This window comes from Pedococcus bigeumensis, from assembly GCF_039531795.1.
Classification (GTDB): domain Bacteria; phylum Actinomycetota; class Actinomycetes; order Actinomycetales; family Dermatophilaceae; genus Pedococcus; species Pedococcus bigeumensis.
This window is the reverse complement of record NZ_BAAAQS010000002.1, coordinates 169,944-227,614: the sequence shown is the minus strand read 5'-3', so window position 1 is coordinate 227,614 and position 57,671 is coordinate 169,944. Positions and strand designations below refer to the sequence as shown.

The 57,671-nt window shown below is 71.0% G+C and carries 51 protein-coding genes and 1 tRNA gene (2 of these 52 cut by a window edge); 39 read left to right on the top strand and 13 right to left on the bottom strand.

The window, feature by feature from the left end:
* The 9 genes from ABD262_RS10370 to ABD262_RS10330 all read left to right on the top strand — a co-directional run.
* Positions 1-1,135, top strand: the 3' end of a protein-coding gene (locus ABD262_RS10370; protein ID WP_344135216.1) for an ATP-binding protein. The gene continues 2,024 nt to the left of window position 1, outside the view; the window shows 1,135 of its 3,159 coding nt (coding positions 2,025-3,159); its start codon lies beyond the left edge, outside the window; it ends in the stop codon at positions 1,133-1,135.
* A gap of 285 nt (positions 1,136-1,420) precedes the next feature.
* Positions 1,421-2,110, top strand: coding sequence for a collagen-like domain-containing protein (locus ABD262_RS10365; protein ID WP_344135213.1), 690 nt, complete (start codon positions 1,421-1,423; stop codon positions 2,108-2,110).
* A gap of 286 nt (positions 2,111-2,396) precedes the next feature.
* The gene (locus ABD262_RS10360; protein ID WP_344135210.1) at positions 2,397-3,155 is read left to right on the top strand and encodes a matrixin family metalloprotease; all 759 of its coding nucleotides are present in this window, start codon (positions 2,397-2,399) and stop codon (positions 3,153-3,155) included.
* Between the two features lie 355 nt (positions 3,156-3,510).
* Positions 3,511-3,966: a hypothetical protein gene (locus ABD262_RS10355; RefSeq protein ID WP_344135207.1), complete on the top strand. Its 456-nt coding sequence runs from the start codon at positions 3,511-3,513 to the stop codon at positions 3,964-3,966.
* Positions 3,967-4,211: 245 nt separating this feature from the next.
* Positions 4,212-4,748 carry a hypothetical protein gene (locus tag ABD262_RS10350; RefSeq protein WP_344135204.1) on the top strand — a complete coding sequence of 179 codons (537 nt, stop codon included), beginning with the start codon at positions 4,212-4,214 and terminating at the stop codon, positions 4,746-4,748.
* On the top strand, positions 4,745-5,209 hold the full coding sequence (locus tag ABD262_RS10345) for a hypothetical protein (RefSeq protein WP_344135201.1): 465 nt from the start codon (positions 4,745-4,747) through the stop codon (positions 5,207-5,209). The genes ABD262_RS10350 and ABD262_RS10345 overlap by 4 nt, the downstream gene beginning before the upstream one ends.
* Positions 5,206-6,342, top strand: coding sequence for a hypothetical protein (locus ABD262_RS10340; protein ID WP_344135198.1), 1,137 nt, complete (start codon positions 5,206-5,208; stop codon positions 6,340-6,342). The genes ABD262_RS10345 and ABD262_RS10340 overlap by 4 nt, the downstream gene beginning before the upstream one ends.
* 109 nt (positions 6,343-6,451) lie before the next feature.
* Positions 6,452-7,846, top strand: a complete 1,395-nt coding sequence (locus ABD262_RS10335) for an MFS transporter (protein ID WP_344135195.1) — start codon at positions 6,452-6,454, stop codon at positions 7,844-7,846.
* A gap of 9 nt (positions 7,847-7,855) precedes the next feature.
* Positions 7,856-12,211, top strand: a complete 4,356-nt coding sequence (locus ABD262_RS10330; RefSeq protein WP_344135192.1) for an AAA domain-containing protein — start codon at positions 7,856-7,858, stop codon at positions 12,209-12,211.
* Positions 12,212-12,299: 88 nt separating this feature from the next.
* On the opposite strand, the gene mscL is transcribed toward ABD262_RS10330, so the two are convergent.
* The 5 genes from mscL to ABD262_RS10305 form a co-directional block, all read right to left on the bottom strand.
* Positions 12,300-12,659, bottom strand: a complete 360-nt coding sequence (mscL, locus tag ABD262_RS10325) for a large conductance mechanosensitive channel protein MscL (protein WP_344135189.1) — start codon at positions 12,657-12,659, stop codon at positions 12,300-12,302.
* An 89-nt stretch (positions 12,660-12,748) separates the two neighbouring features.
* Positions 12,749-13,495 (bottom strand): SAF domain-containing protein, encoded by a 747-nt coding sequence (locus ABD262_RS10320; RefSeq protein WP_344135186.1) that lies wholly within the window; start codon positions 13,493-13,495, stop codon positions 12,749-12,751.
* Positions 13,496-13,504: 9 nt separating this feature from the next.
* Positions 13,505-14,338 (bottom strand): S-methyl-5'-thioadenosine phosphorylase, encoded by an 834-nt coding sequence (locus tag ABD262_RS10315; protein WP_344135183.1) that lies wholly within the window; start codon positions 14,336-14,338, stop codon positions 13,505-13,507.
* A gap of 134 nt (positions 14,339-14,472) precedes the next feature.
* Positions 14,473-14,793, bottom strand: coding sequence for an FmdB family zinc ribbon protein (locus tag ABD262_RS10310; protein ID WP_344135180.1), 321 nt, complete (start codon positions 14,791-14,793; stop codon positions 14,473-14,475).
* Between the two features lie 92 nt (positions 14,794-14,885).
* Positions 14,886-16,559 (bottom strand): potassium/proton antiporter, encoded by a 1,674-nt coding sequence (locus ABD262_RS10305; RefSeq protein ID WP_344135177.1) that lies wholly within the window; start codon positions 16,557-16,559, stop codon positions 14,886-14,888.
* A 47-nt stretch (positions 16,560-16,606) separates the two neighbouring features.
* Here ABD262_RS10305 and ABD262_RS10300 point away from each other — a divergent pair, with 47 nt between their 5' ends.
* Positions 16,607-19,282 carry a penicillin acylase family protein gene (locus tag ABD262_RS10300; RefSeq protein ID WP_344135174.1) on the top strand — a complete coding sequence of 892 codons (2,676 nt, stop codon included), beginning with the start codon at positions 16,607-16,609 and terminating at the stop codon, positions 19,280-19,282.
* Positions 19,283-19,388: 106 nt separating this feature from the next.
* On the opposite strand, the gene ABD262_RS10295 is transcribed toward ABD262_RS10300, so the two are convergent.
* Positions 19,389-19,997, bottom strand: a complete 609-nt coding sequence (locus tag ABD262_RS10295) for a 5-formyltetrahydrofolate cyclo-ligase (protein ID WP_344135171.1) — start codon at positions 19,995-19,997, stop codon at positions 19,389-19,391.
* Between the two features lie 29 nt (positions 19,998-20,026).
* Between ABD262_RS10295 and ABD262_RS10290 the strand changes: the two genes are divergently transcribed.
* The 7 genes from ABD262_RS10290 (at position 20,027) to map (ending at position 26,135) form a co-directional block, all read left to right on the top strand.
* Positions 20,027-21,424, top strand: coding sequence for a UTP--glucose-1-phosphate uridylyltransferase (locus ABD262_RS10290; protein ID WP_344135168.1), 1,398 nt, complete (start codon positions 20,027-20,029; stop codon positions 21,422-21,424).
* Positions 21,421-22,641 carry a molybdotransferase-like divisome protein Glp gene (gene glp / locus ABD262_RS10285; protein ID WP_344135165.1) on the top strand — a complete coding sequence of 407 codons (1,221 nt, stop codon included), beginning with the start codon at positions 21,421-21,423 and terminating at the stop codon, positions 22,639-22,641. Before ABD262_RS10290 ends, glp begins: the two co-directional genes overlap by 4 nt.
* Before the next feature lie 149 nt (positions 22,642-22,790).
* A complete protein-coding gene (gene moaC, locus ABD262_RS10280; protein ID WP_425564845.1) occupies positions 22,791-23,222 on the top strand; it encodes a cyclic pyranopterin monophosphate synthase MoaC in 432 nt (143 codons plus the stop codon).
* A complete protein-coding gene (locus tag ABD262_RS10275; RefSeq protein WP_344135160.1) occupies positions 23,219-23,692 on the top strand; it encodes a MogA/MoaB family molybdenum cofactor biosynthesis protein in 474 nt (157 codons plus the stop codon). Before moaC ends, ABD262_RS10275 begins: the two co-directional genes overlap by 4 nt.
* Positions 23,692-24,354 carry a GNAT family N-acetyltransferase gene (locus ABD262_RS10270; RefSeq protein WP_344135156.1) on the top strand — a complete coding sequence of 221 codons (663 nt, stop codon included), beginning with the start codon at positions 23,692-23,694 and terminating at the stop codon, positions 24,352-24,354. The genes ABD262_RS10275 and ABD262_RS10270 overlap by 1 nt, the downstream gene beginning before the upstream one ends.
* 10 nt (positions 24,355-24,364) lie before the next feature.
* The gene (locus tag ABD262_RS10265) at positions 24,365-25,354 is read left to right on the top strand and encodes a hypothetical protein (protein ID WP_344135153.1); all 990 of its coding nucleotides are present in this window, start codon (positions 24,365-24,367) and stop codon (positions 25,352-25,354) included.
* Between the two features lie 4 nt (positions 25,355-25,358).
* Positions 25,359-26,135, top strand: a complete 777-nt coding sequence (gene map / locus ABD262_RS10260; protein WP_344135151.1) for a type I methionyl aminopeptidase — start codon at positions 25,359-25,361, stop codon at positions 26,133-26,135.
* On the opposite strand, the gene ABD262_RS10255 is transcribed toward map, so the two are convergent.
* Positions 26,132-26,572: a DUF2231 domain-containing protein gene (locus tag ABD262_RS10255; RefSeq protein WP_344135148.1), complete on the bottom strand. Its 441-nt coding sequence runs from the start codon at positions 26,570-26,572 to the stop codon at positions 26,132-26,134. The two genes, map and ABD262_RS10255, sit on opposite strands and share 4 nt — an antisense overlap.
* 116 nt (positions 26,573-26,688) lie before the next feature.
* Between ABD262_RS10255 and ABD262_RS10250 the strand changes: the two genes are divergently transcribed.
* From ABD262_RS10250 to ABD262_RS10240, 3 genes are all read left to right on the top strand, one after another.
* Positions 26,689-27,276, top strand: a complete 588-nt coding sequence (locus tag ABD262_RS10250; protein ID WP_425564841.1) for a sigma-70 family RNA polymerase sigma factor — start codon at positions 26,689-26,691, stop codon at positions 27,274-27,276.
* Positions 27,273-28,130: an anti-sigma factor family protein gene (locus ABD262_RS10245; protein WP_344135145.1), complete on the top strand. Its 858-nt coding sequence runs from the start codon at positions 27,273-27,275 to the stop codon at positions 28,128-28,130. The genes ABD262_RS10250 and ABD262_RS10245 overlap by 4 nt, the downstream gene beginning before the upstream one ends.
* Positions 28,131-28,201: 71 nt before the next feature.
* Positions 28,202-28,274, top strand: a tRNA-Ala gene (locus ABD262_RS10240).
* A 239-nt stretch (positions 28,275-28,513) separates the two neighbouring features.
* Here ABD262_RS10240 and ABD262_RS10235 read toward each other — a convergent pair.
* Both ABD262_RS10235 and ABD262_RS10230 read right to left on the bottom strand, forming a co-directional pair.
* On the bottom strand, positions 28,514-29,506 hold the full coding sequence (locus ABD262_RS10235) for an acetylxylan esterase (protein ID WP_344135143.1): 993 nt from the start codon (positions 29,504-29,506) through the stop codon (positions 28,514-28,516).
* Positions 29,507-29,564: 58 nt separating this feature from the next.
* Positions 29,565-30,305 (bottom strand): FadR/GntR family transcriptional regulator, encoded by a 741-nt coding sequence (locus ABD262_RS10230; RefSeq protein WP_344135140.1) that lies wholly within the window; start codon positions 30,303-30,305, stop codon positions 29,565-29,567.
* Between the two features lie 151 nt (positions 30,306-30,456).
* On the opposite strand from ABD262_RS10230, the gene ABD262_RS10225 reads away from it, so the two are divergent.
* From ABD262_RS10225 to ABD262_RS10175, 11 genes are all read left to right on the top strand, one after another.
* On the top strand, positions 30,457-32,088 hold the full coding sequence (locus ABD262_RS10225; RefSeq protein ID WP_344135137.1) for an ABC transporter substrate-binding protein: 1,632 nt from the start codon (positions 30,457-30,459) through the stop codon (positions 32,086-32,088).
* A 176-nt stretch (positions 32,089-32,264) separates the two neighbouring features.
* Positions 32,265-33,203, top strand: a complete 939-nt coding sequence (locus ABD262_RS10220) for an ABC transporter permease (RefSeq protein WP_344135134.1) — start codon at positions 32,265-32,267, stop codon at positions 33,201-33,203.
* Entirely contained in the window at positions 33,203-35,224 is a 2,022-nt protein-coding gene (locus ABD262_RS10215; protein ID WP_344135132.1) for a dipeptide/oligopeptide/nickel ABC transporter permease/ATP-binding protein, read from the top strand. The genes ABD262_RS10220 and ABD262_RS10215 overlap by 1 nt, the downstream gene beginning before the upstream one ends.
* Positions 35,221-36,348, top strand: coding sequence for an oligopeptide/dipeptide ABC transporter ATP-binding protein (locus ABD262_RS10210; protein WP_344135129.1), 1,128 nt, complete (start codon positions 35,221-35,223; stop codon positions 36,346-36,348). Before ABD262_RS10215 ends, ABD262_RS10210 begins: the two co-directional genes overlap by 4 nt.
* The gene (locus ABD262_RS10205) at positions 36,345-37,283 is read left to right on the top strand and encodes a dihydrodipicolinate synthase family protein (protein ID WP_344135126.1); all 939 of its coding nucleotides are present in this window, start codon (positions 36,345-36,347) and stop codon (positions 37,281-37,283) included. Before ABD262_RS10210 ends, ABD262_RS10205 begins: the two co-directional genes overlap by 4 nt.
* A gap of 2 nt (positions 37,284-37,285) precedes the next feature.
* Positions 37,286-38,212, top strand: a complete 927-nt coding sequence (locus ABD262_RS10200) for an ROK family protein (RefSeq protein ID WP_344135123.1) — start codon at positions 37,286-37,288, stop codon at positions 38,210-38,212.
* Positions 38,209-38,904, top strand: coding sequence for an N-acetylmannosamine-6-phosphate 2-epimerase (locus ABD262_RS10195; RefSeq protein ID WP_344135120.1), 696 nt, complete (start codon positions 38,209-38,211; stop codon positions 38,902-38,904). The genes ABD262_RS10200 and ABD262_RS10195 overlap by 4 nt, the downstream gene beginning before the upstream one ends.
* The gene (locus tag ABD262_RS10190) at positions 38,901-39,959 is read left to right on the top strand and encodes an SIS domain-containing protein (RefSeq protein WP_344135117.1); all 1,059 of its coding nucleotides are present in this window, start codon (positions 38,901-38,903) and stop codon (positions 39,957-39,959) included. The genes ABD262_RS10195 and ABD262_RS10190 overlap by 4 nt, the downstream gene beginning before the upstream one ends.
* Positions 39,960-39,966: 7 nt before the next feature.
* On the top strand, positions 39,967-41,289 hold the full coding sequence (locus tag ABD262_RS10185) for an N-acetylglucosamine-6-phosphate deacetylase (protein WP_344135114.1): 1,323 nt from the start codon (positions 39,967-39,969) through the stop codon (positions 41,287-41,289).
* An 881-nt stretch (positions 41,290-42,170) separates the two neighbouring features.
* On the top strand, positions 42,171-43,139 hold the full coding sequence (locus ABD262_RS10180) for a cytochrome c oxidase assembly protein (protein WP_344135111.1): 969 nt from the start codon (positions 42,171-42,173) through the stop codon (positions 43,137-43,139).
* Positions 43,140-43,685: 546 nt separating this feature from the next.
* Positions 43,686-44,291, top strand: coding sequence for an SCO family protein (locus tag ABD262_RS10175; protein ID WP_344135108.1), 606 nt, complete (start codon positions 43,686-43,688; stop codon positions 44,289-44,291).
* Positions 44,292-44,434: 143 nt separating this feature from the next.
* Here ABD262_RS10175 and ABD262_RS10170 read toward each other — a convergent pair whose 3' ends face one another.
* The 3 genes from ABD262_RS10170 to ABD262_RS10160 are packed head-to-tail and all read right to left on the bottom strand — an operon-like array spanning position 44,435 to position 47,627.
* Positions 44,435-46,018, bottom strand: a complete 1,584-nt coding sequence (locus ABD262_RS10170) for an ABC transporter permease (RefSeq protein ID WP_344135105.1) — start codon at positions 46,016-46,018, stop codon at positions 44,435-44,437.
* The gene (locus ABD262_RS10165) at positions 46,015-46,986 is read right to left on the bottom strand and encodes an ABC transporter ATP-binding protein (RefSeq protein ID WP_344135102.1); all 972 of its coding nucleotides are present in this window, start codon (positions 46,984-46,986) and stop codon (positions 46,015-46,017) included. The genes ABD262_RS10170 and ABD262_RS10165 overlap by 4 nt, the downstream gene beginning before the upstream one ends.
* Positions 46,983-47,627 (bottom strand): TetR/AcrR family transcriptional regulator, encoded by a 645-nt coding sequence (locus tag ABD262_RS10160; protein WP_344135099.1) that lies wholly within the window; start codon positions 47,625-47,627, stop codon positions 46,983-46,985. Before ABD262_RS10160 ends, ABD262_RS10165 begins: the two co-directional genes overlap by 4 nt.
* 197 nt (positions 47,628-47,824) lie before the next feature.
* On the opposite strand from ABD262_RS10160, the gene ABD262_RS10155 reads away from it, so the two are divergent.
* From ABD262_RS10155 to ABD262_RS10145, 3 genes are all read left to right on the top strand, one after another.
* Complete coding sequence (locus ABD262_RS10155; RefSeq protein WP_344135096.1) at positions 47,825-49,606, top strand: glycoside hydrolase family 15 protein; 1,782 nt, start codon at positions 47,825-47,827, stop codon at positions 49,604-49,606.
* A 57-nt stretch (positions 49,607-49,663) separates the two neighbouring features.
* Positions 49,664-50,674: an SDR family oxidoreductase gene (locus tag ABD262_RS10150; RefSeq protein WP_344135093.1), complete on the top strand. Its 1,011-nt coding sequence runs from the start codon at positions 49,664-49,666 to the stop codon at positions 50,672-50,674.
* A gap of 107 nt (positions 50,675-50,781) precedes the next feature.
* Positions 50,782-51,360 (top strand): hypothetical protein, encoded by a 579-nt coding sequence (locus ABD262_RS10145; protein ID WP_344135090.1) that lies wholly within the window; start codon positions 50,782-50,784, stop codon positions 51,358-51,360.
* A gap of 90 nt (positions 51,361-51,450) precedes the next feature.
* Here the strand turns inward: ABD262_RS10145 and ABD262_RS10140 are convergent, their stop codons facing one another.
* Complete coding sequence (locus ABD262_RS10140; RefSeq protein WP_344135088.1) at positions 51,451-51,945, bottom strand: MarR family winged helix-turn-helix transcriptional regulator; 495 nt, start codon at positions 51,943-51,945, stop codon at positions 51,451-51,453.
* Positions 51,946-52,093: 148 nt separating this feature from the next.
* Between ABD262_RS10140 and ABD262_RS10135 the strand changes: the two genes are divergently transcribed.
* The 5 genes from ABD262_RS10135 to ABD262_RS10115 form a co-directional block, all read left to right on the top strand.
* Positions 52,094-52,549, top strand: coding sequence for a hypothetical protein (locus ABD262_RS10135; RefSeq protein WP_344135086.1), 456 nt, complete (start codon positions 52,094-52,096; stop codon positions 52,547-52,549).
* Positions 52,546-53,193 (top strand): gluconate 2-dehydrogenase subunit 3 family protein, encoded by a 648-nt coding sequence (locus tag ABD262_RS10130; RefSeq protein ID WP_344135084.1) that lies wholly within the window; start codon positions 52,546-52,548, stop codon positions 53,191-53,193. Before ABD262_RS10135 ends, ABD262_RS10130 begins: the two co-directional genes overlap by 4 nt.
* Before the next feature lie 101 nt (positions 53,194-53,294).
* The gene (locus ABD262_RS10125; protein WP_344135082.1) at positions 53,295-54,926 is read left to right on the top strand and encodes a GMC family oxidoreductase; all 1,632 of its coding nucleotides are present in this window, start codon (positions 53,295-53,297) and stop codon (positions 54,924-54,926) included.
* Positions 54,927-54,973: 47 nt separating this feature from the next.
* Complete coding sequence (locus tag ABD262_RS10120; RefSeq protein WP_344135080.1) at positions 54,974-56,767, top strand: thiamine pyrophosphate-requiring protein; 1,794 nt, start codon at positions 54,974-54,976, stop codon at positions 56,765-56,767.
* A protein-coding gene (locus ABD262_RS10115) for an enolase C-terminal domain-like protein (protein WP_344135077.1) crosses the window boundary here: on the top strand, positions 56,767-57,671 show its 5' portion. 199 nt of this gene lie beyond the right edge of the window; only the first 905 of its 1,104 coding nucleotides appear in the window; its start codon is at positions 56,767-56,769; its stop codon lies beyond the right edge, outside the window. The genes ABD262_RS10120 and ABD262_RS10115 overlap by 1 nt, the downstream gene beginning before the upstream one ends.

The following is a 57,671-nucleotide window of genomic DNA, read 5'->3' as shown; positions in this document are numbered from 1 at the left end:
CGCCGCGGTGCCCCTGACGACGGGGGTGGAGCACCGGCTCGTGCGGGCCCGGCTGGCGCGCGCGGCCTGCTTCGCGAGCGACTTCGACACGGCACGCGCTGCGCTGGCCGGGCTCGAGCTGCTCGACGACGACGCAGACGGACCGATCCTGCTCGCCCGTGGCAACCTGGCCTACTTCTCCGGCGACATCGACGCCGCGTGGGACCTGGCGGTGGGTGCCCGCGAGTCGCTCCTCACGGTCAAGGACCCGTGGCGCTATGTCGACCTGATCGCGTTGCAGGGCATGATCGCCCACCAGCGTGGCGAGTGGTTCGAGCGCTTTCGCATCGAGCTCCGGCGCACGCTCTCCAACGCCGGTCTCACGACTGCGCTCTTCGACGCCCACCTGTGCGTCGCGGAGTACCTCCTCTACGGCGGCATCCCCTACGCGGAGGTCATCGAGCTGGCCAGCGGGCTGCGCCGGCGGTCGCAGGAGTTCGGCGCCCTGCGCGGAGTCGCCTTCGCCACGGCGCTGATCGGGGAAGCGGCTCTGCTGATGGGCGACCTCGAGCTCGCCGAACGCGAGCTGCGGGAGGCGGTCGACCTCCACCGCGACGCCGACGCGCCGGCCGGGGAGTCACACGCCCTCCAGCGCCTGGCCGAGGTCCACCTCGCCCAGGGCGACCGCGCCGAGGCCACCAGGCTCCTCGACCAGGCCTTGCCCCTGGCCAGGTGGTCGGTGATCGGCAGGCACCTGCTGCAACGGATCCACGGGTCGATGGTGGTCGCTGCCCCAGACCCCATCGCGGCCCGGATCGTGGTCGAGCGGGCCGAGGCCAGCATGGGGGACTCCGACTTCTGCCCCTTCTGCGCCGTGACCTTCGAGGTCCCTGCCGCCATCGCCTGCGCGGACGCCGGCGACCTCGACGCGGCCGAGCGCCACCTGGCTGCCGCCGAGCTCTCGGCCGCCAGGTGGGAGGGGACGGCGTGGCCGGCTGCGGTGCTCGAGGCGAAGGCCCACCGGGCCACCGCACTCGGCGACACCGACGGGGCCGCGAGCCTGTTCGCCGAGGCAGCGGACCTGTTCGCGAAGGCCGGCCAGGTGCTCGATGCCGCCCGGTGCGCCGCGGCGGTCCCTCGCAAGCTCCCGGCGTGACCCGCTGCCCACCGCACGCCAGCACCAGGTGACCGCCGCAGTGGCCCGATCTGGCCGACAAACCACATCATCCGCCTATCTCGGGCGCCTCAACGACCGCGAACGTCAAGAAACGACAAATGAGCCACGCAGTCGCAGGCACCGGATCATGCTGGTGACCGTCGACGGATCGGACGGGACGCCGGACCCGATCCCCTTCTGAGCGGGGCTGTTGTCGGGGGTGGATCCTCCGGGCTCCTTCTCACTCCTGCCATTCCTCATGTCATGCCACGGAGAGAGATCACCATGCGGATTTCCAAGCGCACCACCATCGTCGCTGTCGCCGCCGTCGTCGGCCTCGGAGTGTCTGGGGGCACGGCCTATGCCGCGGGCCTCATCCCGGGTGCCGACGGCACCATCCACGCCTGTTACAACACGACGAACGGCAACGTCCGGGTCGTCGCCGAGGGCACCAAGTGCCGCACCCACGAGAAGACCCTGTCCTGGAACCAGACCGGCCCCGTCGGGCCCCAGGGCCCGGCCGGACCGCAGGGTCCTGTCGGTCCCCAGGGACCACAGGGTCCGCAGGGCGCGACCGGACCGCAGGGTCCCGCAGGTCCGCAGGGGGCGACCGGCCCCGCCGGACCGACCGGTCCCCAGGGACCTGCCGGCAAGGACGCCCCGAAGACCTTCGCCGGCGAGTTCAAGGGCGACACCCTCGCGATCTGGTCGGGCACCGCGAACTTCGCCGTGACCGACACGGGCGCAGGCTCGTGGCGGATCGTCATCCCGGCCGGGACCTTCCCCACCGGGTCGGGCGTCGGCAACGGGTGCCCGATCCCGCAGGTCCAGGCCCTGGTCCCCGGCGGTGAGATGGTCATCGACCAGAACCTCTGCGGGCCCCTCACGGGCGACGGCAGTGTGGTGCTCGACGTGCACAGCGCCGACGGCAACGAGAACCGCTACGTCAGTTTCGTGGTGACCGCAGTCGGCTGAACCAGCCCCGACCGGTCGGCTCCCGGGCAGTGCGCCCGGGAGCCGATGGCCGTGCTGGGGGGTATGCCGCCGGCTCCCCTCGGCGCGTAAGGAGGATCCGAGCCGGGCCGCCCATGGTGCACAGCAGAACACGGCACAACTGGAGGCATACGGCCACAGGCCCCCTCGGGCAGGCAAGGATCACCCGAAGGGACGAGTGACGCACCAAACCCGTGACGAAGGTGACCAGACGCGGCATACCCTCCAGGTTCGAACCCCGGCCGCCCCCGAGCCAGAGGAACCCGCAATGCCCAAGCCCTTCGCCGTCGTCGGCGCCACCCTGGTGCCCGTCGCCCTGACGGTCGCCTCGATGGCCGCCGCGCCGATGGTCGCCGACGGCGCCGTTGCGACCTACAAGCTCACCTACGCCAGCCTCCCCAACGGGACCAAGCAGCTCGTGCGGTGGAACGGCTGCCAGACCGGCATCACCTACAAGGTGAACCTGGGGGCCGTGCCGAGCGCCCAGCGAGCCTCCGTGCTGGCCGACACGCAGAAGGCCCTGGTGCAGGTGCAGAACAGCACCGGCTTCCGCTTCGTCTACAAGGGCAGCACGACCGAGGTCCCCCGGGTCGGGTCGATGCCCAAGCAGACGGCCGAGCTCGTCGTGGCCTTCACGTCGCCGTCGAAGACCAACTACGCGCTGTCCGGCTCCACCCTCGGGCAAGGCGGCCTCTACTACGGCTGGGTGTCTCGCACGGTCAGCGGCAAGACCACCTACACCGTCGCCGCGCAGCGCGGGTTCGTCGTCATCGACACCCCGCAGATGCTGACCCAGCTCAAGAGCGGCACGGGCACCGGCCTGCGTCGCCAGAACCTGCTGTCCCACGAGCTCGGCCACGCCATGGGCCTGCAGCACGTGGACGACACCCATCAGCAGATGTACCCCAGCCTGCGCACCACCTCGCCGCAGTTCTTCTACTCCGGCGACCGCACCGGCCTGGTCAAGGTGGGCAAGCCCGCCGGCTGCATCAACACGGCCTACATGCCGCTGCCAGACCTCAGCTAGTCCGTCCGTCGGCCCCCACCGGGGCACCCCCGAAGCCCGTTCGCCGTCCCGGCGAGCGGGCTTCGTCGTGTCCGGAGGGAGACGACGGCCGCCCGGACAGCGGTTGGCCGACCTCGAGCGAAGATCATCCGTTATCGGCTCAAATCAGACGGAAGTCCTACACCATTCAACGTGTAGTGCGCAGGTTCTTTACCAAACCTAGAACCCATCGGGGGGTTTCTTGCCCTACTAATGACCTTCTTGGGTGACTTGACGGTTGATGTGGCGGACTCGTGACGACGGCAAGTATTTGGGCATCCCCACCAGCGGCCACGGCATCAGGCCGGCCACACAGTCACGAAAGAGGAACCCTCAGATGAAGTTCAACCGCAAGCGCGCAGCCGCCGTCGCCACGGGCGCGGCCCTCACCCTCATCGTGGGCGGCGTCGCCTTCGGCTACTGGACCACCACCGGTTCGGGTTCCGGCACGGCCGGCACGGGCAACACCAGCCCGATCACCATCAGCTCCACCGCCGTCTCCGGTCTCTACCCGGGCGCCACCCCCACCGCGATCTCGGGCACCTTCACCAACCCGAACGTCGGCCCGGTCTTCGTCCAGCAGGTCACCGTCGCGGTCGACCCGGCCTGGACCGTCGGCACCACCCTCCCGTGCACCGCCGACGACTTCACCGTCACCCAGCCGACCGCCACCGCCCGTCAGATCGTCACCGGCGACACCTGGAGCGGCGCGACCATCCAGCTCAAGAACCTGGGCACCAACCAGGACAGCTGCAAGGGCGTCACCGTTCCCCTGGTCTTCACCAGCAACTGAGTGACTGCGCCAGCCTGATCCCCGCCCGGTGGTGTCACCCTCCCCCCGACACCACCGGGCGGCAGGCAGGCAGCGAGCAGCACGGCCCAGCCGCAAGGCAAGGCAAGGCAAGGCAAGGCAAGGCAAGGCAAGGCAAGGCAAGGCAAGGCAAGGCAAGGCAAGGCAAGGCAAGGCACGACCGCACGACCCGCACGACATGCACCACCTGCCACGTACCACCGCATGACCGATCCGGGAGATGACCCATGGCCACCACACCACGCCAGCGCCGCAACCTCGCGGTCGTGATCGGCGTCGTCGTGCTGCTCGCCCTGATGGGCGGCTGTGGGGTCTGGCTGACCCGCGACGAGGCCGTCGCTCCCCAGGAGGGGGCGCTGAAGCTCGTGCAGGGCAACGGCAGCACCGTCGCCGCGAACGCCCCGGGCCACGCGCCGTTCGCCGCGGTCGGCTCGGTCGACGAGCTGCGCCCCGGTCAGATGCGGACCCTCGCGGTGAAGGTGACCAACCCCGACCAGGTGGCCTACCGGATCCTCGAGCTCACCGCGACCCCCAAGGACGCGAACCCGTTCTGCTCCGGCTCCACCAACCTCGTGGTCAGCGCCTACGAGGCGAGCAGGCCCGGCGCCGTCACCTACGTCGTGCCGCGCAACTCCTCGATCACCATCCCGCTGACGGTCATGATGCTCAACACCGCCACGTCGCAGGACGCCTGCAAGAACGTCGCCTTCCCGCTCGCCTTCGGTGGCCTCGCCACCCAGGGCCAGGGCAACGGCAGCTCGTGATCACCCAGCAGCGCTGGACGCGCCGAGTCGTCGCCGCAGGCACCGGCACCCTCGCCCTCCTCATGGCCGGCGGCATCGCGTATGCCGCGTGGTCCCAGACCGGGGCCGGCACCGGCACCGCGGCGGCCGGGTCCACCACGGCGCTCGGGGCCGTCGCCGCCGTCAGCACCACCCTCTACCCGGGGGGCACGGCCACCCTCACCGTCACGGTGAGCAACCCCAACCCGCGCCCGGTCACGGTCACCGCCATCAGCCTCACCGGCGCCGTCACGGCGAGCGCGGGCTGCACGAGCTCGGGGGTCACCGTCACCCTCCCCGCCACCGTCTCGGTGTCCGTCCCTGCCGGCGGCAGCAGCCCGGTCACGCTGACCGACGCGGTGGCCATGTCGACGTCGTCGACCTCCGACTGCCAGGGCGCCACCTTCACCATCCCGCTGCGCGCGACGGGGAAGACCGCGTGAGCCGCCTGCGCCTGTCCTCCCACGCCGCCACCTCGCGGGGAGCGCGTCGCGTCGCCCTGACCGCCGGCGCCCTCGGTCTGGTCGCTGCCCTCGGAGCCACCCCCGCCCTCGCGTTCTGGTCCACCTCGGGCAGCGCGAGCGCCGGCGCCACCGCCCGCGCGCTCGCCACCCCCGCGGCTCCGACCACGGTCGGCTCGGCCACTGCGAGCTCGCTCGTGGTGAGCGGCACGCTGCCGACCGGGGCCAGCCAGGTGCCGGGCACGACCTACACGCTCAAGCGGGACGCCACGACGCTCGGCTGCGCGCTGCCGGCCACCGGCACCTACAGCTGCACCGACACCGGCCTGACCGGTGCGACCACCTACTCCTACACGGTGGTCGCGGCGCTCGGGGCGTGGCGCGCGACCTCGACCGCCAAGACCGGCACCACGACGTGCCCGGTCACGCCTCGCTACACGGTGGCGGCCTCGACCTCGACGCCCACGGTGGGCGCGGCGTTCACCGTGACCGTCACGGCCACCAACTGCTCGGGGGCGACCGACACCACCTACAGCGGCAGCCAGGCCGTCACGTTCAGCGGGCCCGGCACCTCCACCTCGGGCAAGGCCCCGGTCTACCCCGCCACCATGACCTTCGCCAACGGCGTGGGCGTCGCCTCAGTGACGCTCTACCGTGCCGAGACCACCACGATCACCGCGACCGCGGGCGCCCTGACCGGCACCACCTCGTCGCTCACCGTGGGCGTCACCGCCGCCGCACCGTGGACGGTCCTCCTCACCAACCCGGGCAACTCCGCCGGTGCGGTCACGGTCAGCTGCAGCGACGCCGCCGACCTCAACGCAGCCACCCACAGCTGCAGCCAGACCTCCGCCGTGGACACGGGCAACAGCAGGACCTGGACTGGACGGTTCACCCTGGTGGACAAGTGGGGCAACCCGCTGGTCAACTCCGGCGTCGCCATCGCGATCGCGGTCAACGCCAGCAACGGTCAGACGAAGTCCGTGTCGATCGCCACCGGCAGCGCGACCTCCGGCACCTTCTCCATCCCGCTGGCCAACGGCAGCAGCACGATCACCCTGACCGCCACCTCCACCACCCCGGCTGTCTCCACGACGGTCACCGGGGCTGGCTGAGCCACCCGCCGGCGGGCTGGCAGGTCCCAGCCAGCGGGTCCCCCGGCCCGGTCCGCATCCTGCGGGCCGGGCCGGTTCCCCTGTCTGGGCCGCGCGGCATACTGGCCCGATGTCCGCCGACCACACCTCCGCGCCGCACCACTACCGGACGGTGCAGCGGCGGACGGTCTCGACCCTGATCGTCACCCAGGTGCTCGTCGGCGTGGGAGTCTCGGCGGGGGCCGGGGTGGGGGCGCTGCTCGCCGAGGACGTCGGTGGCTCGGCCGACCTCGCCGGGCTCGGCGGCACCTTCCAGGTGCTGGGTGGCGCACTCATCGCGATCCCGATGGCCCACGTGATGGCCGCGCGCGGCCGCCGCCAGGGCCTGCTGCTCGGCTACGCCCTCGGCATCACCGGCGCGCTGACCATGATCATCGCGGGCGCGATCCGCAACTTCCCGCTGCTGCTGGCCGGGGCCGCGCTCTTCGGCGGCTCCAACGCCGCCAACAGCCAGGCCAGGTATGCCGCGGCCGACCTCGCCGAGGAAGCGCACCGCGGGCGCGACCTCTCGACCGTGGTGTGGGCCACGACGATCGGCGCGGTCTTCGGGCCCAACCTCGCCGGACCGGGGGAGCCCGTCGCCGACTGGCTGGGCATCCCGCCGCTCACCGGCCCCTTCGTGTTCTCGCTGCTCGGGCTCGTCCTCGGAGCGGTCGTGCTGTTCCTGAGGCTGCGGCCCGACCCCCTCCTGCTCGCGCGGGCCCGCGCGGCGGCCGTCGCGACCGAGCCCCTCGAGCGCCAGCACGGGTCGGTCGTGCGCGGTTGCCGCACCCTGCTGGCGCACCCGGGGGCGCTCCTCGGCCTCGTGACGATGGCGCTGGGCCACACGGTGATGGTCAGCGTCATGGTGATGACCCCGCTGCACATGCACCACGGCGGCGCGAGCCTGAGGGTCATCGGCCTGGTCATCAGCCTCCACATCCTGGGCATGTTCGCCTTCTCGCCGCTGACCGGCCTCGCGGTCGACCGGTGGGGCGGGCGGTCCTGCGGCCTGGCCGGCGCGATGATCCTCGTGGTCGCCGGCGTGCTGGCCGCGCAGGCGCCGATCGGGTGGTCGGCGGGGCTTGCGTTGGGCCTGTTCCTGCTGGGGCTCGGCTGGTCGTTCACGCTGGTCAGCGGCTCGACGCTGGTCGTGAAGTCGGTGCCGCTGGCCGAGCGGGCCGGGGCGCAGGGCGCTGCCGACCTGGTCATGGGCCTCGCGGCCGGAGGTGGGGGAGCGCTCGCAGGCGTCGTCGTCGGCCAGCTCGGCTACTCCGTGCTGGGCGCCTGCTCGGCCGTCCTCGCCGCGATCGTCGCCCTGGCGTCGCTGCTGATCCGGGTCGACCCCACCACCGACACCGCCACCGACACGACCACGGACACGACCACCGACACCGACCACGTCGCGGGCCACGCCTCGGTCACACCCGACCCCGTGCTGCCCGAGGCCGTGTTGCCGGACCGGGAGGGCGACCAGGTTGGTTAGCCTGCTTGGGTGACCCCGCCGACCGACCAGACCCCCCCAGTGCCGACGGCGACCCCCGACGCAAGCACCCCTGACGCAGGCACCCCTGACGCAGGCACCCCCGACCCGACGGCGCCCGACCCGTCGGCGCCGGACGCTCCCGACGCCGACCCGCGCGGTGCGCGGGTGGCCGACGCGGTCAAGGCCTGGCAACGCCACCTCGTCGACCTCGGTGGCCGCAACACCCTCCTCTGGTACCGCGACCTGCCCAGCGGCACCCTCGACCTCACCACCGCCCACCCCGGCGGCCTGGCCATGCTGCTCGCGGGTCGCCCGACCCGGCTGTCCGACCTGGTCCGCGAGCCGGCAGCCCTCGACGAGGCCCGCCGCCGGGCCAGGGTCATCCGCGCCAAGACCCTCGAGCTCTCCGAGGAGCGCGGCATCGCGGCTGGGTTCATCGCGATCGGGATGGCGAGCTGGACCGTCCGTGGGGCGTCGCGAGCGCCGGCCGCCCCGGTGCTGCTGCGGTCCTGCGTCCTCAAGCCCACCGGCGCCGCCCGCGAGGACTTCGACCTCGACCTCGGCAACGACGTGGAGCTCAACCCCGTGCTCGAGCACTACCTGCGCTCCGAGCAGGGTCTCGACCTCGACACCGCTGCCCTCGAGGAGCTGGCCAACGCCAGTGGCGCGTTCGACCCGCATCCCGTCTATGCCGAGCTGGCCCGGCTGTGTGCGTCCGTCCCCGACTTCGGCGTCATGCCACGGCTCGTCGTCGGCACCTTCTCCTACGCCAAGCTCCCGATGGTGGCCGACCTTGCGGCACAAGGGGATTCGCTGGCCGACCACGACGTCATCGCTGCCCTCGCCGGCGACCCCGGAGCGCTGCGGGCGGTCCGGACGTCGGTGCCCGACTCGCCGGCCGACTCCGACCCGGCCCACGAGCTGCTCATCCTCGACGCCGACTCCACGCAGCAGGCCGCGATCGACGCGGTGCGCTCCGGCGCCCACCTCGTCATCAAGGGCCCACCCGGCACCGGCAAGTCCCAGACCATCGCCAACCTGATCGCCAGCCTGGCCGGCGAGGGCAAGCGGGTGCTCTTCGTCGCGGAGAAGCGGGCCGCCATCGACGCGGTGCTGTCGCGGCTCGACGGCGTGGGGCTCGGCGACCTCGTCCTCGACGCCTACGACGGCGCGAGCAACCGGCGCCGGCTGGCCCAGCAGTTCGGCGCCGCCCTCGAGCGCGGCAGCCAGGTGCAGGACCCCGACACCACCGAGATCGAGCAGGCCCTCGTCGACCGCCGGGCCACCCTGGTGCAGCACGCGGCCGCCCTGCACGAGGTGCGCCAGCCCTGGGGCGTCTCGGCCCACCAGGCCCAGGAGGCGATCTCCAGGCTCGGCAGCCTCGCGCACCCGCCCACGTCGCGCGTCCGCGTGCGGGGCGAGCAGCTCGCCGGCCTCGACCGCCAGCGCGTCGAGGAGCTCGGGCGCCAGCTGACCGAGGCCGCGAGCCTGGGTGCGTGGTCGACGCAGGAGGGCACCGACCCGTGGTTCGGAGCCCGGATCGCCACCTCCGAAGAGGCCGTGCGGGCCCGTGACATCACCAGCCGGCTCAGCCAGGGCGGCCTCCAGGACGTCGAGCAGACCATGCACGAGGTGTTCTCCGACGTCAGCCTGCCGCAGGCCGAGCGCATCGGTGACTGGGGCGACGTCCTCGACTCGGTCGGCCGGGTCCGCGACACCCTCGAGGTCTTCCGCCCGGAGATCTTCGACATCCCGCTCGGCGAGCTCGTGGCCGCGACCGGCACCAGGGCCCAGCGCGAGGCCGACGGCGTGTCGCTCGGCTGGTACTCACGCTGGCGGCTGCGCCGGCAGGCCCGCTCGCTGCTGCGTCCCGGACCGCCGCCGGCCGACCTGCACGCCGCCCTCCTCGACGCGCAGACCCAGCGGACCGCCTGGCAGCAGATGGCCGGCGCGGGCGGCCGCCCCGAGATCCCGGTCGACCTCGACCGGGCGCGCGCGGCATACGAAGCACTCTCGGCCGACCTCGCCTGGCTGGGCGAGCGACTGGCCACCACCCACGGCGGCGGCGACCTGTTCGGGGCCACGCTCGGTGAGCTGCGCGAGCGGATGGCCGAGCTCGACGCCCGACCCGACCGCCTCACCGTGGTGCCGCAGGTCCTCGGCGCCCTCGACGCGCTGCGCGAGGTGGGCATGGGCGCCCTGCTCGACGACCTCGCCCGCCGTGGCGTCGAGCCGGACGACGTCGCCGCCGAGCTCGACTTCGTCTGGTGGACCTCGCTGTCCGAGGACCTCACCGTGCGCGACCCGCGCTACGGCGCGCACGACGGGGCCCAGCTGCAACGCGTCGCCCGCGAGTACGTCGCCGCCGACCACGCCCACCTGCGCGTCAGCGCCGACCGGGTGCGCGCCGGCGCCGGGCGCCGGCTCCGCGAGGTGCTGGCCGACCACCCCGACCAGGAGGCGCTGGTGCGCGCGGAGGCCGGCAAGTCGCGCCGCCACCGTCCGCTGCGCGACCTGCTGCCCAAGGCCGCCGAGACCCTCACGGCCGCCAAGCCGGCCTGGGCGATGTCGCCGTTGGTGGTCGCCTCGGTGCTGCCGCCCGGCCGTTGGTTCGACGTCGTGATCTTCGACGAGGCCTCGCAGATCCCGCCGGCGCAGGCCGTGTCGGCCATCTCGCGCGCCCACCAGGTCGTCGTGGCCGGTGACGAGCGACAGCTCCCGCCGACCAGCTTCTTCACCGCGGCGGTCGACGAGGACGCCGCCCCCGAGTCAGACGCCCTGACCGAGGGGTTCGAGTCGGTGCTCGACGTGCTCACCGCCGCCCTGCCGACCCGCCGCCTGTCGTGGCACTACCGCTCGCTCGACGAGCGCCTCGTCGCCTTCGCCAACCAGGAGATGTACGACGGCTCGCTCGTCACCTTTCCCGGCACCGGCACCGACGCGGTCGTGCGCCTTGAGTCGGTCGAGGGCTCCGGCGTGGTGACGCCCGGCGAGGAGGCCATCGAGTCGACCGAGGCCGAGGTCGCCCGGGTGGTCGAGCTCGTCCTCGACCATGCGCGCACCCGGCCCCACGAGTCGCTCGGGGTCATCGCGCTCGGCATCAAGCACGCGACCCGGCTCGACGATGCGCTCCGCCGGGCGCTCGCCACCGCTGCCGCCGCAGGGGTGGGCGACTTCTTCGACGAGGACCGGCCCGAGCGCTTCTTCGTCAAGAACCTCGAACGCGTCCAGGGTGACGAGCGCGACGCCATCATCCTGTCGGTCGGCTACGGCAAGACCCCGCACGGTCGGGTGCTGCACCGGTTCGGGCCGCTCAATCTCGAGGGCGGCGAACGTCGCCTCAACGTCGCCATCACCCGCGCCCGCCGGCGGATGACGGTGGTCTCGTCGCTGCTCGCCGGTGACCTCGACCCCGCACGCCTCAAGGCGCGCGGCGCGATCATGCTCCGTGACTTCCTGGCGTATGCCGCGGACGGCACCTTCCCGGTCGCGCCCACCGAGACCGCCAGCGCCACCAACACTCCCGCCTCGACCACCGCCCCCGGCGCCGCCACCGCCCGCGGCGCGGGGGAGGCCCGCGATGCCGACCCGTTGCGGGCGGAGTTCGCCCGACGACTGCGCGACAGCGGTCTGGTCGTGCACGAGGCGTACGGGTCGGCCGGCCAGCCGATCGACCTCGCCGTCGAGGACCCCGACCACCACGGCAACGTGCTCGTCGCGGTCGAGACCGACGGCCCGGCCTATGCCGCGATGCGCAGCAGCCGCGACCGCGACCGGCTGCGTGGCGAACAGCTCGGCCGGCTCGGCTGGATGCATGTCCGGGTCTGGTCCACCGATCTGTTCCGCGACCCGGCGCGCGACGTCGCCCGGGTGCACGCCGCCGTGCAGCAGGCCGTGGCGGTCCGCGCGGCTGCGGTGCCGGTCGCGGCGGAGCCGACCAGCTCGGAGCCGACTGAGGCGGAGCCGGCCCAGGGACCGGCTGCCTCAGGTGCGACGGCTCCCGAGCAGGGTGCTCCGAAGGCGACCGGGCCGAAGCCGGGGTCCGTGGCGTCCGCGCCGTCGCTGTTCGACGACGTCGCCACCGAGGAGGGGGAGGAGCCGTCCGAGCCGTCGGCCGACGAGTTCGTCCCGACTTCCGACGAGGGAGCCCGCCAGCGTCGCGCGCGGGGTCGCAAGGCCAAGCGGGTCATCGCCCCGGCGACCTCGACCCAGCCGGACGCCCCGACCCTGGACGTCCCGACCCAGGACGTCCCGACCCAGCAGACCAAGGACGACACCGACCTCGGCTGGGGTGAGGGCCACGACGAGTCGGCCCACGACCGTTGGCTGCGCGAGCAACGGCCCCCGCACTGGGGCTCCGACTGAGCACTCCGACTGACCTCTGCCCCACCCACTCGAGGGTGAACCCGCCGGCGGACACCGGCGGGTTCACCTCGGACCACGGCTGAGTCGGTCAGGCGCGGCCGCGCAGCGAGTCGCGGATCTCCCGCAGCAGGACGATGTTCTCGTCCGGAGCGGCGTCCTCCTCGACCTTGGCGTAGCGGGCCTTGGCCACCTCGTACGGCTTCACGACGAAGAAGTAGACGATGAAGGCGAGGATGAGGAACGACACCAGTGCCGTCAGGAAGATGCCGACGGGCAGGCCCCCCGGCTTGTAGGCGCTGAAGTCCGGCTTTCCGCCGGCCTTGCCGATGATCCCCATCAGCAGGTCGGTGAAGGTCTTGACCACGGTGCCGAAGGCCCCCGCGATGATGAAGGCGACGGCAAGCTCCACGAGGTTGCCCCGCATGACGAAGTCCTTGAAACCCTTCATGGGTGTCGCGACCTTTCCCTAGTTGTCGATCTGGCGCTCTCCACGCTAGCGACCCGCGGAGGCGTCAGCGGGCAAGAAATGGCGCAGGCTCAGCCGACCCGGGGTCGGTCGTGGGTCAGCACCACGTCGAGCTGGGTGCGGCCGAGCGCGTCGTCAGGCACCGCGAGGATGCGGCCGACCACGTCGTGACCTGCGGAAACGACCATCCCACCGCCGTCGAGGTCATAGCCGCTCGACGACCCCTGGCCCTGGATGACTGCCCCGAAGTCGGTGGTCTGGGATTGGTCCACGCTCAACACGAGTACCGAGCGCGCCACGATGCCGTCGGGCCCCCACAGGTCGACCCGGTCGCCGGCCGAGACCATGGCCAGGAGGGCCGGGTCGGACACCGAGACGTGCACGGCGACCAGGTCGACGGGCTGGCCGAGCAACAGACCCCCGCGCCGCACCCGAGGGGCGGTGAGGGGCTCACCCCGCCCGAGCGGCACCGAGAGCGGACGCCCGAGCACGGCTGCGAGGTCGTGCACGCTGGCCTCGGGCACGAGGTCGGCCGGCCACCAGACCTCCCGCAGGGCAGCAGGGGTCGCGATCTCCCCGACCGCCAGCGGGCGCACCGCCACGACGACGCGTTCCATCGGCCGTGGGTCGGCCGACCGCGCGATGGCCACCACCCCGGCGGCCGCCCCCACCGCGCACACCGCGGCCAGCCCCCGCCGGACCACCCTGCGACGCCACTGCCTGCGCCGGCCGGGGCCGCGCAGCCAACCGGCCGCCGCACGCAACCCGCCCGCGGGCCGGGCCCCGCCCGGCGCGCTCCAGTCGTCACCGACAGCCACGGGACCCGCCTAGCCCGGCAGCCCGAACGGCAGCTCGATCCCGTCGAGCGCGCGACGACAGCCACACCCGGCGGTGTCGTCGGGCTCCTCGGCCGGCATCGCGCCGAGGGCGGTGCGCAGCACTTCCTTGAGCCCGTCGACGTTCTTCGCGAAGACGGCGAGCACCTCCTCGTGGGTGACCGCCTCGCTGCCGTCGACCCCCGCGTCGTGGTCGGTCACGAGGGCGACGGTCGTGAAGCACATCGCCAGCTCCCGGGCGATGGACGCCTCGGGCATGGCCGTCATGCCGACGATCGTCCAGCCGGCCTGCTGGTGCCAGGCCGACTCGGCCTTGGAGGAGAACCGCGGCCCGTTGATGACGACGAGCGTCCCGCCGTCGGCCACGTGATGTCCCGCGGCCTGCGCGGACCGGAGGGCGACGGCGCGACCGCGCGGGCAGTAGGGGTCGGCGAACGCGACGTGCACGACGGGTCCTTCCGCGGCATACACGGTGTGCTCGCGACCCCAGGTGCGGTCGACCACCTGGTCGGGCACCACGATCGTGCCCGGCCCCAGCTCGGGCTTGAGCGAGCCGACGGCGCACGGCGCGAGCACCTGGCGGACTCCGACCGAGCGCAGCGCCCAGAGGTTCGCGCGGTAGTTGACGCCGTGGGGAGGGAACCGGTGGCCCTGGCCGTGGCGGGCGATGAACGCCACCCGCCGACCCTCGACCTCGCCGACGACCAGGTCGTCGCTCGGGTCACCGAACGGCGTGGTGACACTCACCCGCTCGGCCGCCTCGAAGAACTCGTAGAAGCCGGAACCGCCGATGAGGCCGAGGTCGGCGCGAGGGGTCGAGGTCATGTCGGCAGCCTACGCAGCAGACCGTCGGCCGCACCTCCCCCGGGAGGGCCTGTGGACGCACCGACGACGACGCCCGCCCTGTGGAGGGGGCGGGCGGTGACGGTATGCCGCGTGGTCGCGGCAGCGCGCAGGCGTCAGGCGGCCGAGCCGTCGGCCTTGGCCGAGGTCGACTTCGCCGGGGTGGACGAGCCGGAGCCAGAGGAGCTCGACGAGCTCGAGGAAGCCGAGGAGGACGACGAGTCGCTCGAGCTGGCGGCCGGCACCGAGGAGGACGAGCCGCTGCGTGAGTCGGTGCGGTAGAAGCCGCCACCCTTGAAGACGACGCCCACGGCGTTGAAGACCTTGCGCAGCCGGCCCTCGCACTCGGGGCAGACCGTCAGGGAGTCGTCGCTGAACGACTGCACCGCGTCGAAGCGGTGGTCGCACTCCGTGCAGGCGTAGGAGTACGTCGGCACTGTTCCTCCAAAGGGCGTCCTGGCCGGCACACACCGTCGGCGTGGGCTGGCACTGTCATGGTTCGACTGCTAACTATAAGGCCGCGCGGGGGCTACTTCTTCCCTCCGGCGCCCTGACGGCGACCGCCGCCGGCCTCGCGCAACCGGGCCCCGGCGTCCCGCAGGCGTGCACCGCGGCCTCGCACCTGAGCGGGATGGTCGATCCAGCCCGCCAGCCGACCGTGCTCGCTGACCGACCTGACCCGCTTCTCGGCGAGGGGTTTCACCTCGGCCGTGGACACGATGAGCAGCTGGTCGCCGCGCCGCAGCACCGTGTTGTTGCCGGGCACGAAGCCCTTGCCCCCACGCACGACCAGGGTGACGTTCGCGCCCTCGGGCAGCCGGAGCTCGAAGACCTCGACGCCGTGCAGCTTCGACGCCGGGCCCACCGTGACCTGCATGAGCTCGGCCTGCAGCTCCTCCAGGGGCGTGGCCTCCACCGCGAGGTCGAGGCTGCGGTAGTCCTCGACGATGCCGAGCCGCCCGGCCACCCAGGGCAGGGTCGGCGCCTGCACCAGCGTGAAGATCACGACGAGCACGAAGACCAGCTCGAAGATCCAGCTGACGTTGCGGGCTCCCACGGTGAGGGGGACGGTCGCCAACACGACCGGCACGGCACCCCGCAGGCCGGCCCACGACAGGAACACCTGGTCACGCCAGCCGAGCCGAAAGGGCGAGACCGAGACCAGCACCGACAGGGGTCGCGCGAAGAGCAGCAGGACCAGCCCGATCACGATGGCCGGGAGGATCTGGCTGCCCATCTTGGAGGGTGAGGCGAGCAGCCCGAGCAGCACGAACAGCCCGATCTGGGCCAGCCACCCCAGCGCCGTGGAGAGGCCGAGCACGGCCGGGCCGTGGGGCAGCTTGAGGTTGCCCAGCACCAGGGCCGCCAGGTAGCAGGCGATGAACCCGCTGGCGTGCACGCTGGCCGCCGCGGCATACGCGAGGACGGTGAGGGCCACCACCCCGATGCTGAACAGACCCGACGAACCGGAGGCGGCCCGTCGCATGAACTGGCCGCCCGCCCACCCCACGGCCAGGCCGATCGCGGCGCCGGCGCCGAGCTCGGCGACCGCCTTGAGCGCCAGGGTGAACCAGCCCTCGGCATCCGCCGGGTTGGCCGACCGTGCGGCGAGGGCGGTCACGAGGATGACCACCGGTGCGTCGTTGAACCCCGACTCGGCCTCGAGCATCCCGGTGATCCGCCGGGGGAGCGGCACCCTGCGCAGCACCGAGAAGACCGCTGCGGCATCGGTCGAGGAGAGGATCGCGCCGACGAGCAGCGCGGTGTTCCAGTCGAGGTGCAGGACGAAGCGCGCGGCCAGCGCGACCACGGCGACCGACACGATGACCCCGACGGTCGACAGGACGGCGGCCGGCCCGACCGAGCGACGGATGCCCTCCCACCTCGTGCTGAGACCGCCCTCGCTGAGGATGAGGATGAGCGCGGCGTAGCCGAGCACCTGGGTCAGCTCGTTGGAGTCGAACCGGATCTGGAGGAACGGGCCGGCCTCGCCGATGGCCAGCCCGATGCCGAGGTAGATCAGCAGGGAGGGCAGTCCCGACTTCAGGGACAGTCGCACCGCGGCGACCGAGACCAGCAGCACCAGCGAGCCGATCAGCAGCGCCGGCGTGAGCTCGTGGAGCGTGAACGCGCCGGACGACCCGGCCCGGGGGAGGCCGCCCACGAGGTCGGCGACCACACCCGGGGGGTTCGCAGCGCGCACGGCCCGTCACGTCCTTTCCCTTGGTGTGGTGCGGATAGTCTCGCAGGGTGTCTCGCGCCATTCTCGCCCGCCGCATCGCTGTGGCCGTGGCAGCTCTGCTCGTCGTCGTCCTCGGGATTGTCGCGGTTCTCGCGGTCACCTGGGTCCGCCGTCCGTTCCCGACGACCGCGGGCGAGCTCCAGCTGCCGGGCCTGTCGGGCAAGGTCAGCGTCCTGCGCGACGACCGGGGGATCCCGCAGATCTACGCCGACAGCGCCGACGACCTGTTCAAGGCGGAGGGCTTCGTGCACGCCCAGGACAGGTTCTTCGAGATGGACCTGCGCCGCCACATCACCGCCGGGCGCCTGTCCGAGCTGGTCGGCAAGGGCGGCCTCGAGACCGACCGGGTGATCCGCACGCTGGGCTGGCGCCGGGTCGCCGAGGCCGAGCTGCCGACCCTCAAGCCCGAGACGCGCCGCTACCTGCAGGCCTACGCCGACGGCGTCAACGCCTACATCAAGCAGCAGGGCGACCCGGCCAAGATGTCGCTCGAGTACGTCGTGCTGGGCCAGAAGGTCACGGACTACCGCGTCGAGGAGTGGACCCCGGCCGACTCCCTCGCCTGGCTCAAGGCGATGGCCTGGGACCTGCGTGGCGACTACAGCGCCGAGCTGATGCGGGCGCGGCTGGCCGGCTCGATGTCGATCAACCAGATCAACGAGCTCTTCCCGCCCTACGACTACGGCGCGAACAAGCCGATCCTCTCCGGCCAGGACTGGTCGCCGCTCACCTCCTCCTCCGGCACCTCGGCCAACTCGGCCGTCCCCGGGGCCGTGTCCGGCGCCAAGCGGGCCAAGGGCGCCACGGCGAGCGCCGAGGTCAACGGCGCGCTCGCCGCCGAGACCGCTCCGGGCGCCGAGCGCGCGTATGCCGTGGTGCAGCGTGCGCTGGACGCCGTCCCCGTCACGATGGGTCGCGGCGACGGGATCGGCTCGAACTCCTGGGTCGTGGGTGGCAACCGCACGAGCACGGGCAAGCCCCTGCTGGCCAACGACCCGCACCTCGGCGTCTCGGTCCCGGGCATCTGGTACCAGGTCGGGCTGCACTGCCGGTCGGTCGGCAGCTCCTGCCCGTTCGACGTGGCGGGCTACTCGTTCTCCGGCCTCCCGGGGGTCGTCATCGGCCACAACCAGTCGATCGCGTGGGGCTTCACCAACCTCGGCCCCGACGTCAGCGACTTCTTCCTCGAGCAGGTGCGGGGCAAGACCTACCTGCGCGACGGCAAGCAGGTGCCGCTGACGATGCGCACCGAGACGATCAAGATCGGCGGTGGTGGGGGAGAGCAGACCATCACGGTCCGCAGCACCGTCCACGGCCCGATCCTGTCCGACGCCATCGAGAACGTCGCCTCGGCCGGTGACCGACCACCCGTCAACGGCCGCCCGAGCGCCGGCTCCTACGAGGTCGCGCTCCAGTGGACCGGCATCGAGGTGACGCAGACCGCCGACGCCATCTTCGGGCTGAACACCGCCCAGAACTTCGAGCAGTTCCGCGCCGCAGCCAAGGACTTCGCGGTGCCGTCGCAGAACCTGCTCTACGCCGACACGGCCGGCAACATCGGCTACCAGGCGCCGGGGCGCATCCCGATCCGCAGCCGGTACATGGAGGCCGCCCCCGGCTTCTGGATCCGCCCGGGCTGGGTCTCCTCCTGGGACTGGAAGGGGTACGTGCCGTTCGACCAGATGCCGCACACCTACAACCCGCCCGAGGGCTTCATCGTCGCGGCCAACCAGGCCGTGACCGAGAGCGGGACGCCGTTCCTCACCACCGAGTGGGACTACGGCTACCGCAGCCAGCGGATCAGGTCGCTGGTCGAGCGCGACACCAAGATCACGCCGGCGATGATGTCGCAGATCCAGGGCGACACCCGCAGCCAGTTCGCCCCCACCCTGGTCAAGGCGCTGCTCAAGGTCGACCTCGGCAACGACGACTTCACCAAGCAGGCGCAGGACCTGCTGCGTGGCTGGGACTACACCAACCCGGTCGGTGCCAGCGAGTCCGGCGCAGCGGCCGCCTACTACAACGCGGTGTGGGCCAACCTGCTCAACCTGACCTTCAACGACGAGCTCCCCAAGGACCTGCGCGCCGACGGTGGCGACCAGTGGATGCGGGCCATGACGGTGCTGCTCAGCAAGCAGGGATCCCCGTGGTGGGACGACAAGCGCACCCCGGGCGTGGCCGAGGGCCAGTCGGAGATCCTCCGCAAGGCCCTCGTGGCCGCGCGGCTCCAGCTGACCAAGGAGCTCGGCAAGGACGCCTCCGACTGGCAGTGGGGACAGCTGCACCAGCTCACCCTGACCCACCAGGTGCTGGGCGGAAACGACGTGCCCGGCATCGTGGCCAAGCTCTTCAACCGCGGGCCGATCAACATGCCCGGCGGCTCGGCGATCGTGAACGCCAACGGCTGGGACGCGAGCGTCGGGCTCGACGACGAGGACTCCGACAAGGCCTTCGACGTCGACTGGGCGCCGTCCATGCGGATGGTGGTCGACCTCTCGAACCTCGACAGGTCGCGGTGGGTCAACCAGACCGGCAACAGCGGTCACGCCTACAACGAGCACTACGTCGACCAGACCGACGCCTGGGTGAACAACGAGCTCTACGACTGGCCGTTCACCGAGAAGGCGGTCCGCGACGCTGGCGGCGACGAGCTCACCCTCGTGCCCGGCGGCTCGACCGGCTGACCCGCTCGTCGGAGCAGCGCCGTTCGTTCGGAAGATCCCCCCGACCAGGACCCGGCGGATCCTCCGAACTAGCGCTGGACCGGCCGCGCCCGCCTCACGGCGCCGGTCACGGAGTCTGCGGTCGGCCCAGATCGATGACACCCAGGTCAGCAGCGATCGCCGCGTCCACCGCGCGGTCGTGGTCCTCGTGCGGCAGCTCCTCGTCGAGCACCTCCCACGGGTGGACCACGGCGACGACGACGGCGTCGGTGCGGGGGAGCGCCCGGTCGTAGCAGCCCTTGCCACGGCCGATCCGCGTGCCGGAGCGGTCCACCCCGTGCGCCGGCACGAAGACCACCTTGGCCTGGGCGACCGCCGCCACCCCGAGCAGCTCGCCTCGACCCTCCCCGAGCAGCTCGCCTCGCAGCTCGCCGGGCGCATCCCCGGCCGCGCGGACCTCACGCCAGTCCAGGTCCCAGTCCTCGAGCGTCACCGGCACCATGACCCGTATGCCGCGGGCCACGAACGCTGCCACCAGCGCCTCGGTGGGTGGTTCCAGGGGGGTCGCCTCGTAGGCGGCGACCCAGTCGCCGGGGGCCAGCCCCGCGGCATACGCCACCTCGAGGGCGGCGAGCTCGAGCTCGGCGCCGTCCCTGTCGCGGTCGCGCCCGGGGACCCGCTCGCGCCGCAGCTCGCGCAGTCGCTGTCGCACGGCGGTCTTGTCGGTCGCGGGCATGCCCAGATCGTCCCACTAGGCTGCCGCACATGAGCAAGGACGGGCTGGCGCAGGCGGTCGAGCGGATGACGGAGCGGGGGGTGGACCCCCTCGCGGTGCACGTCTTCGAGGACGCGTACGCCCAGCTCGAGGCGGGCAACACCGGGCTCATCCCGGAGTCCGACATCGAACCGCTGACCGACGTGCCCCGGCTCGAGGACCTCCGCAGCGATGCCGAGGAGCAGGCCCGGGCGCTGGCCCACACCGCGGTCGTGAAGCTCAACGGCGGCCTCGGCACCAGCATGGGCCTCTCGGGTCCGAAGTCGGTGCTGGAGGTCCGCGACGGGCTGACCTTCCTCGACGTCGTGGCCCGGCAGGTGCTGGCGCTGCGGGAGCGCCACGGGGTGTCCGTGCCACTGGTGCTGATGAACTCGTTCCGCACCCGCGACCAGTCGCTGGAGGTGCTGGCCGGCTATGCCGACCTCGAGGTCGACGGGCTGCCGCTCGACTTCCTCCAGAACGCCGAGCCCAAGCTGCGCGCCGACGACCTCACGCCGGTGTCGTGGCCGGATGACCCCGACCTCGAGTGGTGCCCTCCCGGCCACGGTGACGTCTACGTCGCGCTCGCGGCCAGCGGCGTGCTGCAGGCGTTGCGCGACAAGGGGTTCCGCTACGCGTTCCTCTCCAACTCCGACAACCTCGGCGCCACCTGCGACCCGGCGATCCCGGCCTGGATGGCCCGCGAGTCGATCACCTACGTGTCCGAGGTCTGCGAGCGCACGGTCAACGACCGCAAGGGCGGCCACCTGGCGGTCCGCCGCAGGGACGGCCGGGTGGTCCTGCGCGAGCGGGCCATGGTGGCGCCCGAGGACGAGCAGTACTTCGAGGACACCGACCGGCACTCGCTCTTCCACGCCAACAACCTGTGGGTCGACCTCGACGCGTTGCAGGAGCACCTCGAGGCCCGCGACGGCGTCCTCGGGCTGCCGATCATCGTCAACCACAAGACCGTCGACCCCAGCCGCCCGGACTCGACTCCCGTGATCCAGGTCGAGTCGGCCATGGGCACGGCGATCGAGGTGTTCGACGGGTCGCGGGCGCTGCACGTGCCGCGGCGCCGGTTCCGGCCGGTCAAGACCACGAACGAGCTGCTGCTGCTGCGCTCCGACCTCTACGGTTTCGGAGACGGTCACGAGGTCGTCGCGCAGACCGACCGGCGTGACCCCCGCGTCGACCTCGACGAGCACTACACGCTGATCGACGACTTCGACGCGCGGTTCCCGCAGGAGGCGCCCTCGCTCGTCGAGTGCACGTCGCTGGTGGTGCGCGGCGACGTGACCTTCGGAGCCGGCATCCGCTGCGTCGGCGACGTCCTGGTCGACACGAGCGAGCCGCTGAGCATCCCTGACGGTGCGACTCTGACGGCAGAGGAGATGGCGACCCCGTGATCAGCGTCGAGCAGCACCTCGAGCGGATCCTCGCGACGGTCAAGGTGATCCCGCCCTTCGACCTCGGCGTCCTCGACGCCCAGGGTTGTGTCCTGGCGGTCGACGTGCAGGCGCGTGGCTCGCTGCCCGGCTTCACCAACTCCGCCATGGACGGGTATGCCGTGCACGCCGCCGACGTGACGACGGCCAGCCCCGACTCGCCCGTGGTGCTCCCGGTGGTCAACGACATCGCGGCTGGCAACACCAAGGCGCTCTCGCTCGCGACCGGCCAGACGATGCGGATCATGACCGGGGCACCGATGCCCCACGGGGCCGACGCCGTCGTCCCTGTCGAGGCGACCGACGGCGGTGTCGTGAAGGTCGAGATCCGCGAGAGCCGTGGCGTCGGGGCGCACGTCCGCGAGGTCGGCGAGGACGTCGAGGCCGGCAACGTCGTGCTGCGACGCGGCACGCTGCTCGGCCCCGGTCAGATCGCGCTGCTCGCGGCGGCCGGCATCTCGCGGGTGCGGGTCGTCCCCCGGCCGCGGGTGGTCGTGGTCTCGACCGGCGACGAGCTCGTCGAGGTCGGCCGGACCCCGGGCTTCGGCCAGATCGTCGACTCCAACTCGGTGATGCTGACGGCCGCCGTGACGGCCGTCGGCGCCACCCCGTTCAGGGTGGGTGGTGTGCCGGACGACGCCCGCACGCTGCTGGACACCCTCGAGGGCCAGCTCGTCCGTGCCGACGTGATCATCACGACCGGCGGGGTGTCGATGGGTGCCTTCGACACGGTCAAGGAGGTGCTGTCCCGGGTCGGGACGGTGCAGTTCGACAAGGTCGCCATGCGACCGGGGATGCCCCAGGGCTTCGGCGTGCTCGGCGAGGACAAGGTGCCGGTGTTCACCCTCCCCGGCAACCCGGTCAGCGCCCTCGTCTCGTTCCACGTCTTCGTCGCGCCGGCCCTGCGGGCGATGGCCGGCCGGCCGGAGCCGTCCTACCCGCCCGGCTACGTCCCCGCCGTCGCCGCCGAGCCGTTCAGGTCGGTGCCGGGGAAGATGGAGTTCGTGCGGGTGGTGCTCGACGACGACCGCGCCCGGCTCGCCGGTGGCCAGGGCTCGCACATGCTGGGCGCCCTCGCGGCCGCCGACGCGTTGGCGGTCATCCCCGCCGACGTCTCCGAGGTGGCCGCCGGCGACGAGCTGCTGTGCCTGCCGCTGCTCGGGAGGGAGGGCCAGTGACCCCTCAACAGCACGTGACCCCTGAACAGCACGTGACCCCTGAGCAGCACGTGACCCCCGAACCGCCAGTGACCTCGGAACCGCCTGTGACCGTCGCCGCCGAGCGCGGGCCGGGCCTCACCCACGTGCGCGCCGACGGCACCGCCCACATGGTCGACGTATCGGCCAAGGCGGTCACCGCCCGGCAGGCCTCCGCCGCGGGGCGGGTGCTGCTCTCGACCGCTGCGGTTGCTGCCCTGCGCGATGGCACCGTCCCCAAGGGGGATGCGCTCGCGGTCGCCCGCATCGCCGGGATCCAGGCGGTCAAGCGGACCCCGGAGCTGATCCCGCTGGCCCATCCGGTGGCCGTGCACGCGGTCGCGGTCGACCTGGTCGTCGCCGACGACGGCGTCGACATCGTGGCGACGGTGCGGACCGCCGACCGCACCGGCATCGAGATGGAGGCCCTGACGGCGGTGTCGGTCGCGGCGCTCGCGCTCATCGACATGGTCAAGGCGGTCGACAAGCACGCCCGCATCACCGACGTCCGGGTGACGGCCAAGTCGGGCGGTCGCTCGGGCGACTGGGTGGAGCAGCCGTGAGCCGGGCGGTCGTCATCACCTGCTCGACGCGTGCGGCTGGGGGCGTCTACCCCGACCGCGGCGGGCCTCTGATCGTCGACACCCTGCGGCAGTGGGGGTTCGAGGTGGGCGACCCGCTGGTCGTGCCCGACGGCCCCGAGGTGGGCGAAGCGCTCGAGGCGGCTCTGGCCACGGTCCCCGACCTGGTCGTGACGACCGGGGGCACCGGCCTCTCACCCACAGACCGCACCCCCGAGGCGACTCGCGCGGTGCTCGACCGCGAGGTCCCCGGGCTGGCCGAGGCGATCCGCGGCGCCGGGCTCGCGGCCGGTGTGCCGACCGCCGCCCTCTCCCGCGGGCTGGTCGGGATCGCCGGCGCGACCCTCGTGGTCAACCTGCCCGGGTCGACCGGCGGCGTCCGTGACGGGCTGGGGGTGCTGGAGGCGGTCCTGCCCCACGCGCTCTCGCAGATTCGCGGCGGCGACCACTGATGGCCACCTGGCCCGTCGTGCTCCGGGGCGAGACCCCGGGCGGGGAGCAGCTGGTGCTCGACCCGCTGCGTCGGCGCGACCGGGCGGAGTGGGTCGAGGTCCGCAGCCGCAACCGGCACTGGCTGGGCCCGTGGGACGCGACGTCACCGGAGCGTGAGGCGACCTACGTCTCCTTCCCCGCCCTCGTCCGGCACTACCGGGCCGAGGCCAAGGCGGGGCGGATGCGGCCCTTCGTCATCCGGCTGGACGGCCGGATCGTCGGGCAGATGGTGCTCTTCGGCATCTCCTACGGGTCGCTGCTGTCCGTGGCGGCCGGCTACTGGGTCGACGAGGCGGTCGCGGGGCGTGGCATCGCACCCACCGCCCTGGCGCTCGCGGGCGACCACGCGCTCGGGTCGATGGGGCTGCACCGGATCGAGGTCAACATCCGTCCGGAGAACACCAACAGCCTCGCCGTGGTGCGCAAGCTGGGCTTCCGCGACGAAGGGGTGCGGGCGGCATACCTGCACATCGACGGCGCCTGGCGCGACCACCGGACGTTCGCGCTGACGACCGAGGACCTCGGGGGCAGATCGCTGCTCGAGCGAATGCACACCAATCACACCAGCCACATTGGCGACACACCGCCCCACGTCCCCGGCGCACCGACCCACGACACCTAACGTCGTATCCGTGCAGCCCAGCAGTCTCGTCTTCCTCGTCATCATCGCGGTCTGGGCTGCCTATTTCGTGCAGTACTGGGTCCGGCGCCGCGAGCACCTCGCCACCGCGCGCTCGGTCGACCAGTTCTCCGAGTCGATGCGCGTCCTCGAGCGCCGCAGCCCGCTGCCGGCGTCGAACCTCTCGACGCCCCAGCCCCGTTCGTATGCCGTGACCCCGGCTCGCGTCGCGCGACCGCAGGTGCTCGTCAAGCGCGCCGAGACGTCGCCGGCCGTGCCGGCCAGCGCGCCGACCGCGCCACTCGTCGAGGACGAGGCGACCGCACCCCGGGTGCACGCCAGGGCCCGGCAGACCCGGGCCGTGATCATGCTGGGCGCCCTGGCCACCGTCGTCGTGGTGGGCGCGCTCGTCGCCCTCTCGCTCGTGCCGGTCTCCGTCGTCGCCGTCCCCGTCGTGGCCGTGGGCGGTGCCCTCTCCTGGTCGCGCGCCGACGCCCAGGCCCAGCGCCGCGCCCGCCTCGCGGCCCGCCAGGCAAGCCGACGGGCCAGCCAGCCGCGTCCGGTCGCCGAGCGCGAGGTGGCCGCTGCTGGGCGACGTCCCGTCGAGACCGACACCCACGCCGTGCCTGCCGAGTCTGCGGAGACGATCGTGCCGTCCGCTCCCGCCGCTGCCGAGGCGGAGCTCGCCGACGAGGTGCCCACCTCGGCGCCGGTCCCCGTGCGGGGCGAGCTCTACGACGTGCAGGCCGTCGAGACCAGCCTCCGTCAGCCGGTTTCCCCTGCTGCCGCGCCGGCCGCCGCCCCCGCCGTCCCGGCCCGCCCGCTCGTGGACGACGACGACATCCCGCTGACCTGGGACCCGGTGCCGGTGCCCCGCCCGACCTACACGATGAAGGCGCGGGTCACCCGTCCCGCCCCGACCTCCGCGGACCTGGTCGGCGACGCCGACACCGAGTACGCGGCATACGACGAGGCTCCTGAGCGACGCGTCGCCGGCGCCTGACGGCATGATCGAGATCCTGAGCTCCGCCGAGCTGGCGCGGGCCAGGGAGACCGGCTCACTGGTCGCCGACATCCTGCAGACGGTGAAGAGCCGGGCCGCGGTCGGCACCAACCTCCTCGACATCGACCGCTGGACCAAGGACCTGATCGGCGCGGCCGGGGCGCAGTCCTGCTACGTCGACTACGAGCCGTCGTTCGGCCGCGGGCCGTTCGGTCACTACATCTGCACGTCGGTCAACGACGCGGTGCTGCACGGCCTGCCCCACGACTACGCGCTGGCCGACGGCGACCTGCTGACCCTCGACCTCGCCGTCCTGAAGGACGGGGTGGCCGCCGACTCGGCGATCAGCTTCGTCGTGGGGGAGTCGAGCCAGCCCGAGAGCCTCGCCCTGATCGAGACCACCCGACGCGCGCTGGCCGCCGGGATCGCGGCCGCCCGGCCCGGCGCCCGCATCGGCGACCTGTCACACGCCATCGGCACGGTCCTCACCCAGGCGGGCTACCGGGTCAACACCCAGTTCGGCGGTCACGGGATCGGGTCGACCATGCACCAGGACCCGCACGTGTCGAACGCCGGACGCCCCGGCCGGGGCTTCGTGCTGCAGCCCGGGCTGCTGCTCGCCCTCGAGCCGTGGATCATGGCCGACACCGACCAGCTCGTCACCGACGACGACGGGTGGACCCTGCGGAGCGCGACCGGCTGCCGCACGGCGCACAGCGAGCACACCATCGCCATCACGGACGACGGCGCCGAGATCCTCACCCTGCCGACGGCGTCCTAGCGGTTGCCCCAGACGGCTCGGGCGCCCGAGTCGCCGGTGAGCGCGACGATGGTGGCGGTGCCGATCGCGCTCACGACCACGAGCACCGAGAGCACCAGTCGCAGGCCGGTGGTCGCCGCGTCGCGGCGCAGGTAGAGCCACTGGGCGACGGTGGTCACGGCCAGCGCGGCGGCCCAGGGCAGCACCATGCCGCCAAAGCCCACGTGCTTGTCGATGAACGGCGGGTTGCCGAGCCTGGTGGCGAGGTCGTGCCCGGCGCGGGTGGTCACCGGCACGGCGAGCGCGCCGACCACGGCTCCCAGGGGGACGAGGAAGGTCAGCTTGCGCTGGGCGGCCGGCCACGCGCTCACGACGATGGCGGCCACGGCGGTCAGCGGAAGCAGCACGACGACGAGGTGCACCAGCAGGACGTGCGCGGGAAGCCCGTTGATCTCCATGTCGCAGGAACGTAGCCGAGCTCGCTGGGGTTCACCTGCCATCTCGCGTCGCGCTGAACCCCGGGGTGTCGTGTCTCGTCCTTTACGGAGACTTCCCCGACCGGGGAGGATCGGTCGTGTCGAGGGTGGTCGTGTTGACGGCGGTCGTGTCGAGGGCCGACGTGTCGACGGCCGAGGTCGAAGGAGTGGGTGTGGCGACGAGCCAGCGGGAAGCGGCCCTCCAGGGCCTGCACGACCGCCATGCCGCGGAGCTGTGGCGGTTCGCGCTGCGGCTGACCCGCGACCCGCAGGTCGCCGAGGACATCGTGCAGGAGTCGCTGCTGCGCGCCTGGCGTGATCCGGCGCTGGGCACCCGCTCCGAGCCCCAGGCTCGAGCCTGGCTGTTCACCGTCGTGCGCAACCTCGTCGTCGACCGCTGGCGCAGCGCCGCGTCGCGGCACGAGGTGGCCGGCATCGACTTCGTCGAGGCGGGGGTCGGTGACCGGTCGGGCGAGGTCCTGGACCGGTGGCTGATCGCCGACGCGCTGGCATCGGTGTCACGTGAGCACCGGCAGGTCATTGCCGCTGCCTACTACGAAGGGAGAACGGTGGCCGAGATCGCCGCGGAGCTGAGGGTGCCCGAGGGGACCGTGAAGTCGCGGCTCCACTACGGGCTGCGCAGCCTGCGCCTCGTCCTGCAGGAGAAGGGGGTGACCAGCCCGTGAGCACCATCGACGACTACGCCGACTGGGACGCCGCCTACGTGCTCGGGGCCCTGCCGGTCGCCGAGCGGCGCGAGTACGAGTCCCACCTCGCCGGCTGCGCCGCCTGCCGGGCTGCCGTCGCCGAGCTGGCCGGCATGCCGGGCCTGCTCGCCCAGCTCCCGCCGGGGGAGGTGCTCGCGATGGATCTCGACGGGGGCGCCGACCTGCAGCCACCAGCCTCGCTGATGCCCGTGCTGCCCGGGGCGCCCGTCGCTTCCCCGCAGCGACGCAGCCACTGGCTGGCACCGCTGGCCGCGGCCGCCGCCGCGCTCCTCATCGGAGGCGTCGGTGGGTATGCCGCGTCGTCAGCCGGGCGCGACGGGTCACCGATCTCGGGGACCACCGCGACGGCCGGCGGGACCGGTGGCAACGGCTCGGTCGCTCCCGGGCGGTTGGCGTTCACGGCGGTCGAGCCGTCGCTGATGACCGCCGTCGTCGACGTGGTGCCGATCGCGAACGGGACCGAGCTGCGGGTGGAGTGCCAGTACGCCCGACAGACGGGTGCGCCCCCGACGTGGCCGTCCGCGTCGACCACGACCCGACCCGCCGGCGGGACCGGGACGGGCGGCTCGGGCGGCCCGGGTGCGGGCTCGGGGGCGGGCGGCTCGGGAGCGGGCGGCGACTACCGGATCGACTACGCCATCTGGGTCGTCGACCGCGCCGGCCGGGCCACCCGGCTGCGCGACTGGACCGCCCGCCCGGACCGGATCATGCACCCGGTCGGGGTCTCGGCCCTGCCCGTGGCGCAGATCGCCTCCGTCGAGATCCGCCAGGTCGACGACGGCCACACCGTGATGCGGGCCAGCCTGACCTGAGCCTCCAAGGAAGCGGCTGGCACCGTTTTCCGTCGGGCCCGGTGCTGGTGTTATTGTTTCGTCCGCATCAAGGGGCTGTGGCGCAGTTGGTAGCGCGTCTCGTTCGCAATGAGAAGGCCAGGGGTTCGAATCCCCTCAGCTCCACGCAATGACACCCTGTCTGACCTGCGGAAACGTCGCAGGCTGGACAGGGTGTCTTGCTATGTGACCATTCGGCTTGTGCCCCCATCGCACCCCGAGCTCACGCATGCACTCCATGCACCCGATTGCGCGTCTCAGTCCGGCCGCGGTTCGATGTTGTGGCCCAAAGCCCTCCGACCAGGGGGCACTGAGTGGCATTGGGATCTGACCTGTCCACGTTGGTCGCAATTGCGCCCGACCAGCTACTCGTTGCCCACCACGGCGAACTGCTCCTGCAGCCATTGGATCTGGCGCAGGTCGTGGTGCTCGCCGCCGCCCTCGTGCTTGTTGTAGGTGTAGACCTCGATTTCCTTGGGTCCGGCGTAGTGGTTGTAGGCCGCGTAGACCGTCGACGGTGGGCAGATGTCGTCCATCAGCGCGACGGAGAAGAGCGCGGGAGCGGTGCCGTGGGCGGCCAGGGTCATGCCGTCGAAGTACGCCAGGGTCTCGAAGGCTCGGCTGACCTCGGTTTTGCGGGTGCGGGCGAACTCCAGGAGCTCGGCGTACGGGCGGGACTCGGTGATCTCGATGGCCCGCTCGACGTGGCAGAGGAACGGGACGTTGACGAGGGCGGCGGCGACACCGTCGGCGAGGGCGGCTGCCGCGAGGGCGATGGCGCCACCCTGGCTGGTGCCCTGCACCGCGACGCGCTCGCGGTCGGCACCCGGCAGCGACCGGGCTACGTCGACGGCGAGGACCGAGTCGGTGAAGACGCGGCGGTAGTAGTAGTCGTCTGGGCTCGAGATCCCTTTGGTGAGAAAGCCTTCCACATGTGGTGACGCGGACCCGCCGTCGTCGCCGGTGCTCCCGGCGCGGCGTGCCCGGGCGCCCTGGCCGCGGGTGTCCATGACGAGGACGGCGAAGCCGGCGGCAGGCCAGACCAGCCAGTCCAGCGGGGTGCCGCGACCGTCGCCGTACCCCAGGAACTGGACCACCACGGGCCACCCACCCACCGGCGCCACGCCGGCAGGCCTGACCCACCAGCCGTGCACCCGCTGGCCACCGAACCCGGCGAACGACACGTCCAGGGCGTCCACAAGCGGCAGGTGCGCGGCATACGGCAGCGTCTCCACAGCGCGGTCAACACTCCTGGCCTCCGCCAACGTGCGCCGCCAGAAGTCGCCGAAGTCGGCGGGCTCACGGCGCTCGGGGAGGTACCGCTCGAGCTCGCCGCGGGACAGGTCGAAAAGGGGCACATCGTCTCCTTGCCGATCAGGCAGTTGGTATGCCGGGTGGTCCGTCAGTCTCGCTGGCTCAGGACGCCCGCGCGGCCTTGGCGGCCTGGATGAGCCCTCGGACCGGCGCGTAGTGGGCTGCCACGGCCGCCTGGAGGGTCGCGGTGTCGCGGGTCTCGGCGGCGTCGACGATGGCGACGTGGAGACGGGCGGTCTCCTTGAGGTCCGGGGGGCTCTGCCCCAGCGAGGGCGCGACGATCGCCTGGACCTCCCAGAACGCGCCGGTGAGCTGCTCGATGAGGTCGTTGGCGAGCGGCTGCATCAGCGTCAGGTGGAACTCGCGGTCCAGCTCGAGGAAGTCGTCGCCGCGGGCAGCCGCGTCAGTCATCCCCGTGGTCAAGGCACGCAGCGCCTCAAGCTGGTCTGCGTCGAGACCCGCCGTGATCTGCGCTGCAAGCCCCTGCTCGAGAGTCTGCCGGACCTCGACGACCTGTTCGAGGACGTGGTGATCTGCCTCGCCGCTGAGCAGCCCGCGGAAGGCGAGGCTCTCGACCAGCGCGGCCAGCGACATCCCCCCGACATAGGTCCCGTGCCCATGCCGCACCTCGACGATGTCGAGGGCGCTGAGCGTCTTGACGGCCTCGCGGACGCTGCTGCGGCTGGCGCCGACGGCGTCGCACAGCTCGGCCTCAGTGGGTAGGAGGTCGCCCGGCTTGAGCTGGTTGCGCAGGATGTACTCCTTGATGCCCGCCACCACCTCCTGGCGTCGCGGGCCGGATCGCACAGCAATGCGCAGCTGCGGGGTATCAGTTTTCGCCATGCCCTTGCCCTTCCGTCGTGTGTCTGTCACTCTCACCCTATCGGTAATCAGACATCAGACGTCAGAGGTCCGGTAAAAATTGTTGGAGATTGACCCCCGCAGCGCTGCAGCGGTCACGGCTAGCGCATGGAATGCCATGGAGGCACAGACATTGAGCACCACTGAAACGTCCACGTCCAAGTCCGGCGGTCGCCGCCTGATCTCCCTGACAGGGCATACCACCCGGGTCCTGGCCGCCACGGCAGTGCTCGCCCTCGGCCTCGCTGCCTGCAGCGGCGGCCCCTCCTCGACCAACGCCGTCGGCGGGTCGAAGAAGAACTCGATCGAAGCGACGCTGGCCTTCACCCTGTCGAGCGGCTTCGACCCGGCCAACGCCTCGAGCGCGGTGGCCACGGCTGCCAACGCCCACATCTTCGAGGGCCTGGTCGACCTCGACCCCAGCACCCGCGAGCCCTACCTCGCGCTGGCGAAGGCGCAGCCCACGGCCAGCGCCGACGGCCTCACCTGGACCGCCCAGCTACGCGACGGAGCCAAGTTCTCCGACGGCACGCCGGTCACGGCCGACGACGTCGCGCACTCCTTCACCCGCGTGCTCAAGCCCGAAGACCCGGCGGCGCCGCCGCTGATGCAGGGCTTCATCTCCTTCATCGACTCGGTGACCGCCAAGGACGCCACCACGGTGGAGTTCAAGCTGAAGTACCCGTTCGCGCTGTTCCCCCAGCGCATCGCGGTCATCAAGATCGTCCCTAAGGCCAAGACGGCCGACGCTACTGCGTCCAAGGCGTTCGACACCGCTCCGATCGGTTCAGGTCCCTACAAGCTGGACAGCTCGTCCAAGGAGTCAGGCCTGAAGTTCTCCAAGAACACCAACTACAACGGTCCCAAGCCGGCCGGCGTCGACACCATGACCTGGAACACCACGACCGAGGCGTCTGCCCGGGTGGCCGACCTGCAAGGCGGCCGGGTCCAGGCCATCGAGTCGGTGCCCTACCTCAACGTCGACTCGCTCAAGGGCAAGTACACCGTCGAGGAGAAGCAGGCCTTCAACCAGGTCTTCCTCATGTTCAACACCAAGGCCAAGCCGTTCGACGACAAGCGCGTCCGTCAGGCCCTGCACTACGCCATCAACAAGGACACCGTCATCAAGACGGCGCTCAACGGCTACGGCACCGCCGCGACGAGCTACCTCGACGAGGGAAACCCGAACTACCAGAAGGCCGCCACGGTCTACGACTACAACCCTGACAAGGCCAAGGCCCTGCTCAAGGAAGCCGGCGTGACCAACCTGTCCTTCACCCTCGACACCACCGACAACAACATCGTCAAGGACGTCGCACCACTGCTCGTCGAGTCGTGGAAGGCGATCGGGGTCAACGTCACCCTCAACACCCAGCCGTCAGCTGCCATCTACGGCGACGTCGTCCCCAAGGACACCTTCCGCGTCCTGGCGGCGTCCGGTGACCCCAGTGTCTTCGGGCCCGACCCGGACCTGCTCCTGCGCTGGTTCTACTACGGGCAGACCTGGCCAGGCCAGCGCTACCGCTGGGACGACGCCGACCGCACGAGGATGGCCACCCTGCTCGACAAGGCCGCCAAGTCCTCCGACGAGGCCGAGCGCAAAACCCTGTGGAAGCAGGCCATTGACCTGGTCGCCGACGAGGTCCCGCTCTACCCGATCCTGCACACGAAGATCGTGACGGCCTACGACCCCACCAAGCTCGACGGCTTCCAGCCGGCCCCCACCACCGGGCTGTACTTCCTGAACGGCACCCGCAAGGGCTGACAACCAGGGCCCGCGTGACCCGGGCCTACGCAAGCGTCCTGCCCGGCCGGTCCGGCCGGGCAGGACGACTGGGCTACGAGCTGGAGCAGGACGATCGGACAACCAGCCCGAGCTACTGATCGAAACAACCAGAACAACCAGAACGAGGAAAGGTAGCCATGCTGACCGTGCTGAGCATGATCGCTCGACGACTGTTGACGCTCATCCCACTCGTGCTGGGGATCACCCTCTTCGTCTTCATCGTCATGCAGTTCTCCCCGGTCGACCCCGCCCTGTCGGTCCTGGGGGACCAGGCCTCGGCAGCCCAGATCGCAGCCTTCAAGGCCGCGAACGGCCTCGACGACCCGCTCCCGTTGCGCTACCTGCACTTCCTCGTGGACCTCGTCCACGGTGACCTCGGGATGACCTTCCCGCCCAGCGAACCGGTGTCGAGCAAGATCGCTACCGCGTTGCCGCTCACGATCCAGCTGACCGTCATCGGCGTCCTCGGTGCCCTGGTCATCGCCCTCCTGCTCGGCATCACCGCCGCCCTCTACCGGGACCGCTGGCCCGACCACCTGATGCGGTTCCTGTCGATGGCCGGTATCGCGATGCCGTCGTTCTGGCTTGCCCTGCTCTTCATCCAGGAGTTCGCGGTCCGCCGGAACCTGTTCCCCACGGGTGGCTACGTCAACCCCGCTGACTCGCCCGGTCAGTGGCTGCGGTCGATGACCCTTCCCGCTCTCGCGCTGGCCATCCCCGTCGGCTGTTCCCTGGCCCGCATCGTGCGCACCTCGATGGTCGAGGAGCTCGACAAGGACTACGTTCGCACGGCGATCGGGGCCGGCCTGCCGCCGCACGTCGTCATCGGGCGCAACGTGCTTCGCAATGCACTGGTCAACCCGTTGACGGTCCTCGGGCTGCGGATCGGCTACCTCATCGGAGGCACCGTCATTATCGAAGCCATCTTCTCCCTGCCCGGCATGGGCACCCAGATCATGAGCGCGGTGCAGCAGAACGACACCGCCCTCGCCCAGGGCACGGTGCTGACCATCGCCCTCGGCTTCGTCGTCATCAACCTGGTCGTCGACATCCTCTACCTGTTCGCCAACCCCCGCCTGCGGGGAGGTCACTGATGCGCCGCGCACTCACCGCCCAGCTGTCCCGACCTGGGGTCGGGTTCTCCCGCCTGGGCATCGCATCAAAGGTCGCCCTCGGCTTCCTCACCCTCGTGGTGCTGGTCGGGGTATTGGCCCCGCTCCTGCTGCGTCACGACCCAACCCAGTCGGGCCTCGGCCCAGCCCTCACCGGCCCCAACGGTGACTACTGGTTCGGCCTGGACCGCCTCGGCAGGGACGTGTACTCCCGCCTCGTGGCCGGCACCCGCCGCTCCCTCATCGTGGGCTTCGGCGCAGCGGCCATCGCGCTGCTGGCGGGAGCGGTCCTCGGTGCCATCGCAGGCACCAGCCGCAATGCCGTCGACGAGGTCCTGATGCGCTGCCTGGACGTCGTGATGGCCTTCCCCGCCATCGTCCTGTCCGCCCTGCTCATCATCTCGTTCGGCAAGAACAGCCTGCTCGTGCTCGTGCTGGCCATCAGCTTCGTCTTCACACCCTCGATCGCCCGCATCGTCCGGGCCAACGTGCTCAGCCAGTACCGCGAGGACTACGTCGCCGCCGAGCGGATCATCGGCGCCCGGCGTCCCCACATCCTGCTGAAGCACATCCTGCGCAACTGCGCGGCGCCGATCCTGGTCTTCGTCACCGTCATGGTCGCCGACGCGATCGTCTTCGAAGCGTCCCTGTCCTTCATCGGTGGCGGGCTCGCGCCGCAGGAGGCTGCCTCGTCATGGGGCTCGGTCATCGCCTTCGGCAAGGAGATGGTGCAGATCGGCGGGTGGTGGGCCACCTTCTTCCCCGGCCTGCTCATCCTGTTGACCGTGCTCGCCCTCAACGTGCTGTCCGAGGGAATCTCCGACGCGTGGGCAACCCCGGCGGCGCGCCGTGTAGCCATCGCCGGTGGCGTCACCTCCGACGCGGCCACCGACACGGCGGTCGTGGCCGAGCCCGGCCAGCGGTCGCTGGACGCCGACCCCCTCGACCTGGTCGCACCGACCCGCGGCCAGGTCATCGACCTGCCTGGCCTTGCCGAGGCAGCCCAGCGGCTGCGCGAGCGGGCGCGGCCGCTGCCCACCGGGGACCCGGTGCTCGAAGTCCACGGTCTGTCCATCGGGTTCGAGGACCGGCACAACGGCGTCGATATCGTCGACGACATCAGCTTCGAGGTCCGGCCCGGCGAGGTCCTTGGCCTGGTCGGGGAATCCGGGTCGGGCAAGTCCCTGACCTCACTGGCAATCATGGGGCTGGAACCCTCCGGGGCGCGCCTTCGGGGCGAAATCCGTTACGACGGAACCGATCTGACCACCCTCAGCTCCAAACAGCGCCGCGGACTCATGGGCCGCGAGATCGCCATGGTGTACCAGGACGCGCTCTCGGCGCTCAACCCCTCGCTCAAGGTGGGCGCCCAACTCGGCCAGCTCATCCGCCGCGGCGGCACCCGCACCGCTCCCGACCTCATGCGGTTGGTGGGCCTGGATCCCGAACGCACGCTCGCGGCATACCCGCACGAGCTGTCCGGCGGTCAGCGGCAGCGCGTCGTCATCGCGATGGCGCTGTCCCGCGACCCGAAGCTGATCATCGCCGACGAGCCCACCACGGCACTGGACGTCACCGTGCAGGCCCAGGTGATGGAGCTGCTGCTCCGGCTGCGTGCCGAGCTGGGCTTCGCCCTCATCCTGGTGAGCCACGACCTTGCCCTCGTCAGTGACGTCTCCGACCGTGTCGTCGTGATGTACGGCGGCCAGATCGTCGAAACCGGCGTCACCTCGACCGTCATCGAGTCCCCGGCCCACCACTACGCCCGCGGCCTGCTCGGCTCGGTCCTGTCCCTGGAGACGGGCGCGGAACGGCTCACCCAGATCCGCGGTGTGGTCCCTTCGCCCGCCGACTTCCCCTCCGGCTGCCGCTTCGCCGACCGCTGCCCCATGGCGACCGAGGTATGCCGTGACACCGCACCGTCCCTGGAGGGCGTCGGCGACCACCGGTTCGCCTGTCACCACCCGGCGGTCCGCGTCGACGAGAAGGAGACAGCCAGATGACCACCACAGCCGGCAGCCCGCACGCCACTGCGGCAGGGACGCCCCCCATCGCGGAGCTGCGGGACGTGCACGTGGTGCACAAGACCCGTGGTGGCGGCATGTTCAGCCGCGACCGGGTCTACGCCCTGACCGGCGCCGACCTCGCAATCGCCCCCGGCGAGACCGTCGGAATCGTCGGTGAGTCCGGATGTGGCAAGTCGACCCTGGCCAAGGTCCTCGTCGGGCTGCAATCCCCCACCAGCGGCGTCGTCAGCGTGGCCGGTCACGACGTGTGGTCGATGAGCACTGCCGAACGTCGGCAGCACATCGGTGCAGGCGTCGGCATGATCTTCCAGGACCCTTCCACGTCACTGAACCGCCGGATGGCCGTGCGCGACATCCTGCGCGACCCCCTCGACGTCCACGGGCGCGGCTCCAAGGCGGGCCGCGAGGCACGGGTCGAAGAGCTGATGAACCTCGTGGGGCTCCCGCGCTCGGTCGCCGATGTGCTGCCCAGCCAGCTGTCCGGCGGTCAGCGCCAACGCGTCTCGATCGCCCGGGCCCTGGCCCTCGAACCGGCCCTCATCATCGCCGACGAGCCGACCAGCGCCCTGGATGTCTCGGTGCGAGCCCAGATCCTCAACCTGATGCTTGACCTCAAGGAGCGGCTCGGGTTGGCCATGGTGTTCGTGTCCCACGACATCCAGACCGTCAAGCGCGTCAGCGACCGAGTCGTGACGATGTACCTCGGCCGGATCGTCGAGCAGACGCCCGCCTCGATGCTTCCCGAAGGGGCGCAACACCCCTACACGCGCGCGTTGTTCTCTGCGACCCCCGGGTTGCTCTCCCCGATCGACCCGATCCCCCTCATCGGCCCGGTGCCGTCGGCGACGCGTCCGCCCAGCGGCTGCCCCTTCCGCACCCGGTGCTGGAAGGCGACCGACATCTGTGCAACCGAGATGCCGGCCGTTGAGAGAGGAGATGGCCCGGACGGGACCACTCACGAGTTCCGCTGCTACCACCCTGTTCCCGCAGGGACGGGCGACGCCGATCTGGTCCAGCTCGCGCGAGCGGCCACCCGCAACAGCACCCCAGACGGGTCCGACACCGGATCCAGCCAACCCAATGTCAAGGAGACATCGTGACCAGCCCCACCGCACGGTTCGCCGGCGTCGTGCCGCCGATCGTGACCCCCCTGAACGACGAGGGCGGCATCGACGTCGCGTCCCTCGAACGACTCGTCGAGACCCAGCTCGAAGCCGGCGTCCACGGCATCTTCGCCCTCGGCAGCTCGGGGGAGACGGTCTTCCTCACCGACGAGCAGCGCGACCGCGCCCTCGAGGTGATCATCAAGACCACCGCCGGCAAGGTCCCCGTCATCGCCGGCTGCATCGAACCCTCAACCCAGCGCGTCATCGACCGCGCTGACGCCTCCTTGCGACTCGGCGCGGACGCCCTCGTCACGACGGCACCCTTCTACGCCATCGTCGGGCCGCACGAGACGGAGCGACACTTCCGCGCTGTTGCCGCCGCCACGGACCTGCCGCTGCTCGCCTACGACATCCCGGCCTGCGTCAACACCAAGCTGTCTGTCGACCTGCTCACCACGCTCGTGGCCGGCGGTGTCATCGCCGGGGTCAAGGACTCCAGCGGTGACGACGTCGCCTTCCGCCAGCTCCTGCTCTCGGTGCGGGACAACGCACCTGACGCCGCCTTCAGCGCCCTCACCGGTCACGAGGTCGTCGTCGACGCGATGATGCTCGCCGGCGCCTCGGGTGCTGTACCCGGCCTGGCGAACGTCGACCCCGACGGGTACGTCCGGCTGCACAACGCCTGCATCGCGGGCGACTGGGATGCTGCCCGCACGGAGCAGGACCGACTCACCCGTCTGTTCCGCATCGTGGGCGCCGCGGACCCCGCAACTACCGCGGGAGCCACCCGTGGGGTGGGTGCCTTCAAGACGGCTCTGCAGCTGCTCGGCGTCATCGACAGCAATGCGGTGTCGCTGCCGCTGCGTCCCCTCGACGAGGCCGAGTCCGGCCGCGTGCGGGTCGAGCTGGAGCGGGCGGGCCTTCTCTGACGATGCCTGCCACCGAGACGGTCGCCGCCGTCGACATCGGCGGCACCAAGACCGCCGCAGCCCTCGTCACCCGTGACGGTGAGGTGGTGGCCCGCCTTGAGGCGCCCACCCCCGGTGGCGACGGCGCGACTGCGATCCTCCAGACCGCGGCCGACCTCGTTCTGCGCCTGCGTGCGGGGTCGGCCGCCCCAACAGTCCACGCCCTCGGAGTCGGCAGCGCCGGCGTCCTCGACGCGGCGACCGGGTTCGTGCTCGGCGCCACGGACGTGCTCCGCGGCTGGGCCGGCACCGACCTCCGCGGCTCGCTGGCCTCGGCGACGGGGCTTCCCACGGCTGTGGTCAACGACGTCCATGCCCACGCCATTGGCGAGGCCCGCCGCGGAGTCGCCCGCGGCGCGCGCACCGTCCTGTTCGTGGGTGTCGGGACCGGAGTCGGTGGAGCCTTCGTCATCGACGGGGCAGCCCTCGCCGGCGCCCACAGTGCCGCCGGCCACCTCGGCCACCAGCCCAGCCCCTATGCCGGCAAGCTCGCCTGTTCGTGTGGCGGCGCGGGTCACCTCGAAGCCATCGCTGCTGGCCCGACCCTGCAGGCGGAGTACGAACGACGTTTCGGGACAACGGTGTCGGACCTGCGCGCCATCGCGGCCATGGCAAGCGATGGTCAACGGTTGGCCATCGACACGCTCGCCTTCGGCGGCGCCGCCGTCGGGTCGGCCATCGGGGGACTGGTGAACGTCCTCGACCCGCACGTGGTCGTCGTCGGCGGTGGCGTCAGCAACGTTGGCGAGGTCTGGTGGGATGCCCTTCGCGCAGCCGTCCGTCGGGAGGCCCTGCCCTCTCTGGCCAGCGTGCCCGTGCAGGCCACAGCTCTCGGCCCCGATGCTGCGCTGGTCGGAGCCGCTGAGATCGCCTGGGAGACAGTGGAATGACCGATCTGCTCAACTCCATCCGAGGCGGTCTCGTCGTCTCCTGTCAGGCCTATCCGGGCGAGCCGATGCGTACCCCGGACACCATGTCCCGCGTGGCGCAGGCCGCCGTCCGCGGTGGCGCCGTCGGGATCCGAGCCCAGGGCCTCGACGACATCGCGGCCATCCGGGCAGCCGTCGACCTCCCGCTCATCGGGCTCTGGAAAGACGGGGGCGACGACGTCTTCATCACCCCGACCCTCCGCCACGCGATCGCGGTGGCCCAGGCCGGAGCGCACGTCGTCGCCATCGACGGCACAAGCCGACCGCGACCCGACGGACGGACCCTTGCTGAAACCATCAAGGCCATCCACGACGACACCGGCGTCCTCGTCATGGCCGACTGCTCGACCTTCGACGAGGGCATGGCCGCGGCGGCGAGCGGAGCGGACCTGGTCGGCACCACGCTCGCCGGCTACACGGCATACACGAGCAAGGGCAACGGGCCAGACCTCGACCTGGTGGCGCGGCTAGCGGCCGCCTTGGACGTGCCCGTCGTCGCCGAAGGCCGCATCCACTCACCCACCCAGGCAGCCGCTGCGATCAGCGCCGGTGCCTGGGCCGTCGTCGTCGGCACAGCCATCACCCACCCCACGACCATCACTGACTGGTTCGCGACCGCGGTCGCAGATGCCGGCGAGGAGCGCCACCCATGACCACCGCCGCTGGCCCCACCACAGCACACCTCCCCGGGAGCCTCATGGCGGCCGAGATCGCCGAGCAGCCGGCGGTGTTCGACCGGATCCTGCTCGAGAGCCCCTCCTCGGTGAGCTCCCTGGCGGCCCAGATCCGCAGGGCTGCACCGCGGTTCGTCATCATTGCCGCCCGCGGGACCAGCGACCACGCGGCGCTCTACTTCAAGTACCTCGTCGAGATCGGTCTCGGCCTGCCGTGCGGCCTGGCCTCCCCGTCGACCACCACGGCCTACGGCGCCACCCCCAACCTGAAGGACGTCCTGTGGGTGGCTGTCAGCCAGTCCGGCGGGTCGCCCGACCTGCTGCACTCAACGCGCGCTGCTGCCAAGGCGGGTGCGCTCACCCTCGCGGTCACGAACGCCCCGAACTCCCCACTCGCGCAGGCCGCGCAGCTCCACCTCGACATCCGTGCCGGGACTGAGCGGGCCGTGGCAGCGACCAAGACCTACACGGCCACCCTGCTCTCACTCTGGCTGCTGTTCGACGCCTGGCGCGGGGGGAAAGGCTCCGATGCGCTTGGCCTGTCCGAGCTCGCGGAAGGGCTGGTGACCAGTGAGGACGTCGGCGCGGTCGCAGCGAGGTTTCGGTTCGTCGACAAGATCGTCGTCACCGGTCGCGGCTACGCCTACCCGACAGCCCGCGAAGCCGCGCTCAAGCTGATGGAAACGTCCTACCTGGCGGCGCACGCCTTCTCCGGGGCCGACCTCCTGCACGGCCCGTTGGCGATGGTCGACGAGGACCGGCCCGTCGTGGCCGTGGTGCCGCACGGCGTCGCCGGGGCCGCCATGGCCCCGGTTCTCGAGCGCCTTGGTGAGCGCGGCGCCGACCTCACCGTCGTGGGCGACCCCGCCATGGCTGGGTCCAACCCGCTCATCGCCCTGCCCAAGGCCCCCGAGGAGCTCAGCCCGCTGCTGGAGATCATCCCGTTGCAGCGGCTCGCCCACGCAATGGCCGTCGCTCGGCACTACGACCCAGACGCGCCCCGCGGTCTGTCCAAGATGACCCAGACGACATGACCCGCGCATGGACCGCCGCCGCACGCACGTGGTCGGGCTCGCGGCGTCGCGGCCAGGAATCAAGGTCGTCGGCCGAGGGCGGAGCCTTTGGGCTTCAGGCCAACCGGCGGCGCAGCGAGTTGATCCGATGACCGCTGGCTCAACCGAGCGCCTGTTGCTGACGGGCCGCCTAGTCGCTCCCGCAGGTATAGTTGACGACGGTGCTGTGGTCGTCCAGGACGGCCGAATCGTGTATGCCGGCCGCCTCACCAGCCTCCCGACCGGTTGCGGCGGCCTCACCGTGCCGGAAGGGTGGGTACAAGGGCGCACCCTTCTACCGGGGCTCGTCGATGCGCATTGTCATGGCGCAGCGGGGGGCGAATTCGGGAGCGATGAGGAGGGTGCCGCTCGCGCCGTGACTCACCACCACCGGTGCGGTTCGACGTCCGTCGTGGGTTCACTGGTCTCAGCCCCCGCGTCGCGCCTGATCAGAGGTGTCGCTTCCCTCGCGCCTCTCATCAAGCGTGGGGACCTCGCGGGAATTCACCTTGAAGGCCCCTTCCTCTCGACTGCACGGTGTGGGGCTCAAGACCCGGCCGCCCTCATCGACGTCGACCTCGACCTCATCGAGGCGATCGCAGCCGCCGCGCCAGGTGCCTTCATGCACATGACCTTCGCGCCCGAGCGGCGTGGCGCGCGGGCCTTGCCCAGCGCTCTGGGGGCAGTGGGTGCCCTGGGAGCAGTTGGCCACACTGACGCGGACTTCGTCACGACACGTTCGGCGCTGGACGCAATCGCCGACGTAGGGGCGCGCGGGGGCAGGCCCCTCGTGACGCATCTCTTCAATGGCATGGCCCCCATGCACCACCGGTCTCCTGGGGCGGTTGCCGCCGCAATGGCTGCAGCTGGGCGGGGTGATGCCGTTGTCGAGCTCATCGGCGACGGCGTTCACCTCGATGCCGGAACGGTGCGAATGATCTTCGACACTGTCGGCGCTGATCAGGTCGCACTCGTCAGCGACGCGATGTCCGCGGCTGGGCTTCCTGAGGGCTGTTACACCCTCGGCGGGCGCGACGTGACGGTACACGGGCGCCAGGTTAGGCTCGCAACAGGCTTGCTTGCTGGTGGTGTCTCCACTCTGCTCGATCAGGTCCGATGGTGTGTCCGCGAAATCGGGCTCGAGCTGCACGACGCGGTCATGGCAGCCTCGCGGACGCCCGCTAAAGCGCTGGGGCTGAACGATGTGGGCGAGCTTTCGGACGGTCGCTGGGCGGACGTGGTGATCGTGGACGAACGCCTCGAGCTCCGGCGCGTCATGCGCCGCGGCCAATGGCTGACGCCACCTGATTGACCCACTGGCCGGTTCGCTCACGGCGGCGCTGGATCCGGACATGGGTCACCATCGGGGTAGGGCGCGGACGCGCCGGCGAGCAGGCTACGGGCGTTGTAGGCGGCAACCTCATACTCGTGGTATCGAGGTTCGGCTCGGCAAGCGGGGGTACGGTGCTCTGACCCGCCGAACCGTCCGATCTTCAGGCACAGACGCATACGCAGGCCAGAGGGCCTTCGGGGGTCCCCCGTGCTACAACTCGTGCGTCAACGGTCGACGGCACGCGTACTACTGGCTTTGTGCCCCCGTTGTGCCCCCGGGACGCGGCCCCCCGCACTGCATGCACCCAAGAGTCGTAGCTTGAGCACGCCGACACTTCGTGAGTCGGCGCTTGGCAGCCTTCGCAATGAGAAGGCCAGGGGTTCGAATCCCCTCAGCTCCACTCACTGACACCCTGTCCGACCTGCACGATCGCCGCAGGATGGACAGGGTGTCTTGCTATGTGACCCTCGGCTTGTGCCCCCATCGCACCCCGAGCCTGCCCACGCCTCCATGCACCCGATTGCGCGTCTCAGATGCGGCCGCCGCTGTGCGCAACGGCATACATCACCTCGGGCGATCCGTGCCCGAGCAGGAGCCCCCCATCTCGTCCTGGAGGTTCACCAGATGAGGGGCGGTAGCGGACCGTGCCGTCTGGAGTCGACGACTCTCCGACAGCCGGGGTAGCGGCTGACTTGTCGTATGCAACTATTGGTTCCTGGCGAAACCGGGATGCCCGCGCGTCGAGCGCTGTGGCGCAGGCCGCCTCTCAACGTGGCCCGGTCCAGCGGCGCTTCTGGAAGGAGATCGGTGCTTGTCTTCCTCACGGTGACGCGGCAGCGATCCCGAGGCCGGATGGCCGCATGACGGGTCCGATGTGGATGCCGTCCGCGGCACCAGACCTGCTGCGGCTGGTTCGCTGGCATCCACAACCGATCCCAGTCATACCCGTTCTGTGTCTGCTGCTGGCGGCTGCATACGCCTGGGGCGTGGTGCGACTGCGCCTCAGTGGTCATTCCTGGTCGCCGGGCCGCTGCGTCAGCTGGGCCGCCGGTCTGGCGACCATCCTTGCCGTGACCGGCACCGGTGTGGGCGGTTACGGCATGGAGCTGTTCAGCGTCCACATGGCGCAGCACATGGTCTTGAGCATGCTGTCGCCGCTGCTGCTGGTGATGGCAGCACCGATCACCCTGGCCCTTCGTGCCCTGCCGGCGCGAGGCGGCGCAGCCGGACTTCGCCGGGTGCTTCTCGTCACGCTGCACAGCAGGGCCGCGAAGGCGCTCACTGCGCCCGCACTCACCCTGCCGCTGTTCATCGTCAGCCTCTACGGGCTGTACTTCACCCCACTGTTCGACGCGGCCATGCGCAGCTGGTTCTGGCACGACTGGATGCTGTTGCACTTTGTCGCAGTGGGGCTGTTGCTCTTCTGGCCGATCCTGGCCATCGACCCCAGCCCCCGCACCACCTCTCCGGTGCTGCGCATCATCGAGCTGTTCATGGCGATGCCCTTTCATGCCTTCTTCGGTATTGCGGTGATGACCAGCACGACGTTGCTGGTGCGCAGCTTCGCCCTGCCCTACCCGCCCTGGCGGACCGGTGCTCTGGCGGACCAGCACCTCGGCGGCGGGATTGCCTGGGCCTTCAGTGAGATTCCTACCCTGTTGGTCGTGGCCGTCATCTTCGTCCGATGGTCCCGCAGCAGCGATCGCGAGGCTCGGCGACTGGACCGCGCGGCAAGTCGCGACGGCGACGCGGCACTGTTGGCCTACAACGCCTGGCTGGCACGCTTGGCAGCCCTCGACCGTGGTGACGGTGGCGGCAATCGTGCCTAGCTCGACACCATCGCCAGCCTCCTGGTTCTCACCGCATCCCGAGCCTTGGTCGGCGTGTCCGCCAGGTGCCTCGCCGATGTCGAGGACACGGTCGCCATTGCCCATTGCCCATTGCCCATTGCCCATTGCCCATTGCCCACATCGTCGAAGGCCGCCCGCCAGGCCGGCGCCGCGCCGTCGTCTCTGCCTTGAATGCCTTCAATGAGGCCGCTGGTGAGCGCTCACCGGGGCCGGATGCTGCGGCACGTCTCGGGTGGTAGGGCCGCAATGCCAGCCAGAGACCACCGTTGGAGACAACCCACGGACCAGTCACACGAGGATGTGAGACACATGCACCCAGCCCCACCACCCCGAGGGGCGCGCGCAGCCCGAGCCGCCACGGTACTGGCCGTCGCCACGCTCGTTGCAAGCCTGGCGGCGTGTGTCCCCTCACCGTCGGCGTCCGCTGGGAGGCCACAGGACACTGCTTCCCCGTCGGGCCGGAAGCCCCGGGCCGGCACGGTGCTGGACGAGCCCCTTCCCTCGGAGGTCGCCACCATCCCGCTCGTGGACCAGCGTGGCCAACAGTTCACCCTCGGATCGCTTCGGGGGAGGACCATCGTGCTTGCCGACTTCCTCACCCTCTGCCAAGAGGTGTGCCCGCTGACCAGCGTCGACCTCCGGGACGTCGCCACCGCGGTCAGCCGTGCCGGTCTCGCGGACCGGGTCCAGGTGATCGAGGCGACAGTCGATCCCCAACGCGACACCCCTGCTCGGCTTGCCGCCTACCAGAATCTCTTCGGCGCTCAGCGCGACTGGGCGTTTGCTACCGGCACGAGCGCAGGGCTGAACCGGCTCTGGGCCTATCTCGGGGTGTACCACGCCAAGGTTGCGGAGCAGGCCGGATCCGGACCGAAGGACTGGTTGACGGGCCGGCCCCTCACCTATGACGTCGAACACCAAGACGTCGTCTACGTCATCGGCCCCGACGGCCATGCCCGCTGGGAGGACAACGGCAACGCCGACACCGCTGGGTCACAGCCTCCAGGCACCCTGCTGCAGTTCCTCAGCAAGCAGGGCCACCGGAACCTCACCGCGCCCACCCAGCCCAGCTGGACCGCGGCAGACATCGAAGGCGCACTCGAATACGTCACCGGCCAACACATCGGGTGAGACCACGGACGTGCACCGGTCCGGAACCCTGTGGCGGCCTGCTTGACGTGCAGGTCGCCGCGTCGACTGGCTCCTGGAGTCCGAGGAGGGATGGCTGGTGGCAAAGGGTGAACGAGATGATCGCGGGCGACCGGTTCACCGGTTCAGCCCTGCGGTATCCCTCGACGACGGAAGCCCAGGGCCGCAGTCACGAGCAGGGCAGCGGAGACGGCAATCATGATGATGAGGGGCAACGGAGCGACCCTGCCCAGCGGAGGATTACCGACATGGGTCGTCGGGGCGAGGTCGAGGGCCCAGCCGGCCACCTTGAGACCCGGGCCGAGGAGGGCGATCAAGGCGACGAAGGCGAAGGCCGCCCAGCTGGCCGGGAATGCCCGGGGTTTCAGGCTGAAGAGGGCAAGCGCCAGTCCGCCGATGAGGAGCTCGGCCGGAAGGTATGCCGCGCCCGCCCCCAGGACGCGACCCAAGTGGGCCGTGGTGCCCATCGACCACGCCGTCGCCGCAGCCAGCACGACCGAGGAGACGAGGACGATGACCACGAGACCGCTGACGATGACGAGCCCGTGGGCGGTGAGCCACCGCGTGCGGGACAGGGTGCCGGACAGTCGTGGCTCGAGACGTCCGGCGGTCTCCTCGCCGCGCAGGCTGCCGACGGCCTGGACGGCGCACCCTGTGGTGATGATGGCGATGTAGAGCTGGGTGAGGGCGATGAACCCGTCCTCGGGTTGGGCGCCCGACATCCCGACGGCCTCGGCCATGGCCGGATTGCTGGCGACGGCGTCGACGAACTGTTGGGCGAGGGCGCCCATCATGCCTGCGATGACCAGGGCTCCGGCGAGCCAGCCGAGGATCGCCGGTCGGTGGATGGCGGTCGCCAGCCCGAGCGGGCTGCGCAGCCATGTCGACGCCCGCGCTGATCCCGCGCCGGCGCGGACGAGGGAGCTGCCGAGGTCGCGGCGGCTGGCGACCACGACGGCGAGCGTGGCGAGCAGCCCGCCGACGGCGAGGGGGATGAGGATCGTCCACCACCGCATCGGCCCGAAGGGCGCGGTCTTCTCGGCCCAGCCCAGCGGTGAGAGCCAGGTGACCCAGGTCTTCGTCACGTCACCGATCCCACGCAGCAGGTAGGACAGGGCAAGGACCAGCAGGCTCCACAGATAGACGCCTCGGGAGTGCAGGGTGACCTGGGCGAGCAACGCCGCGAGCCCGGCGAAGACGAAGGCGAGGGCGCCGAGGGAGGCGGCGTAGAGGATGGATCCGGTCGTGGGGACCCCGGAGGCGCTGAGCCCGAGGGCGAACGCCGTGGCGGTGACCAGGACCGCGGTGGAGGCGACGATGAGGCCAGCGAGCACCGGGACGTGGCGAGCCACCCGGCCACCGAGGACCGCTTCGAGCCGCCCGGCCTCCTCCTCACGCCGAGTGCTCTGCGCGACGAGGCTGATCCCGAGCAGCGGGAGGAGGAAGGCGGCGAGGAAGCCGAACTCGTCCTGGATGACCCCGCCGAGACTGTCGATGCCTTCGACCCTGCCGTTGATCGCGACCAGGGCATCGCCCGCGGTGACGGCCTGGGCGTAGGTGTGGATCTTCTCGGGAGTGCTGTAGAGGCCGGCGACCGCCGCTGCCGTTCCGACCATGCCGGCGATCAGCGCGAACATCCAGACGAGCGTGCCCCGCCGGTGTGTCCGCCAGTGGACGCCGAGCATCGCCTGCAGACCGGTTGCCCTCATCGGTGCGCCTCCTCCGGCTCGCCGAGCTCGGTGTCGTCGCGGGGCTCGGCCTGCCCGTCGCTGGTGTCCTCGTCGTAGGTGCGCAGGAAGAGTGCGTCCAGGCTGGGAGGGGTGACGGTGAGGGTGTGGATCCGTGCGGTGTGCAACTGGCCGATGACTGCGTCGAGGTGCTCGGCGTCGATGGTGAAGCGGATGTCGACGTGGCCGTCGAGCCGCTCGTCGACGTACTCTGCGACGCCCGCGGCGCCGGCCAGGTCGGCGGGCGCGTGGACGGTGACGGCGTGGACGTGGGTTCGGGTGTGCCGTCGCAGCTCGGCGAGGGTCCCGGTCGTCACCGTCCGGCCCCGGCGGATAATGCTGACCCGGTCGGCGAGGGCCTCGACCTCGCCGAGGATGTGGCTCGACAGGAGCACGGTGCTGCCCTGGTCGCGACGCTCCCGGACGACCTCCTGGAAAGCCTGTTCCATGAGCGGGTCCAGTCCGGAGGTGGGCTCGTCGAGCACGAGCAGGTCGGCGTCGGCAGCGAGGGCGGCGATGAGGGCGACCTTCTGCCGGTTGCCCTTGGAGTAGTCGCGGACCCGCTTGGTCGGGTCGAGGTCGAACCGCTCGATCAGAGCGGCCCGGCGGGCCTCGTCGAGCCCGCCCTGGGTCGCGCCGAGGACGTCGAGGCACTGCCCACCGGTGAGCCCCGGCCAGAGGGCGACATCGCCGGCGACGTAGGCGAGCCGCTCGTGGAGCGCCGCAGCCTGGCGCCACGGGTCGCCGCCGAAGAGCTCGATATGGCCGCCGCTGGCACGGATGAGGCCCAGGACGACCCGGATCGTCGTCGACTTGCCCGCTCCGTTCGGGCCGAGGAAGCCGTGGATCTCACCGGGCCTCACTTCGAGGTCGAGCCCGTCGAGGGCCTGGACCGGTCCGAAGGTCTTGGTCAGCCCCTCGGCGCGGATGACGGGTCGGGTCGTGCTCACGGGTTTTCCTCCTGGCCCTGGGCGCCGAACGCACCCTCGGCGTAGACGATGGTCGCCTCCCGGGCCCACCGTTCGATCCCCTCGGGGGTCAGCGGGTCGGCACCGATCGCCATGGCGATCGGGTTTCGCAGGAGGATGAGGGCGAGGTCGTTGACAAGGAAGAACGCCGCCCGGACGTCCGGGTCCTCGCTCGGCCGAGCGACGCCGCTCTCGACCATCACGTCCAGGAGGCGACGGGTCGCGGCATACCAGCGTCCGAACAGCGCGGCCCCCGCCGGGTCGTTCGTCAGGAGCAGCCGCCGCAGGTAGGCCGGCAGCGGTGAGCCGGGCGGGAAGCCCCGGGCGAAAGCCTCGGCCAGCGAGCCCCCCGCCTCGCCGCCTGCGAGCATCTCGGCCAGCTCGTCGGTCGGCAGCGCCTCGAAGATCACGTCGAAGGCCTGCGCGGCGAAGGCGTCGACCTCGGCGCGCAGGCCGTCCTTGCTCCCGAAGTGGTGCACGACCAGGGCCGGCGAGACGCCGGCCTGGGTAGCGATCTCGCGGACCGTCACCGCATCCGGACCACGGTCGGCGAAGAGCCGCAAGGCGGCATTGCGGATCGTGGCACGGGCGGTCAAGTCGCCCACTTCGGGGGTTGAACTCACGTTCAATACACTAAACGCTTGTTCAGGCCGTTGACAAGTCGGCGACGCGTCCACGACGCACTGCGCCGGGCGACGGCTCGGACACCTCTTCGTCCGGCCCTCTGCGCGTCTCCGGACCCGGCGCGGAGATTCGGGAAGACGCATGACGACCTTGCAATGGTTGTAGTAATGCAACCATTGCGTGATAGATTCCTTTGATGGTGACGTCAATCGCCGCGGTATTTCCCCCGCACGTCCTGCGTGAGTACGCGCTGTTGGCCGACGGCGAGCGTGGCGCCTTGGTGGGACCGCGGGGAGACATTGCGTGGATGTGTGCGCCCCGGTGGCACGACGACGCGGTGTTCGCGTCACTTCTTGGAGTCGAAAGCGTGTACGGCGTGGCCCCCCGCGATGACCGGTACGTCTGGGGTGGCCGCTACGAGGACGGCAGTCTGATCTGGCGCGGCCGGTGGGTCACCCTCGACGGCATCATCGAGTGTCGGGACTCCCTCGCCTTCCCGGGACATGAACAGCGGGCGGTCATCCTGCGCCGGATCCAGGCGGTGTCGGGGCCAGCTCGCGTCAGGGTGGTCCTCGCGCCCCGCGCAGGGTTCGGCCGCTTCGGGTTGTCACGCCTGGCAAAGCGTGACGACCTCTGGACGGGCAGGTGCGGTCCCCTCCACCTGAGATGGATCGGCGCCGGGAACGCCGAGGCGCAGGACCGCGGCACCCTCCAACTCGACGTCGATCTCCCCGCGGGGGCCCACCACGACCTGGTGCTCGAGTTGTCTCCGAGCTCGTGGGAGGAACCTCCCGGCGACCCCGACGTGCTGTGGGAGCGCACTGAGCACGCCTGGACGAGCGCCGTGCCTCCCATGGACCACACGGTGGCCGACGACGACGCGCGGCGTTCGGTCGCCGTCCTCCGAGGCATGACGAGCACGAGCGGCGCGATGGTTGCCGCTGCAACGATGTCACTGCCCGAACGCGCCCGGGAGGGCCGCAGCTACGACTACCGCTACGCCTGGATCCGCGACCAGTGCTATGCCGGGCAGGCAGCCGCTGTGGGCGGGGCCCCGCTTCTCCTTGATGCAGCCGTCCGGTTCGTGACCGAACGAGTCCTGGCGGACGGACCGCAGCTGTCTCCGGCGTACACCGTGCTTGGCACCGCGGTGCCCGACGAGCGCAACCTGGACCTCCCTGGCTACCCCGGTGGCCGCAGCATCGCCGGCAACTGGGTCACCGAGCAGTTCCAGCTCGACAACTTCGGGGAGGTTCTCCTGCTCTTCGCGGCAGCGGCGGGCCAGGACCGCCTTGACCTGGACCACTGGAAGGCGGTGGAGCAGGCGGTGGCGGCGGTTCAGTCGCGGTGGCAGGAGCCGGACTCCGGCATCTGGGAGCTCGATCCGCAGCGATGGACCCACTCCCGCTTGATGTGTGCTGCGGGTCTGCGGGCGATCGGCGCCCATGCTCCGGCCGCGCAGGCCGCCCGGTGGAGTGCGTTGGCGGACGACGTCGTGGCAGACGTGAACCGAGACTGCCTACACCCCAGCGGGCGCTGGCAGCGGTCGCCCGAGGACGAGCGGGTCGATGCGGCACTGCTGCTACCAGGCCTGCGTGGGGCGCTGCCAGCGGCTGACCCGCGGACGCTGGCCACCGTGCAGGCGATCCGACGGGAGCTCGGTCGCAGCGGGTACGTCTACCGCTTCAGGCAGGAATCTCGACCGCTGGGGGAGGCCGAGGGCGCGTTCCTGCTCTGTGGGTTCCACATGGCCATGGCTGTGCACGAGGAAGGCAAGCCGACGGAGGCAGCGCGCTGGTTCGAGCGCAGCCGCGCAGCGTGCGGGGCGCCGGGCCTCTTCTCCGAGGAATATGACGTCGCGCAGCGGCAGCTGCGCGGCAACTACCCGCAGGCGTTCGTGCACGCTCTGCTCCTCGAGTCGGCCCAGCGACTCGCCGGCCCCGCGGCTCGCGGGTCCGTTCACGGTTCCCAGACCTGACCTGGACTGAAGAGTCCCCACCACGATGGAAAACCCGACCACGAAAGGCAGCATTCAATGAGCACACTGCGTCGAAAGGTCGTCGCCGTCACGGGCGCATCAGGCGGCATCGGGCGTGCCAGCGCCATAGCCTTCGGGGGCCGCGGCGCGGCGGTCGCGCTGCTTGCCCGTGGCGCCCAAGGCCTCGAGTCAGCCGCGGAAGAGGTGCGCGCCGCAGGAGGCGAGGCCTTGGTCGTGCCCACTGACGTCTCGGACCCCGACCAGGTGAATGCGGCCGTTGACCGGATCGAGAAGGAGCTCGGCCCGGTCGAGGTGTGGGTCAACGTCGCCTTCACATCCGTCTTCAGCCGGTTCGACGACATCAGCCCAGACGAGTACCGGCGGGTCACCGAGGTCAGCTACCTGGGCTACGTGTACTCGACGATGGCCGTGCTCCCGCGGATGAAGCAGCGCGGCCAGGGCGTCATCGTGCAGGTCGGCTCGGCCCTGGCCTACCGGGGCATCCCGCTGCAGACCGCTTACTGCGGCTCGAAGCACGCCATCCAAGGCTTCCACGAGGCCTTGCGATGTGAGCTGCTGCACGACAAGAGCCCGGTCCGCGTCACGATGGTGCAGATGCCGGCGGTCAACACCCCCCAGTTCTCATGGGTGATGTCCAGGCTGCGGCACCGGGCTCAGCCGGTGCCGCCCATCTACCAGCCGGAGGTGGCCGCCAATGCGGTGGTGTATGCCGCCGAGCACCCGCGGCGACGGGAGTACTGGGTGGGTGGCAGCACCGTCGGGACCCTCGTGGCCAACGCTGTCTGCCCGGGCGTGCTCGACCGCTATCTCGCACGAACGGGGTTCTCCGCCCAGCAGACCGGAGAGTCACAGCCCTCCGATGCCCCCGAGAACCTCTGGGAGCCGGCCGATGCCCGGCGTGACTTCGGCACCCATGGCCGGTTCGACGATCGGGCGAACCCCCACAGCCGCCAACTCTGGGCGTCCCAGCACCACGGACTGCTGGGCGCGGGCGCCGCAGTCCTGGGCGGCGCCCTGTTGGCCGGATCGCGGGCCTGGCGCCGATGAGGTGGAGGGACGGAGCGCGGTTGGGCTACGGCCTGGCTCTCCTGGGGGCTCCCGAGCTGGTCGCCAGGTCGTTGACGGGGGTTGCCACCCTTGATCAGCCCTCGCGCGTGGTCGCCAGGATCCTGGGCACCCGCCACGTGCTCCAGGCCCTTTTGCTGATCACCCGTGACCGGGTGTGGCTCCGACGTGCTGGTCGTGCGACCGATCTCCTGCACGCCGCCAGCATGATTCTGCTGGCCGTGCTCGCACCGGGGCGTGAGCGCCTCGCCCTCGCTGATGCCATGATCGCCGGGACCTTGGCCGGACCGGCGGCGTCGACGACGGGCCCCGGGCCGTCGGCCCGCCCGCAGGACGGGGATGGGCGCGACGTTGCACGTGCCGCCGAGGTCTTCGGGAGTGCCGAACTCGCCGAACTGACGGATTTGTCCGGTGCGCGCTCCCGTCGGCAGCGCCGGGCGAACCTGCAGCACGCGATCAATCTCACGCTGCGGGAGACCCGTGGAGCGGCGCCGGCGGACATCCGCGCGGCACTGGAGAGGAACATCGGGCGACGTGGACTTGCGTGTCCCCCGGAGTACTGGCTGGAGGCGGTGACGAGTGACCTGGCGCGCGGGGCGATCTATGTCGTGAGTGGACCGGCCATGCAGGACATCGGTGCACGGGTGCCCCGCGGCGAGCCCCTGTGACGCGAGGGCCTGTCGAGTCCCCGGCGATCGGGGTCGTGCGGACCTAGAGGATGTCAGGACAGGGGGGGGCACCCGGTTGGCGTCATGCGGTCACGTCGACAGGCCGAGCACGTAGCCCTCGTCGCCGTCAGCCTCCTCGCCCGCGGCCTCGGCGAACGCCTCGAAAGCCCTCGCCAGTGCCCGCCGTCGGGAGCTCGTCATGTTCTCCATGACGGCGACGATCGAGGCTCGACGGTGACCCATCACCCGCTCCACGATGTCGTGACCCTGCCGGGTGAGGTCGAGCACGAGGAAGCGGCGATCCTGCGGGTCGTCGGCGCGTTCGACGAAGCCCGCGACCACCAGCTTCTCGACCGTCCGCGTTGCGTTGGACGGATGCACCCCCAGCGCGCCGGCCAGCTGCCCCAGGTTGAGGCGGCCCCTGGTCGCGAGCAGCACGAGCACCCGCCACTGAGGCAGCGAGACCTTGTCCTCGAGCTCGACCAAGGACTTGGCCACCACCCCCACCAGTACTCGCGACGCGCGCATCACCGCGTCGGCCTGACGAGCTGGGTCGTCGTCGGCGTGGGCCACCTTCTCAGTCATAACCGCGAAGTATGCCACCGGTTGCATGGGATCAATGCTTGCGGTTGCGCATTCTTGCGAAGCGTGTGATGCTGAACATTCGTTGCGTATTGATAATGATTGCGCCACGTCGATCAGATCGCAAGGAGTATGCATCGTGCGAAATCCGGTGACGTCCAGCCGATCCGGGGTCGAGGCCCATGCCATCGACCGGTTGCTCCGCAATGTCCGGACCGGACGGTTCGAGCGCAGCCTGTCCGCGCTGACGGCAGCTGGTGCCCTGGTCGCGGCGGCTGAGATCTACTTCGAGCACGACAAGGCGAGCTTCGGCAACCCGTGGATGTGGGCACCGGTCGCGCTCGGCCCGGTGGGAGCCGCCGCAGGGATCGCCGGTGTCCTCAGCCATCGCATGGCCAAGACCGCGCTCCCGCTGGCGTCGGCTGCCATCGTCGCCAACGGGCTGCAAGGCACCTACCTGCACGCCAGGGGCATAGCCGACAAGCCGGGCGGCTGGCGCAACGCGCGCTACAACATGGAGATGGGTCCGCCATTGCTCGCCCCGCTACTCGTCACCCTCGTCGGTGGCATGGGCCTCCTGGCCGCGATCCTGAGACGCGAGAAGTGAGTCTGCCGCTGGACAAGGGTGCGGGCTCGGCCCGCTACCCCGGCATGGCCGCCCTGTCCCAGTCGCGGCACTGGGATGGCCCCACGACCGCGGTCGTCATGGCCCGGGTGGGCGTCCCGACGCACATCCGCTTCTTCACCCCGCACGAGGAGGCAACCGCCAACGCGTTGTGCGACCAGCTGCTCGGGCAACGGAGCGACCCTCGAGTGCCGGTGGTGCACATGATCGACTCCCGCCTCGCTGAGGGCCTCGGAGACGGGTGGCACCACATCGACATGCCTCGAGACGACCAAGCGTGGCGGGACAGCCTCGCCCACCTCGACGTCGACGCGTGCGAGGCGTTCGGCTGCGACTTCTCGGCCGCGTCGTGGGACGACCAGGAAGCGGTGCTGCGTGCGGTCCAACGGACCACGGGGAGCTGGCACGGGACGCCGGCCGGCTCCGTGTGGAGCCTGTGGACGCGGTATGCCGACACGGCCTTCTACTCCCACCCCTGGGCTTGGGACGAGATCGGGTTCGGGGGTCCGGCCTACCCGCGGGGATACAAGAACCTCGGCCTCGATGCGCGAGAGCCGTGGGAGGTCGCGGACGTCCGGCCTGGCCTCGACCCGCTCGCCGCGGGGTCAGCTCGAGGTCGGTCGTAGTGCTCAAGGGACTCGACACCCGCTCCGTGCGCCGGCGAAACGAATCAGCGTGGCTCGTCCCGGCGGATGGGCGTGACGTCAACCACCGCCTGCGAGCCGACATGCGCACCTTCGATGACGCTGACGAGGTCGACCTGGTCATCGTGGGGTGCGGTGCCGGCGGCTCTACCCTGATGCAGCGGCTGGCCCGCAAGGGCTGGCGCGTGGTCGCGCTCGACGCGGGTCCGTTCTGGGACCCGGAGCGCGACTGGGTCAGCGACGAGGCGGGCTCGCACCACCTCTACTGGAACGAGCCGCGCGTGATCTCGGGTGCCGACCCCGTCCCGCTGGGGTCCAACAACTCCGGCCGAGGAGTCGGTGGCTCGATGGTGCACTTCGCTGGATACACGCCTCGTTTCCATCCCAGCGACTTCCGGACCAGGTCGCAGGACGGCGTGGGCGTGGACTGGCCGATCGGCTACGCGGACCTGCGCCCCTACTACGAGGACATCGAGGGCGAGCTGCCGGTCGCGGGCGAGGACTGGCCGTGGGGTGACCCGCACAGCTACCCGCACTCGGCCCACCCGGTGTCTGGCAACGGCGAGGTCTTCCTCCGTGGTGCTGAGGCCCTCGGGGTGGTGGCCAAGGTCGGCCCCGTGGCCATCGCGAACGGACGGTTCGGCCACCGCGCCCACTGCATCTACCGGGGGTTCTGCCTGCAGGGCTGCAAGGTCAACGCCAAGGCGTCTCCACTCATCACCCATGTTCCCGACGCCCTCGCGCACGGGGCCGAGATCCGGGCCGACTCGATGGTGACGCGAGTGGAAGTCGACGGTCAGACCGGCCGGGCGACCGGGGTGCACTTCGTGCGGCGCGGCAAGGAGAGGTTCCAGCGAGCCCGCATGGTTGCGCTCGCCGGCTACTCCATCGAGACGCCACGACTACTCCTCAACTCAGCTTCCAAGCACTTTCCCGACGGGCTCTGCAACGACTTCGACCAGGTCGGCCGCTACCTCATGGTGCAGGGGGCGCCGCAGACCGCGGGTCGGTTCGACGCGGAGGTCCGGATGTGGAAGGGCCCGCCGCCGGAGGTGAGCACCGAGGACTTCTACGAGACGGACCCGGCCAAGCCCTACAAGCGAGGCTTCTCGATCCAGACCGTCTCGCCACTGCCGATCGCCTGGGCCGAGCACGTCTCCGCGCAAGGACACTTCGGCGACGACCTGCGCCGCTACCTGAGTGACTACCCGCACTGGGCCTGTCTCGGCGCCCTCTGCGAGTTCCTGCCACGACCGGACAACCGGGTGACCCTGGCGCCGGAGACGGACCGCCACGGTCTCCCGGTGGCCAACTTCTCGTACTCGCAAGGAGAGAACGACAAGCTGCTGATGAAGGCGGCCACCGCGGCGATGGAGTCGCTGCTCAAGGCGGCCGGTGCGGACGAGGTGATCACCATCGCCCGGTTCGCGCACCTTGTCGGCGGTGCCCGGATGGCCGCGGACGAGGAGCACGGCGTGGTGGACGCGTCCTGCCGCAGTTTCGCGGTCCCGAACCTCTACGTCACCGACGGCAGCGTGCTGCCGACCCAGGGCAGTGCCAACCCGGCCCTGACGATCATGGCCGTGGCCGCCCGCACCGCGGATGTCCTGACGGGGGGCGCACGCGGCGGCCCTGCCCCGCCGCGCTCCGGGAGGGTCCGGGGCACACGGCAATCCGTCGCCGCGGCTACGGGTACCCCCTCGGGACACGGGTAGGTACGAGACGCACCGCTCCAACACACCTCGAGCCGAAGGAGAAGAGAATGCCTGCACCGACTGTGGCCGACCACCTGCTGGAGCGACTGCGCGACTGGGGGGTCGAGCACGTGTTCGCCTTCCCCGGAGACGGGATCAACGGCATCCTCGCCGCATTCGGGAGGGCCGACAACACGCCCCGGTTCGTCCAGTCGCGCCACGAGGAGATGTCCGCCTTCGAAGCCGTGGGCTACGCCAAGTTCGGTGGCACCTTCGGCGTCTGCATGGCGACCTCGGGTCCTGGGGCCATCCACCTCCTCAACGGGCTCTACGACGCCAAGCTCGACCACGTGCCGGTCGTGGCCATCGTGGGCCAGACCGCACGCAGTGGCATGGGGGGCGCCTACCAGCAGGAGGTCGACCTGCTCAGCCTCTACAAGGACGTCGCCAGCGAGTACGTCCAGATGGTGACGGTCCCCGAGCAGCTCCCCAACGTCCTCGACCGCGCGATCCGCACCGCGCTCGCCGAACGGGCGCCCACCGCCGTCATCATCCCCTCCGACGTGCAGGAGCTGGAGTACTCGGCACCCACCCACGAGATGAAGATGGTGCCGTCGAGTCTGGGGATCGAGTGGCCCCAGGTCGCACCACACGACGAGGCGGTCCGGCGCGCAGCCGAGATCCTGTGCAGCGGGTCCAAACCAGCGATCCTCGTCGGGCAGGGTGCCCGCGGCGCCCGGGCCGAGATCGAGGAGGTCGCCGAGATCCTCGGTGCGGGTGCCGCAAAGGCCCTGCTGGGCAAGGACGTCCTCTCCGACGAGCTTGCCTGGGTCACCGGTTCGATCGGCCTGCTGGGCACCCGACCCAGCTACGAGCTGATGAAGGGCTGCGACACCCTCCTCACGGTGGGGTCGAACTTCCCGTACACCCAGTTCATGCCTGCCTTCGGCCAGGCCCGCGCGGTCCAGGTCGACCTCGACGGCAAGTACATCGGCATGCGCTATCCCTACGAGCTCAACCTGGTGGGCGATGCCGCCGCAACCCTGCGGGCCCTGATCCCGCACCTGCGTCGCAACGAGGACCGGGGCTGGCGTCAGACCATCGAGTCCAACGTCGCGGACTGGTGGGAGTCAATGGACCGTGAGGCGCACGTGGACGCCGACCCGGTCAACCCGCAGCTGCTGTTCCACGAGGCGTCCAAGCAGCTCCCACCCACGACCATGCTCGCCGCAGACTCCGGGTCAGCAGCCAACTGGTATGCCCGGCAGCTGAGGTTCCGCGGCGAGATGCGCGGGTCGCTGTCGGGAACCCTCGCCACCATGGGACCCGGGGTCCCGTACGGGATCGGTGCCAAGTTCGCCCACCCCGACCGCCCCGCAGTCGTGTTCGTCGGTGACGGTGCGATGCAGATGAACGGCATGGCCGAGCTCATCACGATCAAGCACTACTGGGAGGGGTGGAGCGACCCGAGGCTGATCGTCGCGGTGCTCCACAACAACGACCTCAACCAGGTCACGTGGGAGATGCGGGCGATGTCGGGCTCGCCGAAGTTCGCCGAGTCCCAGACCCTGCCGGACGTGGACTACGCCGGCTTCGCGAGCAGCCTTGGACTGGGGTCGATCCGGGTCACCGAGCCTGCCCAGCTCGCGGATGCCTGGCGACGGGCGCTCGCCGCCGACCGGCCCACGGTGCTCGACGTGCACGTCGACCCGGACGTGCCGCCAGTGCCGCCGCACGCGACCTGGACGGAGATGAAGGCCACCGCCCGATCGCTCCTGCACGGTGACGAGGACCGGTGGGGCGTGGTGCGAGAAGGCGTCAAGACCAAGGTCGCCGAGATCCTTCCGGTGGGAGATGGGTGATGAAGCCTGACGTCTCGGTCGACGCGGTGGAGGTCCACGCCTACACCGTGCCGACGGATGCGCCCGAGGCTGACGGCACGTTCGCCTGGGAGAGCACGACCCTCGTGCTGGTCCAGGTGCGGGCCGCGGGCAAGGTCGGCACCGGGTGGACCTACGCCCCGCGGGCGGCAGCCACCCTCGTCCAGGACCTGTTGGCCCCCGTGGTCAGAGGGCGCGATCCGCTCGACCTCCCAGCCCTGTCGCAGGCCATGCTGAGAGCGGTGCGCAACACCGGCCGGCCGGGCTTGGCGTCGTATGCGGTCAGTGCCGTCGACGTGGCCCTGTGGGACCTGAAGGCGCGGCTATTCGATCGCCCGCTCCACCGACTGTTGGGCCCAGCCCGGCCCGAGGTGGCCGTGTACGGAAGCGGTGGCTTCACGACGTACAACCGCACCCAGCTCGACCGCCAGCTGGAAGGCTGGATGGATCAGGCCATCCCGCGCGTGAAGATCAAGATCGGCGAGGCTTGGGGGACCTGCACCGAGCGCGATCTCGCACGCATGCGCCAGACCCGCCGAATGATCGGGGACGACACCGAGCTCTTTGTCGATGCCAACGGCGGCTACGGGCGCAAGCAAGCGGTGCGGGTGATGCGGTCCGCGCACGACCTCGACATCCGGTGGTTCGAGGAGCCGGTCTCCTCCGACGACCTCGACGGGCTGCGCGAGGTGCGCGACGCCACCGACGCCGACGTCGCCGCTGGCGAGTACGGCACGGACCTGTACTACTTCCGCCGGCTGTGCCAGTCCGGCGCGGTCGACTGCCTGCAGATCGACCTGTCCCGGTGCGGGGGCATCACCGAGTGGCTGCGCGCGGCGGCGGTCGCGGCCTCGTTCGGCCTCGAGGTCTCCGGCCACTGTGCCCC

Coding starts and splice junctions, on each gene's coding strand:
- ABD262_RS10365 (WP_344135213.1), top strand. CDS start 1,421: ATGCGGATTTCCAAGCGCACCACCATCGTCGCTGTCGCCGCCGTCGTC.
- ABD262_RS10360 (WP_344135210.1), top strand. CDS start 2,397: ATGCCCAAGCCCTTCGCCGTCGTCGGCGCCACCCTGGTGCCCGTCGCC.
- ABD262_RS10355 (WP_344135207.1), top strand. CDS start 3,511: ATGAAGTTCAACCGCAAGCGCGCAGCCGCCGTCGCCACGGGCGCGGCC.
- ABD262_RS10350 (WP_344135204.1), top strand. CDS start 4,212: ATGGCCACCACACCACGCCAGCGCCGCAACCTCGCGGTCGTGATCGGC.
- ABD262_RS10335 (WP_344135195.1), top strand. CDS start 6,452: ATGTCCGCCGACCACACCTCCGCGCCGCACCACTACCGGACGGTGCAG.
- mscL (WP_344135189.1), bottom strand. CDS start 12,659: ATGAAGGGTTTCAAGGACTTCGTCATGCGGGGCAACCTCGTGGAGCTT.
- ABD262_RS10315 (WP_344135183.1), bottom strand. CDS start 14,338: ATGACCTCGACCCCTCGCGCCGACCTCGGCCTCATCGGCGGTTCCGGC.
- ABD262_RS10295 (WP_344135171.1), bottom strand. CDS start 19,997: ATGCCCGCGACCGACAAGACCGCCGTGCGACAGCGACTGCGCGAGCTG.
- ABD262_RS10290 (WP_344135168.1), top strand. CDS start 20,027: ATGAGCAAGGACGGGCTGGCGCAGGCGGTCGAGCGGATGACGGAGCGG.
- moaC (WP_425564845.1), top strand. CDS start 22,791: ATGGTCGACGTATCGGCCAAGGCGGTCACCGCCCGGCAGGCCTCCGCC.
- ABD262_RS10270 (WP_344135156.1), top strand. CDS start 23,692: ATGGCCACCTGGCCCGTCGTGCTCCGGGGCGAGACCCCGGGCGGGGAG.
- map (WP_344135151.1), top strand. CDS start 25,359: ATGATCGAGATCCTGAGCTCCGCCGAGCTGGCGCGGGCCAGGGAGACC.
- ABD262_RS10255 (WP_344135148.1), bottom strand. CDS start 26,572: ATGGAGATCAACGGGCTTCCCGCGCACGTCCTGCTGGTGCACCTCGTC.
- ABD262_RS10230 (WP_344135140.1), bottom strand. CDS start 30,305: ATGGCGAAAACTGATACCCCGCAGCTGCGCATTGCTGTGCGATCCGGC.
- ABD262_RS10220 (WP_344135134.1), top strand. CDS start 32,265: ATGATCGCTCGACGACTGTTGACGCTCATCCCACTCGTGCTGGGGATC.
- ABD262_RS10215 (WP_344135132.1), top strand. CDS start 33,203: ATGCGCCGCGCACTCACCGCCCAGCTGTCCCGACCTGGGGTCGGGTTC.
- ABD262_RS10210 (WP_344135129.1), top strand. CDS start 35,221: ATGACCACCACAGCCGGCAGCCCGCACGCCACTGCGGCAGGGACGCCC.
- ABD262_RS10200 (WP_344135123.1), top strand. CDS start 37,286: ATGCCTGCCACCGAGACGGTCGCCGCCGTCGACATCGGCGGCACCAAG.
- ABD262_RS10195 (WP_344135120.1), top strand. CDS start 38,209: ATGACCGATCTGCTCAACTCCATCCGAGGCGGTCTCGTCGTCTCCTGT.
- ABD262_RS10190 (WP_344135117.1), top strand. CDS start 38,901: ATGACCACCGCCGCTGGCCCCACCACAGCACACCTCCCCGGGAGCCTC.
- ABD262_RS10185 (WP_344135114.1), top strand. CDS start 39,967: ATGGACCGCCGCCGCACGCACGTGGTCGGGCTCGCGGCGTCGCGGCCA.
- ABD262_RS10180 (WP_344135111.1), top strand. CDS start 42,171: ATGACGGGTCCGATGTGGATGCCGTCCGCGGCACCAGACCTGCTGCGG.
- ABD262_RS10170 (WP_344135105.1), bottom strand. CDS start 46,018: ATGAGGGCAACCGGTCTGCAGGCGATGCTCGGCGTCCACTGGCGGACA.
- ABD262_RS10155 (WP_344135096.1), top strand. CDS start 47,825: ATGGTGACGTCAATCGCCGCGGTATTTCCCCCGCACGTCCTGCGTGAG.
- ABD262_RS10150 (WP_344135093.1), top strand. CDS start 49,664: ATGAGCACACTGCGTCGAAAGGTCGTCGCCGTCACGGGCGCATCAGGC.
- ABD262_RS10140 (WP_344135088.1), bottom strand. CDS start 51,945: ATGACTGAGAAGGTGGCCCACGCCGACGACGACCCAGCTCGTCAGGCC.
- ABD262_RS10125 (WP_344135082.1), top strand. CDS start 53,295: ATGCGCACCTTCGATGACGCTGACGAGGTCGACCTGGTCATCGTGGGG.
- ABD262_RS10120 (WP_344135080.1), top strand. CDS start 54,974: ATGCCTGCACCGACTGTGGCCGACCACCTGCTGGAGCGACTGCGCGAC.